This window comes from Rhizobium sp. Root1220 (assembly GCF_001426265.1).
Classification (GTDB): Bacteria; Pseudomonadota; Alphaproteobacteria; order Rhizobiales; family Rhizobiaceae; genus Rhizobium.
Genome location: NZ_LMDG01000002.1, coordinates 1 through 55,435, shown reverse-complemented (window position 1 = coordinate 55,435; position 55,435 = coordinate 1). Strand labels below are relative to the sequence as shown.

At 60.5% G+C, this 55,435-nt stretch carries 59 protein-coding genes and 1 pseudogene (1 of these 60 cut by a window edge); 30 read left to right on the top strand and 30 right to left on the bottom strand.

From position 1 onward, the window contains the following. A protein-coding gene (locus ASC90_RS03380) for an ATP-binding protein (protein WP_056535375.1) crosses the window boundary here: on the bottom strand, positions 1 to 1,501 show its beginning. 1,886 nt of this gene lie to the left of the window's left edge; only the first 1,501 of its 3,387 coding nucleotides appear in the window; its start codon is at positions 1,499 to 1,501; its stop codon lies beyond the left edge, outside the window. A gap of 217 nt (positions 1,502 to 1,718) precedes the next feature. Here ASC90_RS03380 and urtA point away from each other — a divergent pair, with 217 nt between their 5' ends. From urtA to ureG, 16 genes are all read left to right on the top strand, one after another. Continuing rightward, a complete protein-coding gene (gene urtA, locus ASC90_RS03375) occupies positions 1,719 to 3,011 on the top strand; it encodes an urea ABC transporter substrate-binding protein (protein WP_056535373.1) in 1,293 nt (430 codons plus the stop codon). A 198-nt stretch (positions 3,012 to 3,209) separates the two neighbouring features. Then, positions 3,210 to 4,829, top strand: coding sequence for an urea ABC transporter permease subunit UrtB (urtB, locus tag ASC90_RS03370; protein WP_056535371.1), 1,620 nt, complete (start codon positions 3,210 to 3,212; stop codon positions 4,827 to 4,829). Beyond that, positions 4,826 to 5,989 (top strand): urea ABC transporter permease subunit UrtC, encoded by a 1,164-nt coding sequence (urtC, locus tag ASC90_RS03365; RefSeq protein WP_056535367.1) that lies wholly within the window; start codon positions 4,826 to 4,828, stop codon positions 5,987 to 5,989. Before urtB ends, urtC begins: the two co-directional genes overlap by 4 nt. Positions 5,990 to 5,994: 5 nt before the next feature. Continuing rightward, positions 5,995 to 6,750 carry an urea ABC transporter ATP-binding protein UrtD gene (gene urtD, locus ASC90_RS03360; RefSeq protein ID WP_056535365.1) on the top strand — a complete coding sequence of 252 codons (756 nt, stop codon included), beginning with the start codon at positions 5,995 to 5,997 and terminating at the stop codon, positions 6,748 to 6,750. Position 6,751: 1 nt separating this feature from the next. After that, on the top strand, positions 6,752 to 7,447 hold the full coding sequence (urtE, locus tag ASC90_RS03355; RefSeq protein ID WP_056535363.1) for an urea ABC transporter ATP-binding subunit UrtE: 696 nt from the start codon (positions 6,752 to 6,754) through the stop codon (positions 7,445 to 7,447). Positions 7,448 to 7,616: 169 nt separating this feature from the next. After that, positions 7,617 to 8,438: an urease accessory protein UreD gene (locus ASC90_RS03350; RefSeq protein WP_056535359.1), complete on the top strand. Its 822-nt coding sequence runs from the start codon at positions 7,617 to 7,619 to the stop codon at positions 8,436 to 8,438. A gap of 133 nt (positions 8,439 to 8,571) precedes the next feature. After that, a complete protein-coding gene (locus tag ASC90_RS03345; protein ID WP_056535358.1) occupies positions 8,572 to 8,874 on the top strand; it encodes an urease subunit gamma in 303 nt (100 codons plus the stop codon). Between the two features lie 7 nt (positions 8,875 to 8,881). Further along, positions 8,882 to 9,136 (top strand): DUF1272 domain-containing protein, encoded by a 255-nt coding sequence (locus ASC90_RS03340; RefSeq protein WP_056535357.1) that lies wholly within the window; start codon positions 8,882 to 8,884, stop codon positions 9,134 to 9,136. A 10-nt stretch (positions 9,137 to 9,146) separates the two neighbouring features. Further along, entirely contained in the window at positions 9,147 to 9,452 is a 306-nt protein-coding gene (locus ASC90_RS03335; RefSeq protein WP_056535356.1) for an urease subunit beta, read from the top strand. Positions 9,453 to 9,473: 21 nt separating this feature from the next. Further along, positions 9,474 to 9,884, top strand: coding sequence for a lysozyme inhibitor LprI family protein (locus ASC90_RS03330; RefSeq protein WP_056535355.1), 411 nt, complete (start codon positions 9,474 to 9,476; stop codon positions 9,882 to 9,884). A gap of 16 nt (positions 9,885 to 9,900) precedes the next feature. Then, positions 9,901 to 10,524, top strand: coding sequence for a hypothetical protein (locus tag ASC90_RS03325; RefSeq protein WP_056535717.1), 624 nt, complete (start codon positions 9,901 to 9,903; stop codon positions 10,522 to 10,524). 3 nt (positions 10,525 to 10,527) lie between these two features. Then, complete coding sequence (gene ureC / locus ASC90_RS03320) at positions 10,528 to 12,237, top strand: urease subunit alpha (RefSeq protein WP_056535354.1); 1,710 nt, start codon at positions 10,528 to 10,530, stop codon at positions 12,235 to 12,237. Between the two features lie 321 nt (positions 12,238 to 12,558). Beyond that, positions 12,559 to 13,419 (top strand): GGDEF domain-containing protein, encoded by an 861-nt coding sequence (locus ASC90_RS03315; RefSeq protein ID WP_244480292.1) that lies wholly within the window; start codon positions 12,559 to 12,561, stop codon positions 13,417 to 13,419. 78 nt (positions 13,420 to 13,497) lie between these two features. Next, on the top strand, positions 13,498 to 13,989 hold the full coding sequence (gene ureE, locus ASC90_RS03310) for an urease accessory protein UreE (RefSeq protein ID WP_056535352.1): 492 nt from the start codon (positions 13,498 to 13,500) through the stop codon (positions 13,987 to 13,989). A 6-nt stretch (positions 13,990 to 13,995) separates the two neighbouring features. Continuing rightward, positions 13,996 to 14,667 (top strand): urease accessory protein UreF, encoded by a 672-nt coding sequence (locus ASC90_RS03305; RefSeq protein ID WP_056535351.1) that lies wholly within the window; start codon positions 13,996 to 13,998, stop codon positions 14,665 to 14,667. 97 nt (positions 14,668 to 14,764) lie between these two features. Beyond that, positions 14,765 to 15,376, top strand: coding sequence for an urease accessory protein UreG (ureG, locus tag ASC90_RS03300; RefSeq protein WP_056535350.1), 612 nt, complete (start codon positions 14,765 to 14,767; stop codon positions 15,374 to 15,376). Positions 15,377 to 15,380: 4 nt separating this feature from the next. Here the strand turns inward: ureG and ASC90_RS03295 are convergent, their stop codons facing one another. The 8 genes from ASC90_RS03295 to ASC90_RS03260 form a co-directional block, all read right to left on the bottom strand. After that, on the bottom strand, positions 15,381 to 16,064 hold the full coding sequence (locus tag ASC90_RS03295; RefSeq protein ID WP_056535348.1) for a Crp/Fnr family transcriptional regulator: 684 nt from the start codon (positions 16,062 to 16,064) through the stop codon (positions 15,381 to 15,383). 150 nt (positions 16,065 to 16,214) lie between these two features. After that, positions 16,215 to 19,508, bottom strand: a complete 3,294-nt coding sequence (locus tag ASC90_RS03290; protein ID WP_056535346.1) for an efflux RND transporter permease subunit — start codon at positions 19,506 to 19,508, stop codon at positions 16,215 to 16,217. Between the two features lie 11 nt (positions 19,509 to 19,519). Continuing rightward, positions 19,520 to 20,707 (bottom strand): efflux RND transporter periplasmic adaptor subunit, encoded by a 1,188-nt coding sequence (locus ASC90_RS03285; protein WP_056535343.1) that lies wholly within the window; start codon positions 20,705 to 20,707, stop codon positions 19,520 to 19,522. A 404-nt stretch (positions 20,708 to 21,111) separates the two neighbouring features. After that, a complete protein-coding gene (locus tag ASC90_RS03280; RefSeq protein WP_056535339.1) occupies positions 21,112 to 22,083 on the bottom strand; it encodes an ABC transporter substrate-binding protein in 972 nt (323 codons plus the stop codon). 58 nt (positions 22,084 to 22,141) lie between these two features. Next, positions 22,142 to 23,263: an ABC transporter permease gene (locus ASC90_RS03275; RefSeq protein ID WP_056535338.1), complete on the bottom strand. Its 1,122-nt coding sequence runs from the start codon at positions 23,261 to 23,263 to the stop codon at positions 22,142 to 22,144. Then, entirely contained in the window at positions 23,260 to 24,144 is an 885-nt protein-coding gene (locus ASC90_RS03270; RefSeq protein WP_056535337.1) for an ABC transporter permease, read from the bottom strand. Before ASC90_RS03270 ends, ASC90_RS03275 begins: the two co-directional genes overlap by 4 nt. Beyond that, positions 24,141 to 24,521: a DUF559 domain-containing protein gene (locus tag ASC90_RS03265; RefSeq protein WP_056535336.1), complete on the bottom strand. Its 381-nt coding sequence runs from the start codon at positions 24,519 to 24,521 to the stop codon at positions 24,141 to 24,143. The genes ASC90_RS03270 and ASC90_RS03265 overlap by 4 nt, the downstream gene beginning before the upstream one ends. Positions 24,522 to 24,696: 175 nt before the next feature. Further along, complete coding sequence (locus tag ASC90_RS03260; RefSeq protein WP_056535334.1) at positions 24,697 to 25,485, bottom strand: ABC transporter ATP-binding protein; 789 nt, start codon at positions 25,483 to 25,485, stop codon at positions 24,697 to 24,699. A 95-nt stretch (positions 25,486 to 25,580) separates the two neighbouring features. Here ASC90_RS03260 and ASC90_RS03255 point away from each other — a divergent pair, with 95 nt between their 5' ends. Further along, entirely contained in the window at positions 25,581 to 25,994 is a 414-nt protein-coding gene (locus ASC90_RS03255; RefSeq protein WP_056535333.1) for a cupin domain-containing protein, read from the top strand. Between the two features lie 12 nt (positions 25,995 to 26,006). On the opposite strand, the gene hydA is transcribed toward ASC90_RS03255, so the two are convergent. Then, positions 26,007 to 27,461: a dihydropyrimidinase gene (gene hydA / locus ASC90_RS03250; protein WP_056535327.1), complete on the bottom strand. Its 1,455-nt coding sequence runs from the start codon at positions 27,459 to 27,461 to the stop codon at positions 26,007 to 26,009. Positions 27,462 to 27,538: 77 nt separating this feature from the next. After that, positions 27,539 to 28,792, bottom strand: a complete 1,254-nt coding sequence (locus tag ASC90_RS03245; protein WP_056535325.1) for a Zn-dependent hydrolase — start codon at positions 28,790 to 28,792, stop codon at positions 27,539 to 27,541. Between the two features lie 300 nt (positions 28,793 to 29,092). On the opposite strand from ASC90_RS03245, the gene ASC90_RS03240 reads away from it, so the two are divergent. Then, a complete protein-coding gene (locus ASC90_RS03240; RefSeq protein WP_056535321.1) occupies positions 29,093 to 29,746 on the top strand; it encodes a TetR family transcriptional regulator C-terminal domain-containing protein in 654 nt (217 codons plus the stop codon). Here the strand turns inward: ASC90_RS03240 and ASC90_RS03235 are convergent. The 4 genes from ASC90_RS03235 to ASC90_RS03220 form a co-directional block, all read right to left on the bottom strand. Further along, a complete protein-coding gene (locus ASC90_RS03235; RefSeq protein WP_056535319.1) occupies positions 29,741 to 32,311 on the bottom strand; it encodes an HWE histidine kinase domain-containing protein in 2,571 nt (856 codons plus the stop codon). The genes ASC90_RS03240 and ASC90_RS03235 overlap by 6 nt on opposite strands. Then, positions 32,308 to 32,847 carry a biliverdin-producing heme oxygenase gene (locus ASC90_RS03230; RefSeq protein WP_056535317.1) on the bottom strand — a complete coding sequence of 180 codons (540 nt, stop codon included), beginning with the start codon at positions 32,845 to 32,847 and terminating at the stop codon, positions 32,308 to 32,310. Before ASC90_RS03230 ends, ASC90_RS03235 begins: the two co-directional genes overlap by 4 nt. A gap of 113 nt (positions 32,848 to 32,960) precedes the next feature. Further along, positions 32,961 to 34,019 (bottom strand): glycosyltransferase family 4 protein, encoded by a 1,059-nt coding sequence (locus ASC90_RS03225; RefSeq protein WP_056535713.1) that lies wholly within the window; start codon positions 34,017 to 34,019, stop codon positions 32,961 to 32,963. Between the two features lie 108 nt (positions 34,020 to 34,127). After that, entirely contained in the window at positions 34,128 to 34,541 is a 414-nt protein-coding gene (locus ASC90_RS03220) for a rhodanese-like domain-containing protein (RefSeq protein WP_056535315.1), read from the bottom strand. Positions 34,542 to 34,642: 101 nt separating this feature from the next. On the opposite strand from ASC90_RS03220, the gene ftrA reads away from it, so the two are divergent. Beyond that, on the top strand, positions 34,643 to 35,605 hold the full coding sequence (gene ftrA, locus ASC90_RS03215) for a transcriptional regulator FtrA (protein ID WP_056535710.1): 963 nt from the start codon (positions 34,643 to 34,645) through the stop codon (positions 35,603 to 35,605). A gap of 368 nt (positions 35,606 to 35,973) precedes the next feature. On the opposite strand, the gene preA is transcribed toward ftrA, so the two are convergent. The 4 genes from preA to ASC90_RS03195 all read right to left on the bottom strand — a co-directional run bounded on the left by preA (position 35,974) and on the right by ASC90_RS03195 (position 41,056). Continuing rightward, positions 35,974 to 37,287, bottom strand: a complete 1,314-nt coding sequence (gene preA, locus ASC90_RS03210; protein ID WP_056535313.1) for an NAD-dependent dihydropyrimidine dehydrogenase subunit PreA — start codon at positions 37,285 to 37,287, stop codon at positions 35,974 to 35,976. A 15-nt stretch (positions 37,288 to 37,302) separates the two neighbouring features. Then, complete coding sequence (locus ASC90_RS03205; RefSeq protein WP_056535310.1) at positions 37,303 to 38,664, bottom strand: NAD(P)-dependent oxidoreductase; 1,362 nt, start codon at positions 38,662 to 38,664, stop codon at positions 37,303 to 37,305. A 391-nt stretch (positions 38,665 to 39,055) separates the two neighbouring features. Then, complete coding sequence (locus ASC90_RS03200) at positions 39,056 to 40,072, bottom strand: sensor histidine kinase (RefSeq protein WP_056535308.1); 1,017 nt, start codon at positions 40,070 to 40,072, stop codon at positions 39,056 to 39,058. 189 nt (positions 40,073 to 40,261) lie between these two features. Next, complete coding sequence (locus ASC90_RS03195; RefSeq protein ID WP_056535307.1) at positions 40,262 to 41,056, bottom strand: response regulator; 795 nt, start codon at positions 41,054 to 41,056, stop codon at positions 40,262 to 40,264. A gap of 253 nt (positions 41,057 to 41,309) precedes the next feature. On the opposite strand from ASC90_RS03195, the gene ASC90_RS03190 reads away from it, so the two are divergent. Both ASC90_RS03190 and ASC90_RS03185 read left to right on the top strand, forming a co-directional pair. Further along, on the top strand, positions 41,310 to 41,513 hold the full coding sequence (locus tag ASC90_RS03190; protein WP_056535707.1) for a NepR family anti-sigma factor: 204 nt from the start codon (positions 41,310 to 41,312) through the stop codon (positions 41,511 to 41,513). Between the two features lie 9 nt (positions 41,514 to 41,522). Continuing rightward, a complete protein-coding gene (locus ASC90_RS03185; RefSeq protein WP_056535306.1) occupies positions 41,523 to 42,077 on the top strand; it encodes an RNA polymerase sigma factor in 555 nt (184 codons plus the stop codon). 79 nt (positions 42,078 to 42,156) lie between these two features. On the opposite strand, the gene ASC90_RS03180 is transcribed toward ASC90_RS03185, so the two are convergent. The 7 genes from ASC90_RS03180 to ASC90_RS03150 form a co-directional block, all read right to left on the bottom strand. Continuing rightward, the gene (locus ASC90_RS03180) at positions 42,157 to 42,558 is read right to left on the bottom strand and encodes a phage holin family protein (RefSeq protein WP_056535304.1); all 402 of its coding nucleotides are present in this window, start codon (positions 42,556 to 42,558) and stop codon (positions 42,157 to 42,159) included. Between the two features lie 9 nt (positions 42,559 to 42,567). Next, positions 42,568 to 42,930 (bottom strand): DUF883 family protein, encoded by a 363-nt coding sequence (locus ASC90_RS03175; RefSeq protein WP_200950834.1) that lies wholly within the window; start codon positions 42,928 to 42,930, stop codon positions 42,568 to 42,570. Positions 42,931 to 43,070: 140 nt separating this feature from the next. After that, the gene (locus ASC90_RS03170; RefSeq protein WP_056535300.1) at positions 43,071 to 43,862 is read right to left on the bottom strand and encodes a heme ABC transporter ATP-binding protein; all 792 of its coding nucleotides are present in this window, start codon (positions 43,860 to 43,862) and stop codon (positions 43,071 to 43,073) included. A 10-nt stretch (positions 43,863 to 43,872) separates the two neighbouring features. Further along, on the bottom strand, positions 43,873 to 44,985 hold the full coding sequence (locus ASC90_RS03165; RefSeq protein WP_056535291.1) for an iron ABC transporter permease: 1,113 nt from the start codon (positions 44,983 to 44,985) through the stop codon (positions 43,873 to 43,875). Positions 44,986 to 44,987: 2 nt separating this feature from the next. Further along, on the bottom strand, positions 44,988 to 45,881 hold the full coding sequence (locus ASC90_RS03160) for a hemin ABC transporter substrate-binding protein (protein ID WP_056535704.1): 894 nt from the start codon (positions 45,879 to 45,881) through the stop codon (positions 44,988 to 44,990). Between the two features lie 7 nt (positions 45,882 to 45,888). Then, positions 45,889 to 46,941, bottom strand: coding sequence for a hemin-degrading factor (locus tag ASC90_RS03155; RefSeq protein ID WP_056535290.1), 1,053 nt, complete (start codon positions 46,939 to 46,941; stop codon positions 45,889 to 45,891). 9 nt (positions 46,942 to 46,950) lie between these two features. Then, the gene (locus ASC90_RS03150) at positions 46,951 to 47,133 is read right to left on the bottom strand and encodes a hemin uptake protein HemP (RefSeq protein WP_056535289.1); all 183 of its coding nucleotides are present in this window, start codon (positions 47,131 to 47,133) and stop codon (positions 46,951 to 46,953) included. A 140-nt stretch (positions 47,134 to 47,273) separates the two neighbouring features. Here ASC90_RS03150 and ASC90_RS03145 point away from each other — a divergent pair, with 140 nt between their 5' ends. From ASC90_RS03145 to ASC90_RS03120, 6 genes and pseudogenes are all read left to right on the top strand, one after another. Further along, positions 47,274 to 47,717: a hypothetical protein gene (locus ASC90_RS03145; protein ID WP_056535288.1), complete on the top strand. Its 444-nt coding sequence runs from the start codon at positions 47,274 to 47,276 to the stop codon at positions 47,715 to 47,717. Between the two features lie 60 nt (positions 47,718 to 47,777). Beyond that, entirely contained in the window at positions 47,778 to 49,067 is a 1,290-nt protein-coding gene (locus ASC90_RS03140; RefSeq protein ID WP_056535287.1) for an energy transducer TonB, read from the top strand. A 113-nt stretch (positions 49,068 to 49,180) separates the two neighbouring features. Further along, positions 49,181 to 49,588, top strand: coding sequence for a DUF2325 domain-containing protein (locus ASC90_RS03135; protein ID WP_056535285.1), 408 nt, complete (start codon positions 49,181 to 49,183; stop codon positions 49,586 to 49,588). Then, positions 49,585 to 49,854 carry a hypothetical protein gene (locus tag ASC90_RS03130; protein ID WP_056535280.1) on the top strand — a complete coding sequence of 90 codons (270 nt, stop codon included), beginning with the start codon at positions 49,585 to 49,587 and terminating at the stop codon, positions 49,852 to 49,854. The genes ASC90_RS03135 and ASC90_RS03130 overlap by 4 nt, the downstream gene beginning before the upstream one ends. An 11-nt stretch (positions 49,855 to 49,865) precedes the next feature. Next, positions 49,866 to 50,180: an antibiotic biosynthesis monooxygenase gene (locus ASC90_RS03125; protein WP_056535279.1), complete on the top strand. Its 315-nt coding sequence runs from the start codon at positions 49,866 to 49,868 to the stop codon at positions 50,178 to 50,180. Then, positions 50,181 to 50,498, top strand: a pseudogene (locus ASC90_RS03120) (VOC family protein). A 5-nt stretch (positions 50,499 to 50,503) separates the two neighbouring features. On the opposite strand, the gene ASC90_RS03115 reads toward ASC90_RS03120, so the two are convergent. Then, positions 50,504 to 50,872, bottom strand: a complete 369-nt coding sequence (locus tag ASC90_RS03115) for a DUF423 domain-containing protein (protein WP_056535277.1) — start codon at positions 50,870 to 50,872, stop codon at positions 50,504 to 50,506. An 8-nt stretch (positions 50,873 to 50,880) separates the two neighbouring features. After that, positions 50,881 to 51,270: a group II truncated hemoglobin gene (locus ASC90_RS03110; RefSeq protein WP_056535275.1), complete on the bottom strand. Its 390-nt coding sequence runs from the start codon at positions 51,268 to 51,270 to the stop codon at positions 50,881 to 50,883. A 147-nt stretch (positions 51,271 to 51,417) separates the two neighbouring features. On the opposite strand from ASC90_RS03110, the gene ASC90_RS03105 reads away from it, so the two are divergent. The 3 genes from ASC90_RS03105 (at position 51,418) to ASC90_RS03095 (ending at position 53,349) form a co-directional block, all read left to right on the top strand. Next, on the top strand, positions 51,418 to 51,978 hold the full coding sequence (locus ASC90_RS03105; protein WP_056535273.1) for a TetR/AcrR family transcriptional regulator: 561 nt from the start codon (positions 51,418 to 51,420) through the stop codon (positions 51,976 to 51,978). Between the two features lie 16 nt (positions 51,979 to 51,994). Next, complete coding sequence (locus tag ASC90_RS03100; RefSeq protein ID WP_056535272.1) at positions 51,995 to 52,336, top strand: SMR family transporter; 342 nt, start codon at positions 51,995 to 51,997, stop codon at positions 52,334 to 52,336. 167 nt (positions 52,337 to 52,503) lie between these two features. Then, a complete protein-coding gene (locus ASC90_RS03095; protein WP_082519781.1) occupies positions 52,504 to 53,349 on the top strand; it encodes an aspartyl/asparaginyl beta-hydroxylase domain-containing protein in 846 nt (281 codons plus the stop codon). Positions 53,350 to 53,431: 82 nt separating this feature from the next. On the opposite strand, the gene ASC90_RS03090 is transcribed toward ASC90_RS03095, so the two are convergent. Both ASC90_RS03090 and ASC90_RS03085 read right to left on the bottom strand, forming a co-directional pair. Beyond that, positions 53,432 to 53,656 (bottom strand): hypothetical protein, encoded by a 225-nt coding sequence (locus tag ASC90_RS03090; protein WP_056535271.1) that lies wholly within the window; start codon positions 53,654 to 53,656, stop codon positions 53,432 to 53,434. Positions 53,657 to 53,914: 258 nt separating this feature from the next. Continuing rightward, a partial coding sequence (locus ASC90_RS03085; RefSeq protein ID WP_056535269.1) for an efflux transporter outer membrane subunit occupies positions 53,915 to 55,435 on the bottom strand: 1,521 nt, incomplete at its 5' end.

The window sequence follows — 55,435 nt, the reverse complement described above, 5'->3', positions numbered from 1 at the left end:
TGTTTGTCAGGTTCTTCCAGCTGTGGCGCGGCTTGCGGGCGAGGTAGAACTTTCCCTTCGTGCCCCAGGCAATCAGCGGCGATGCGATGAGGGCGACAAAGAGCGTGATGTAAGGCGCGAGCGAGGCGGCGATCGCGCCGAAGACGCCGAAGTGCGCCGTCAGCGCAATGGCTGCCGACAGCGTCATCGCACCGAGGCCGACCGGATTGATGTCGTAGAGATGAGCGCGCTTGAACTCAATGCCGGGAGGGGCAAGGCCGAGCGGCTTGTTGATGAAGAGATCGGCGGAGATCGTGCAGAGCCACGCCATGGCGATGATCGAGAAGATCCCTAGCGTTTCCTCGAGCAACTTGTAGATCCCGAGCTCCATCAGGAGCAGGGCGATCGCCACGTTGAAGACGAGCCAGATGACCCGGCCGGGATGGCTGTGTGTCAGCCGGGAGAAGAAGTTCGACCAGGCAAGAGAGCCGGCATAGGCGTTCATCACGTTTATCTTCAGCTGAGAGACGACCACAAACGCGGCCATCAGCAACAGTGCGGCGTTGTGCCAGGGGATCATGTAACCGAACGCAGTCAGATACATCTGTGCCGGATCGGCCGCGCGGTCGGCAGGCACGCCGGAGGCGAATGTGAGGACGACAAGGAAGGAACCGGCGAGCAGTTTCGGCGCACCGATGATCACCCAACCGGGGCCGGCGAGGAAGACGGCGAGGCGGTGGCGCCAGTTGCGCTGCTTTTCCGGTGGCAGGAAGCGCAGGAAGTCCGCCTGCTCGCCGATCTGCGACATCAGTGCCAGAATGACGGCGGAGGCTGCGCCGAACTCCACAAGATCGAATGGCGCGACGGTGCCCGGCGGACCGGAAGCATGGCGGATGCCGGCGAAGGCGCGCCAGAGATCGAACTTCTCCCAGTCCATCACGGCGATGAAGATGAATGGCAGGATATTGAGGACGATCCAGAAGGGCTGCGTCAGCAATTGAAACCGGCTGATCAGACGGACGCCGTGAGTCACCAGCGGGATCACCATGACGGAACTGATGATATAGCCGATCCAAAGCGGAATGCCGAGTGTCAGCTCGAGAGCGCCGGACATGATCGATGCCTCGATCGCAAACAGCATGAAGGTGAAGCTGGCATAGATCAGCGAGGTGATCGTCGAGCCGATATAGCCGAAGCTGGCACCGCGGGTCAGAAGGTCGATATCGACGCCGTGACGGATAGCATAGCGGCTGATCGGCAGGCCGATGGCGAGCATGGCAATGCTGGCGACGATGATGGCGAAAAAGGCGTTGGTCGTGCCGTAGGAGAGCGTGATCGCTCCGCCGATCGCCTCGAGCGCGAGGAAGGAAATGGCGCCGATCGCCGTTTGCGAGATGCGTTGAGACGAGAATTGCCGCGCGCTCTTTGCCGTAAAACGCAGCGCGTAGTCTTCCAGCGTCTGGTTGGCGACCCAGCGGTTGTACTCCCGTCTGACCGGGATAATGCGTTGCCGCGCTGCCATGCCTGTGTTTCGGCCCCTTTGTTCCCCTTGTGGCATGTTCGTAACATGGATCGGCGCGGTGCTTAAGAGTGCACCGCAGCGCAAAACTGCACATTTCGCCCCGTCTACTACGTCATATCACGTATACGTTTTCGCAGTGCAGCACCGGATAGTCCCCCGAGCAACAGTTAACTTCCGTTTTCGGTCTGTTGTTGAACAAGAAGAGGGGATCAACCAGATGAATCTGAGATCATATGTTTCGGGTGCCGTTCTCGGCGCCGTCATGTCGGCTTCGGCCGCATTCCATGGAGCCGTTGCGGCCGACGACACCATCAAGGTCGGCGTTCTCCATTCGCTGTCCGGCACGATGGCGATCTCCGAGACGACGCTGAAAGACGCCATGCTGATGCTCATTGACGAGCAGAACAAGAAGGGCGGCCTTCTCGGCAAGAAGCTCGAAGCCGTCGTCGTCGATCCGGCTTCCGACTGGCCGCTGTTTGCCGAAAAGGCACGAGAGCTGATCGAGAAAGACAAGGTCGCGGCCGTGTTCGGTTGCTGGACATCGTCGTCGCGCAAGTCGGTTCTGCCCGTATTCGAAGAGCTCAACTCCATCCTGTTCTACCCGGTTCAGTATGAAGGCGAAGAGTCCTCGCGCAACATCTTCTACACCGGTGCCGCTCCGAACCAGCAGGCTATCCCGGCTGTCGACTACCTGATGGAAAAGGAAGGCGTTAAGCGCTTCGTTCTGGAAGGCACCGACTACGTCTACCCGCGCACCACCAACAAGATCCTGGAAGCCTACTTGATCGCCAAGGGCATTCCGAAGGAAGACATCATCATCAATTACACGCCGTTCGGCTTCTCAGATTGGCAGACCGAAGTGTCCAAGATCAAGGAATTCGGCGGTGCCGGCAAGAAGACTGCCGTCGTCTCGACCATCAACGGCGACGCCAACGTTCCATTCTACAAGGAACTCGGAAACCAGGGCGTCAAGGCAACCGACATTCCGGTCGTCGCCTTCTCGGTCGGTGAAGAAGAACTTGCCGGTCTCGACACCAAGCCGCTGGTCGGCCACCTCGCTGCCTGGAACTACTTCGAGTCGGTCGAAAGCCCGGCGAACAAGAAGTTCATCAAGGAATGGCATGCCTACACCAAGAACGACAAGCGCGTGACCAACGACCCGATGGAAGCTGCCTATATCGGCTTCAATGCTTGGGTTAAGGCCGTCCAGGCTGCCGGAACGACCGACACCGACGCGGTTCTCGACACGATCATCGGCACCACGGTTCCGAACCTTTCGGGTGGCTACGCGACAGTCATGCCGAACCACCACATCACCAAGCCGGTCCTCATTGGAGAAATCCAGGGCGATGGCCAGTTCGAAATCGTCCAGCAAACCCCTGCTGTGGTTGGCGACGAATGGTCGGACTACCTGCCGGATTCCAAGGACCTGATCTCCGATTGGCGCAAGCCCATGAACTGCGGCAATTTCAATGTCGCGACGGGCAAGTGCGGCGGCAAGGGCTCCTGAGTGCGAACCCCGTCACTCTAATAGCCTGAATCAGCTTCCGCCCGGCCCCTCCTGTCCGGGCGGAAGCTCCATCTCTCCGAAGTGCTGCCTTGATGCTTCGGACGGCAAACGGTCCGCGTTTCTGGATCGCCCCCGAAATGAAGGCCCATTTTTCCCGATTGCGCCGGAAGGCCAACGATAACCGAGGCAAGAGAGCCGATGTATCGCGCCATCAAGATTTTGCTTCTGACGCTTTGCCTGGCAATGCCGGCCTTCGCGACGGTGCTGAAAGCACATGAAGATATCCACCCGCTGATAGACGCGCTCGGCGTCGGAGATTTCCCGGAACGCGAAGCCGCCATCAAGGCGCTGGTCGCGTCCAAGGATCCGCTTGTCAGCCAGATTCTGCAACAGTTGAGCGATGGACAACTTTATATCAATTCCGAAAGCGGCGGCCCGGTACTCGTCCAAGGCGGCACTGAGGATGAGCCGACCTTTGCCGACCCCATTTCCGGCGATGTGGTCGCCGATATCGATCCCGACTACATGTCGAAGATCAGGATCAACAATTCGCTGCGCGGCGTCATCAGCTCTGCGATGAGCCAGCTGACGCTGCTGAGGCCGGATCGTGGTGCGCGACTGACAGCCGCGCAAGGGTTGCTCAGGGATGCCGATCCGTCGAACCTGGATCTCCTGAACGCTGCCCTGGCCGATGAAAAAGACCTCGAAATCAAGAACACGATGGAAGCCGCCCGTGCGGTGATGATGCTTAAGAGCGATGTCAGCGCGGCCGACAAGAAGTCCGCCATCGATACGATCGCGGCCCGTGGTGGACGCAACGCACTCACCATCCTGACGGCTGCGATGGATACCGCGCCGGAGGAGCTCAAGGGCGGGATCCAGGCTCACATCAATTCGATCAACCGCAGCCTGGCACTATGGGATGTCGTCCAGAACGTCTGGTACGGCCTGTCGCTCGGCTCCGTGCTGCTACTTGCCGCCATCGGACTTGCCATCACATTCGGCGTCATGGGTGTCATCAACATGGCGCATGGCGAAATGGTGATGATCGGCGCCTACACGACCTATGTCGTGCAGGAATACATCACCTCTGCATTCCCGGGCCTCGCTACCTACTCGCTGGCATTCGCCGTTCCCGCCGCGTTCCTGTTTACGGGGCTGGTCGGCCTGGTGATCGAGCGCTCGGTGATCCGCTATCTCTACGGCCGGCCGCTTGAGACGCTCTTGGCGACCTGGGGCGTTTCGCTGATCCTGCAGCAGGCCGTTCGTTCGATCTTCGGGCCGACGAACCGTGAGGTTCGCAATCCGAGCTGGATGTCAGGTGCCTTCGAATTCGGCGGCCTCTCGATCACCTGGAACCGGCTCTGGATCATCGTTTTCTCGATGGCGGTCTTCGTGACATTGCTGCTGCTGCTCAAGCGGTCTGCCTTCGGTCTTCAGATGCGCGCGGTTACCCAGAACCGCCGGATGGCCTCGTCGATGGGTATCCGCACCGGCTGGGTCGATGCCTTCACCTTCGCGCTCGGTTCCGGTATCGCCGGCATGGCGGGCGTGGCGTTGAGCCAGATCGACAACGTCTCGCCGAACCTCGGCCAGAGCTACATCATCGACAGCTTCATGGTCGTGGTCTTCGGCGGAGTCGGCAATCTCTGGGGGACGCTGGTCGGTGCCCTGTCGCTCGGCGTCGTCAACAAATTCCTTGAGCCCTTTGCCGGCGCCGTGCTCGGCAAGATCCTGGTCCTGGTACTCATCATACTCTTCATCCAGAAGCGGCCGCGAGGGCTCTTCGCACTCAAAGGAAGGGCGGTGGAAGCATGATTACGGCCTTCCTTCTCCGGTCGCTCGATCGCAAGATCATTGTCGCACTCGTCATTCTCCTTGCGCTGGCAGTGCTGGTGCCTGTTCTGAACCTAATGACAGCCCCGACCAACCCGCTGCACATCCCGACTTACATCATGTCGCTGTTCGGCAAGTACCTGACCTATGCCCTGCTGGCGTTGGCACTCGATCTCGTATGGGGCTTCTGCGGCATTCTCTCGCTCGGCCACGGCGCCTTCTTTGCGCTCGGCGGCTATGCGATGGGCATGTATCTCATGCGCCAGATCGGCGCGCGAGGCAGCTACGGCGATCCCATCCTTCCCGACTTCATGGTGTTCCTGAACTATAAGGCGCTGCCGTGGTTCTGGTATGGATTCGACCACTTCTGGTTCGCGGCACTGATGGTGCTTGTCGTGCCCGGCCTGCTGGCCTTCGTGTTTGGCTGGTTCGCCTTCCGCTCCCGCGTCAACGGCGTCTACCTGTCGATCATTACCCAGGCGATGACCTACGCGCTGTTGCTTGCCTTCTTCCGCAACGACATGGGCTTCGGCGGCAACAACGGCCTGACCGATTTCAAGGATATCATCGGCTACAACATCCAGGCAGATGGCACCCGTGCGGCCCTGTTTGCGGCCACTGCCATCCTGCTCGCCCTGTCGCTGCTGCTGGCGTCCGCCATCGTGCGTTCGAAGTTCGGCAAGGTGCTGGTCGGCGTCCGCGATGCGGAAAGCCGCACGCGCTTCCTCGGCTACCGGGTCGAGCACTACAAGCTCTTCACTTTCGTTGTGTCAGCGATGATGGCGGGCATAGCCGGCGCGCTCTATGTGCCGCAGGTCGGCATCATCAACCCGGGCGAATTTGCGCCGGCCAACTCGATCGAAGTGGTTATCTGGACGGCAGTCGGGGGTCGCTCGACGCTGATCGGGCCGATCATCGGCGCGATCATGGTCAACGGTGGCAAGACGATCTTCACCGGACTGTTTCCCGAATTCTGGCTGTTTGCGCTCGGCGGCCTGTTCGTCGCGGTCACCGTATTCCTGCCCAAGGGCATCGTCGGAACGCTTGGCCAGTACATGGGCAAGCGCAGGCGTCCTTCCGCCGATGCCTCGTCCGCGAAGCATGAAGACGGCGTTGACGCAAAAATTCAGCCTGCGGAGTGAGCGCCATGATCCCCGACGTCAAACCCAACAGCGTTCTCTACCTCAACAACGTCTCCGTCTCCTTCGACGGCTTCAAGGCGCTGAATTCGCTTTCGATCGTCATCGAACCCGGCGAACTGCGTGCCATCATCGGCCCGAACGGTGCCGGCAAGACGACGATGATGGATATCATTACCGGGAAGACGCGGCCGGATGCCGGTGAAGTGTTCTTCAACGGTCAGACCGACCTCACGAAACTCGACGAGGCCGACATCGCCCAGCTTGGCATCGGCCGCAAGTTCCAGAAGCCGACGGTTTTCGAGAGCCACACGGTCTGGGACAATCTGGAACTGGCGCTGAACCGCAAGCGTGGGGTGTTTTCGACACTGTTCTACCGGCTGTCGGCTGAGGACCGGACGCGCATCGACGAGATCCTGTCGACGGTTCGCCTGACACACCGCCGCGACGACCTGGCTGCCAATCTCAGCCACGGCCAGAAGCAGTGGCTGGAGATCGGCATGCTACTGGCACAGGAACCGAAGTTGCTGCTGGTCGACGAGCCGGTGGCTGGCATGACGGACGCGGAAACCTCCGAGACGGCGATCCTGCTCAAGGAGATCGCCAGGACACGTTCCGTCGTCGTCGTCGAGCACGACATGGGTTTCATCCGCGATCTCGGCGTGAAGGTAACCTGCCTCGCCGAAGGATCGGTACTTGCCGAAGGATCGATCGATTTCGTCAGTTCCGATCCGAAGGTGATCGAAAACTATTTGGGGCGCTAAGATGCTGACAGTCGAAAACGCAAATCTGTACTATGGCGCAGCCCAGGCTTTGCGGGGCATCTCGATCAAGGCCGAGATGGGCAAGATCACCTGCGTGCTGGGGCGCAACGGTGTGGGGAAGAGTTCTCTTCTCCGTGCCGTTACGGGCCAGCACCCCCTGTCGGCCGGCACGGTGACGTTCAATGAAACGAAGCTCAATGGGCTTCCTCCCTATGCGCGTGCCAAACAGGGTATCGGCTATGTACCTCAGGGGCGCGAGATCTTTCCATTGCTGACAGTCAAAGAGAATCTCGAAACCGGCTTTGCGCCGCTGAGGCGTGGCGACAAGAACATTCCCGACGATATCTTCAGCCTGTTTCCGGTGTTGCAGTCGATGCTGGGCCGACGTGGCGGCGACCTTTCGGGTGGGCAGCAGCAGCAGCTGGCCATCGGCCGGGCTATGGTGACGCGACCGAAGATCCTGGTGCTGGACGAGCCGACGGAGGGTATCCAGCCGTCGATCATCAAGGATATCGGCCGGGCAATCCGCTACCTGCGCGACAGCACCGGGATGGCAATCCTGCTGGTCGAGCAATATCTCGATTTCTGCCGCGAGCTGGCCGACTACGTCTACATCATGGACCGTGGCGAAATCGTTCATCAGGGGTTTGCGGAAACGCTCGACACGCAGGAAGCGCGCCGCCACCTGACAGTTTGATCGTCTGGCTGGCAGTTGCCGCTTTGGAAGGCACCTGTCCCCTTCGGTTTGGCAGCCGTTCGTCCGTGGTACAGCCTGCGAGGAGCGGCATACAAATTGCTTGCTTTCAATCAAATGCCGAATTGAATGAGAACGGCCGGGCAAACCGGCGGTCTTTTGAGGGGATGGAATGACGAACGCCGCGGCAACCACGAGACCGCAGAGAGCGGAGGGGCAAGGGCACCTGGCCGCAAAATTCCTTGGCGGGCGTACGCGCATTCGCGAACTCTATCAGGAAGGTGCGGCAAAGATCCGGCTGCCGGATACGTTCGATGCGTCCATGGAAGCCGTCATCATCAATACGGCCGGCGGTCTTACCGGCGGCGACTGCATGAACTGGAGCGTCGTTGCCGGTGCCGAAACACGCATCGACGTGACCACGCAAGCCTGCGAGAAGATCTACAAGTCGTCAGCCGGTACCGCCGAGGTGACGACACGGATCGCAGTTGGTGCCAATGCGCGCGTCGATTGGCTACCACAGGAGACCATCCTGTTCGATCGGTCGTCGCTGTTTCGCCGGCTTGACGTCGATCTCGACGCGGGGGCCGAATTCCTGGCGGTTGAAGCCGTCCTTCTGGGGCGGAAAGCGATGGGTGAGGCAGTCGAGACAGGAATGTTTCGTGATCGCTGGCGCATCCGCAAATCGGGCAAGCTTTGCCACGCAGAAGATTTGAGGCTTGCCGATCGTGTCGCGTTGCTATCCGCGGAGCGGGCAGTGCTGAACGGCAAGGTGGCCTTTGCGACGTTGCTCTATGTCGGTCCCTTGGCGGAGGCCTATCTCGGGGCCGTGCGGCCGCTTCTGGAGGGGCATATGGGTGGCGCCAGCAGCTGGGCTGGAAAGCTTGTCGTACGCCTCGCTGCGCCGGATGGTTTCGCTCTCAGAAAAATCCTGATCCCGGTCATTTCCGCCTTGCGCAACGGAGCGCCTGTGCCGAAAGTCTGGAATCTCTAGAACCGGATGCTTTCAGATCGTTTTGACCTGAAAGCTGAATCCGGTTCTGAATTAAAGAATTAGAGCATGATGTCGTCCGAAAACCGCTTCGAACTTTTCGGCATCATGCTCGGATCAAGCAGATGGATGCACGATGAACCTCACACCGAGAGAAAAAGACAAGCTGTTGATCTCCATGGCGGCGATCGTCGCCCGGCGGCGGCTGGAGCGGGGCGTCAAGCTCAACTATCCGGAGGCAATCGCGCTTATTTCCGACTTCGTCGTAGAGGGTGCACGCGATGGTCGCCCGGTTGCCGAACTGATGGAGGCTGGTGCCCATGTCGTCGGGCGCGAGCAGGTGATGGAGGGCATCGCCGAGATGATCCACGATGTGCAGGTCGAAGCGACGTTCCCGGATGGAACGAAGCTCGTCACCGTGCACGAACCCATTCGCTGAGGTTGCGATGCTGGAGCTCAGACCCAATTGCGAGTGCTGTGACAAGGATCTGCCGCCCGATAGCCGGAAAGCGATGATTTGCACCTTCGAATGCACCTTCTGTGCGGATTGTGCCGGCGACGTGCTCGGTGGTATCTGCCCGAATTGCAGTGGCGAGCTGGTGCGCCGACCGATCCGGCCGGCGGCGAAGCTTGTCAACAGTCCGGCATCGACGAAACGCGTTCTGAAGGCCGCGGGCTGCATGCCCGTCAAGGCTGCGTGAGGAGAAGAGCATGATCCCAGGCGAAATCATTGCCGCGAGCGGCGACATCGAACTGAACGCCGGAGCGCCGACCGTGACGCTGGACGTATCCAACACCGGCGACCGACCGGTGCAAGTCGGCAGCCACTATCACTTCGGCGAGACCAATGCCGGCCTCTCCTTCGATCGCGAGAAGGCGCATGGCATGCGTCTGGACATTCCGGCGGGCACCGCCGTGCGTTTCGAGCCCGGGCAGACGCGCTCCGTCACGCTCATTCCACTGTCCGGCAAGCGCGAGGTCTACGGTTTCCGCCAGCTCGTCATGGGCAAACTTTGAAAGAATGTGAGGAAGAACATGATGCGCCTTGGCATGCTGATGGCCGCAGGGGGTTTTGCAATGCTGCTGGCCGGCGGCGCGAGCGCCGCGGAGCTGAATTGCAAGGACCCACAGACGCAAACCGACATGACGCTGTGCGAAAGGGCTCGTCAGGACGCAGCCGATAAAGCCCTGAATGTCCAGTACAAGAAGACACGCGCGGCCATGGTCGCGATTGATAGTGATCTGGAGGCTGACATGAAGGGGGCGGAGAAGGCACTCGTCAAGGCACAGCGTGCGTGGATCGAATACCGGGATGCCGAATGCGAGGCTGAGGGCTTTCAGGCGCGTGGCGGGACGATGGAACCGATGCTGGTTGCCGGATGTATCGCCAACGTCACCGATGCCCGAACCAAGGAGCTGAAGACGCTCGAGGACGCAGTGAGCAACTAAGATGACAGGCAATTTCATGATCGTCGGCAATGGCGGGATCAGTGAGGAAGCGGCCGCAGCGGTCGCTACCGCCGATTTCGTCATCCGGTTCAACGAGTGCCGGTCGTACCTGTCGAGTCCCGGCCGCACGGACGCCGTTGCCGTCTGCAATACAGGACGCCCCGGCAAGGCAATGGTTGCCTCCGAGCAATGGCGCAAACATCCGGCGGTGCGCGAGGCGACGGCCATATGGAGCGTCCGCGATCCCGAGAAATTCGCCGCGCTTCGCGGGCCGCTTGCCGTCTCTCATCCCGAACTCGATGATTTCTGCGACGATTATACGAGTCAATTCAACGCCTTCTGTGTCGATGTTGGCAAGGCACATGTGGTCGTTGACAAACTGATTCATGAGGGTGTCGATGCGGCGCTCGCGGCTTATCACCCGGAGTCTTACGTCGTGCCGAGCAGCGGCATGATTATCATTGCCGAGGTCATGAACAAGTTTCCCGACGCGCACATCTCGCTCGCAGGCTTCGGTCACGCGGGTTGGGAATGGCATCCCTTTGCTGCCGAGAGGCAGCTCGTCGACAGTTATGTCGCTACTGGCCGCGTCACGCGGTTTCCGGCGAGTGCCTCACTTTCTTCCTCCCAAGGAGCCTGACATATGCCTTACAAGATTTCCCGCGCCGCCTATGCCGGCATGTTCGGCCCGACCACCGGCGACAAGGTTCGTCTTGCCGACACGGAGCTGTTCATCGAGATCGAGAAGGATTTCACCACCTACGGCGAGGAGGTGAAGTTCGGCGGCGGCAAGGTCATCCGCGACGGCATGGGGCAGAGCCAGGCAACGCGGGCGCAGGGCGCGGTCGATACCGTCATCACAAACGTCGTCATCATCGACCACACCGGCATAGTCAAAGCCGATATCGGCCTCAAGGATGGACGTATCGCCGCGATCGGCAAGGCCGGGAATCCGGATACCCAGCCGGGCGTCAACATCATCGTCGGCCCGTCCACCGAGGCGATTGCCGGCGAGGGTAAGATCATCACCGCCGGCGGCATGGATGCGCACATCCACTACATTTGCCCGCAGCAGATCGAGGAAGCGCTGATGTCCGGCGTGACCTGCATGCTCGGCGGCGGCGCCGGCCCGGCGCACGGCACGCTTGCCACCACCTGCACCGGCGCCTGGCATATCGAGCGGATGATCGAGAGCTTCGACGGCTTCCCAATGAACCTGGCGCTTGCCGGCAAGGGTAATGCCTCGCTGCCGGCCGCGCTTGAGGAAATGGTGCTGGCCGGCGCCTCGTCGCTGAAGCTGCACGAAGACTGGGGCACGACGCCGGCTGCGATCGACTGCTGCCTTTCGGTTGCCGACGAATACGATATCCAGGTGATGATCCACACCGATACGCTCAACGAGAGCGGCTTCGTCGAGGACACGATCGGCGCGCTCAAGGGCCGAACCATCCACGCCTTCCACACCGAAGGCGCGGGCGGCGGTCACGCGCCCGATATCATCAAGATCTGCGGCCAGTCGAACGTCATTCCGTCGTCGACCAATCCGACGCGGCCCTACACGGTCAACACCATCGCCGAGCATCTCGACATGCTGATGGTCTGCCATCACCTGTCGTCTTCGATCCCCGAGGATATCGCTTTCGCCGAGAGCCGTATCCGCAAGGAAACGATCGCCGCCGAAGACATCCTGCACGATATCGGGGCCTTCTCGATCATCTCCTCGGACAGCCAGGCCATGGGCCGCGTCGGCGAAGTGGCGATCCGCACCTGGCAGACCGCCGACAAGATGAAGCGGCAGCGTGGTCGTCTGAAGGACGAGAAGGGCGAGAACGACAACTTCCGTGTTCGCCGCTATATCGCCAAGTACACCATCAATCCGGCGATCGCGCAGGGCCTCAGCCACGAGATCGGCTCGGTCGAAGTCGGCAAGCGCGCCGACCTGGTCTTGTGGAACCCGGCCTTCTTCGGGGTGAAGCCGGAGATGGTACTGCTCGGCGGTTCGATCGCCGCCGCTCCTATGGGCGATCCGAATGCCTCGATTCCGACGCCGCAGCCGATGCACTACCGGCCGATGTTTGCCGCTTACGGTAAGCTGCGTACGAGCTCATCCGTCACCTTCGTTTCGCAGGCATCGCTCGACGCCGGTCTCAAGGGGAGGCTTGGCGTTGCCAAGAACCTTGTCGCCGTGAAAAACACGCGCGGCGGTATCTCCAAGGCATCGATGATCCACAACAATCTGACGCCGCATATCGAGGTTGATCCCGAGACTTATGAGGTTCGTGCCGATGGCGAACTGCTCACCTGTGAACCGGCGACGGTTCTCCCGATGGCGCAGCGTTACTTCCTGTTCTGAGGTGGAGACCGGCACCACTGACTACTTGTATGGTGGTTAAACATATTCATCTTAAAGTAGTATCATGAGTGGATAAAACGCGACCTTGGGTCGCCTTATCCGGAATGACGCGACTGGCGTGTATTATTCTATAATATTGTTATACATCAATAATTTAAATGATAGAACTGCACCTCTTTTTCAAGCTCCAAGCGGTGGTGTTTTGGGTCGCCTTGCGGCGCTGGATCAATTCACCAAACTTATTCAAATTTTAACGGTTCGCTTAAGAACTCGGCAGCGGTTGCGATCTAAGCAATAGGCTTAGGACTGGCAGGAAGGTCGATTCGCATGAAGATTTCACTCCAGACAGAGCTTGGCAATTTTCAGAACCGCCAAACGATTTACACGTTCGCCCTGAAGATGAGCTTCCTCGCCGTGACGCTGTCGTCCGTTGCCATCGTCCTGCTACTGCCGCCAATTTACTGGCTGGGCGCGCTGCCGGTGCCGCTGGCGGACGCGGTTGTCTATGGCGTGGTCCTCTCGTGGTTGATCGGCGGGATCGTGTCGGGGTCACTCGCTTTGCTGGCTGGGTACGCCATGCATCAGCTCAGCGTTTCGCGCGCCGAGTTTGAGCAACTGAGCCGCACGGATGTGCTGTCGGGCTTGCCGAACCGGCGGGCGTTCACGGAGGCGCTGGAGGGCATCGATGGCCAGGCCTGTCTGGCGATTTTTGATGTGGACCGCTTCAAGACCATCAACGACCGCTTCGGTCACGCTTGCGGGGACGCCGTGATCGTTGCTGTCGCCGCGGCGCTTGCCGCGTCGTTCGGCGGCAAGTCCGTCGCTGCCCGGCTTGGCGGTGAGGAATTCGGCGCGATCGTCGTCGGTGAGGCGCGCGAGGCGCGTATCGAGCAGGTCAGGGCGGCGTGCGCAATGCTCGCCGAGCGCGCCATCGTCGCCGATGGTTGCGCGATAGAGATCACCGTTTCCGCAGGTATCGCGGAGTTCGGAGCGGGTCGAAGCAAGGAGGCCGTTTACTCGGCCGCCGACAAGGCGCTTTACCTTGCCAAGGCTCTCGGGCGCAATCGCGTTGTGCACGAGGATGAAGGGCTCCAACCCGGCCGACGCCGGAATTCCACAGAGAACGGCCATGCAAAGGCAGTCGAGATCGGCTATGGCGGTGGCGTGAAGAACACAGGATAGTACCGCCCCGGCGTTTTGACGCTTGCCTAATCGGGAGCTATTTTGCATGGTCGGCGTCTCAATCGTAATGGACATGTCATGCAGCGCGTTACCTCCTATCTCCCCGCCGGCACGCCTTCCTCGAACCCGATAGGCAAGGTCGTTCTGCCGCATGATCTCAGGCACCTGCGCCGCAAGCTCCTGCATCTCGAAAACGGAGACATGGTCATGCTCGACCTGAAGGAGCCGGTGCTATTCGCCAGTGGCGACATGCTGGTTCTGGAAGATGGAGAGTTGATCGAGATCGTGGCCGCTGACGAGAAGCTTTTCGAGATCAAGGCGAAGGATCGTCTGCATCTCATTGAACTCGCGTGGCATCTCGGCAACCGGCATCTGGGCGCACAGATCGAAGAGGACCGCATTCTTATCCTCCGCGATCACGTGATCCGTTCGATGCTTGAGGGCCTTGGCGCGACGGTCAGCGAGATTTCCGAACCGTTCCAGCCTGCACGCGGCGCCTACCATTCGCACGGCAACCATTCGCATGGTGCCGATCACGGCCACTCGCATGGCCACCACTCTCACGACTGAGTATTCATGACGGAGGACAGCGATCTTCTGGCGCTGCTACGGTTGATGGCGTGGCTGTCGCCTGCCTTTCCCGTTGGCTCCTTCGCCTATTCGGGCGGGCTGGAGCGCGCCGTGAATGACGGGCTCGTCACTGATGCCGCCTCGCTAGAAAGCTGGGTGACTACGGTGCTTTCCCAGGGAGCGGCGTGGAATGACGTCGTGCTTTTTGCCGCAAGTCATCGCGCTCAGGATGATGCGGCATGCCTCGCCGCCGTGGCCGAACTTGCCGAAGCGCTGGCCGGCTCTCGTGAGCGGCATCAGGAGACAATGCTGCTTGGGGATGCGTTTCTTTCTGCTGCTCGTGCCTGGCCGGATGCGGTTTTCAACCGGTTACCGCGAGATGTCGCTTATCCGGTGGTAGTTGGTGCCGTCGCCGGTGCGCATCGGATCGCTCCTGAAAAGGCGATTGGCGCCTTCCTGCATGCTTATGTTTCACAGGCCGTCTCGGCAGGCATTCGCCTCGGCATTGCCGGGCAGAAGGACGGCGTGGCGATCGTCGCCGCTCTGGAAGGCGACATTGCCGGCATTGCGCACCGCGCTGCCCTGTCGACGCTGGACGACCTCGGCTCGGCGACCGTCCAGGCGGATATCATGTCGCTTCGTCACGAAACGCAGTCGACACGGCTGTTTCGCTCGTGAAAGCCGTTGCTGAAGCTGTCGTCGGCGGCCTGCGTCATTTGCCGGTGGTCGCATTTCCGACGCCGCGCTATCATCCGTTTCGATTGGAGTTCAGAACATGAAATCAGGAAATGGACCTTTGCGGGTCGGTATCGGCGGTCCCGTCGGTTCGGGCAAGACGGCGCTCACGGAGAAGCTCTGCAAGGCAATGCGGGACGACTATTCGGTGGCTGTCGTTACCAACGACATCTACACGACGGAGGACGCAGAAGCGTTGATGCGCATGCAGGCGCTGCCGTCGGAGCGGATCGTCGGCGTAGAAACGGGTGGCTGCCCGCATACTGCCATTCGCGAGGATGCGACCATCAACCTGCAGGCCATCGCGGGCCTTAGCGCCCGTATCCCTGATCTCGACGTGGTGTTCATCGAGTCTGGAGGCGACAACCTCGCGGCAACATTCTCGCCGGACCTTGCCGATATCACGATCTATGTCATCTCGGTCTGCCAGGGTGAGGAAATCCCGCGCAAGGGCGGACCCGGGATCACCAAGTCCGACTTGCTCGTCATCAACAAGAAGGACCTGGCGCCCTACGTCGGCGCTGATCTCGAGGTTATGGACCGCGACGCGACGCGCATGCGGGAAACGCGGCCCTTTGTCTTCTCGGACATGAAGCGCGGCGATGGCGTCGGCTCGATCGTCAGCTTCCTCAAGGAGCAAGGCGGCCTTTGACCGCCTAGATCTCCTTGAGCGTATTCAGGTTGCTGATCTCGATCGAGCGGCCGCTGACTGTCACCCCGGCCTCGCGAAGGGTCGAAAAGGCGCGCGACAATGCTTCGGGCGCAAGCCCGAGCTTGCGCGCCAACAGGCTCTTTTGAAACGGCAGGCGCAGGGAGGCGGCAACGCCTTGCTGCGTGCTATGGGTCAGCAGATAGCCGGCCACGCGCTGCGGCGCTGTCTGCATGCGGTCGCTGGCGAGGCAATCGATCGTCGATAACAGGTGCCGGGAGAGGCTGCGCAGGATCGCGGTTCCGATGCGCGGGCGCGCTTCCAACAATGCCCTGACTTTTGCAAGATCGAAGCGCGCAAGCATCGCATGCTCCATCGCCTGCGCGCTATAGTTATAGCCACCGCCGTCGAGGAGAAGGCATTCGCCGAAGCTGTCGCCCGGTTCGCAGATCCGGATGTCGGCCTCTCGACCATCGCCACCAAGCCGGTAGAGGCGCACATAGCCCGACAGTACGCAATAGAAGTAGCGTGCCTCATCGCGCTCGCGGAAGAGGTTGCCGTGGACCTCATGGCGGACTGCGGTTGCGCAAGACAGCAGCGCGTTGCGCTCCTCCTCGCTCAGGCCTGAAACAATCAAGGCATCAGCAAGCATCACCTTCTGGGCGGCACTCAGCTTAAAGGCCTTCGTCATCTCTTTCTCCGTGGTTGCTTGCGGCAGGCGCTTTCCGCCTGCCATACCGCAAGAATAACCGGAGAGAGGGGCTGCAGATTTGATCTGGATCAAGTCTGGCCCGAGAAACAAAAAAGCCGGGGCGAACCCCGGCTTTCGATCTTAGAGGTGCTATTCCGCCGCGAAGGGTGGTAGCCGGACGACGTTGTCGGACGAGTTGCCTTTCTTCCCAGGCTTTTCGATGGCGGTTACGCGATCGTCGAGGGAGCCGACCGCCTCGGTCAGTTCTTCGCGCGACAGGGGCAGTTCTTCCTGATCCTTCTTGCCGACGAGACGACCGAACATCCAGCCGAGCAGGCGGGACAGATCGTCCATGATGAGGAAGAAGGAGGGAACGACGACGAGCGAAAGCACCGTCGAGACAATGATGCCACCGATGACGGCGATAGCCATCGGCGCACGGAACGAGCCGCCTTCGCCGACGCCGAGCGCTGACGGCAGCATGCCGGCCGACATGGCGATCGAGGTCATGATGATCGGGCGGGCACGCTTGCGGCCAGCCTCCACCATGGCTTCGACCCTTTCCATGCCGCGATGGCGCATCTCGATCGCGAAATCGACCAGCAGGATCGCGTTCTTGGTAACGATACCCATGAGCATCAGGATGCCGATCAAGACGGGCATCGATAGGGGGTTGTTGGTCAACAGCAGCCCGACGGCCACGCCGCCGATAGCCAGCGGCAGCGAGAACAGGATGGTGAAGGGCTGGATCACGTCCTTGAAGAGCAGGATCAGCACCGTCAGCACCAGCATCAGGCCCATCAGCATGGCGTTGACGAAGCTCTGCTGCATCTCCTTCTGCACTTTGGTATCGCCGCTCTCGACCAGCTGAACCGTCGCGGGGATGTTGGCATCCTTGACGATCTGGCGGAAATGCGCCGATGCTGTATCAAGCGCCACGCCCTGTGGCAGATCGGAACCGATCGACACGACGCGGTTGCGGTTGTTGCGCTTGATGGAGCTGACACCTTCCGAATAGTCGATATCCGCGACGGTCGAGAGCGGCACTGTCGTACCGCTTGCGGTCTGGATCTTCAGCGCCCTGAGAGCCGCTAGGTCGCGGCGCATGTCCAACGAAGCCTGCACGCGGATCGGGATCTGGCGATTGTCGAGGTTGATCTTGGCGAGCGCCGCATCGACATCGCCGATCGTGGCGACGCGGATGGTCTCCGAGATCTGCTGCGGTGTGATGCCCAGACGAGCGGCCTGATCCTTTCGAGGGCGAACCTGAAGTTCGGGACGGGGCAGGGCGCCATCCGCACTGACGTTTGCCAGCGACGGGTCGGCGCGCAGCTTCGCTTCGAGAATACCGACAGCGTCGCTCAGGTCCTTCTCGTTCTTGGATAGGAAGTTGAACGACAGGTCGCGCTCGCCGCGGTCGTTGAGTTTCAGGATGCGAACATCCGGGATATGGCGGAGCTTGGCAAAGACTTCCTTTTCGATATCCCACTGCGGACGGACGCGGCCGTGAAGCTCGACTTTCGGAAGATGCGGGCCAATGACCGGGATGGAACCCAGGACGTCGTTGACGAGCTTCTTCACCAGGGACTGGTCAAGCTTCTGGAGGGCGAGCGTCACTGTTGCGCGACGCAATTCGAGGTCGCCCTTCGGCGACGCGCCGCCGAGTACGAAGACGCTTTCGACCCCGTTGATACCCTGAACGTTCCTGTAGACCTCGTCGGTGGTCGCTTCGGTGTCGTCGAGCGTCGCGTTCGGCGGCAGTTCGACGGACAGCACGATGCGGGAGGCGTCTTCCGGCGGCAGGAAGCTGCCGGGAACTTGTGCGAGCAGAGCCACGGAACCAACAAGGAAGGCGATTGCTGCGATCAGTGTCGCGTAACGACTCCACCAGCGGCTGGTGGTCGCGCGCACAAGCCGGGTATAGCCACGGAAGAACCAGCCGTCATTGTCGTGGTGGTCCTCTATGCCGTCTTCGGCGCTCATCAGATAGGCGGCCATCATCGGTGTGATGAGACGCGCGACCATCAGCGAGAAGAAGACGGAGAAAGCAACCGTCAGGCCGAACTGGATGAAGTACTGGCCGGGAATACCGGGCATGAACGACACCGGCACAAAGACCGCGATGATCGTGAATGTCGTTGCGATCACGGCAAGACCGATTTCGTCGGCGGCCTCGATTGCGGCGCGATAGGGTGTCTTGCCCATCTTGATGTGACGGGCAATGTTCTCGATCTCGACGATGGCGTCGTCGACGAGAATACCGGTCGCCAGCGTCAAGGCGAGGAAGCTGACGAGGTTCAGCGAGAAACCCATCAGGTCCATGATCCAGAAAGTGGGGATCGCAGACAGTGGAAGGGCGACCGCGGAGATCAACGTTGCGCGCCAGTTCCTGAGGAATAGGAAAACGACGACGATAGCGAGCAGGGCGCCTTCAAGAAGCGTGTGCAGGGCGGCTTCGTAGTTGCCGTAGGTGAAGTAGACGGAGTCGTCGATGAGCTCGATCTTCACGTTCGGGTTTTCGGCCCGGACCTTTTCGAGGCTATGCGACACGGTTTCCGCGACGCTGACTTCGCTGGCACCCTTCGAGCGGAACACGCCGAAGGTCACAACCGGCGTGGCGTTGAAACGCGAGAAGGATTTCGGCTCTTCGTAAGTGTCCTTGATGGCGCCAAGATCGGAGACCTTCACGAAGCGGCCGTTGGGTAGCGCGATGGTCGTATTGGCAAGCTCGGCGACGTTGCGTGCATCGCCGAGAACGCGGATCGCCTGCTCGCTTCCGGCCACCTGGCCACGACCGGAACCGAGGTCGACGTTGGTGCCGCGAAGCTGCTGGTTCACGCTTGCTGCGGTGATGCCGTGGGCGTTGAGCTTGTCAGGATTGAGTTCGATGCGCACCTCGCGGTCGGCACCGCCGTAGCGATCGACGCGGCCGATGCCGCTCTGCCCCTGTAGCGAACGCTTGATCGTATCGTCGACAAACCAGGACAATTCCTCGAGTGTCATGTCCGGGGAGGAGACGGCAAAGGTTTGGATCGCCTGGCCTTCGACATCGATCTTGGAAACGATCGGCTCTTCGACGTTGGCCGGAAGATCGCTGCGGATACGATCGATCGCATCCTTGGTGTCCTGCACGGCCTGCTCTGTTGGCACTTCCATGCGGAACATGATGACGGTCTGCGACTGGCCGTCGGTAACTGTCGACTGGATCTCGTCGATGCCGGTGATGCTGGCGACAGCGTCCTCGATCTCCTTCGTCACCTGCATTTCGAGCTCGGCAGGCGAGGCGCCGCTCTGGGTCACCACGACTGAGACGAGCGGGACGTCGATGTTCGGGAAGCGCGTGATCGGCAGCTTGTTGAACGCCTGAATCCCCACGAAAAGTAGCAGGGCGAAGCCCAGAAGCGGCGCGATGGGATTTCGGATAGACCAGGCTGAAAAGTTCATCGAGTCGTCTCTTAGTTGGAAACCGGGGGCTGCTCACGCACCGGCGTGATGTGATCGCCGTCGCGGACATAGGCGCCGGCCTTGGCAACGACTTCTTCGCCAGCTGTCAGTCCTTTGATGATCTCGACATAGGCGCCGTCCTGGATGCCGGTCTCGACCGTCACGAATTTCACCACATCACCCTCGACCTTCCGGGCCGAGGAGCCTTCGCTACCGGTCAGGACGGCAGAGAGGGGAAGGGCAACGTTCTCCGTCGTGCGCACGACAATATCGGCACTGCCGTACATGCCGGAGCGCGCCTTGCTGCTGTCGTCGATCAGGATATGAACCAGACCAAGACGCGTCAGGGGATCGACCGTTGGCGAGACAAGGCGAACGGAGCCGGTAAGCTTCTCGCGGCTACCTGAAAGCGAAAGCGTTGCCTTCTGGCCCGGCTCGATCCTGACGATGTCGTTCTCGCTGACTTCAGCGACGAGCTCGACCTTGTCGTCGCGGATGATGGTGAAGAGTGGTTCGCCGGTGCCGAGCGCGATCGCCCCGACCTTGGCGTTCTTGGCTGAGACCGTGCCATCGACCGGGGTCTTCACATCAGTGCGAGCCAACTTGAGGTCGGCGTCGGCGATCTGGCTCTCCGTGACCTTGATATCAGCCATCGCCACCTGGATCGCCTGCTCAGCCGACGATACGCGTGCGTTCGCGGAAGCCGCGGCTGCATCGGCCTGTTCGACTGTGGCCGTCGACACGGTGCCCTTCTTACCCATTTCCTGGGCGCGCACCTGCTGTTGGCGCGCTTGCTCGGCATTTGCCTGGGCTTCGATCAGCTGCGCGCGCAGCTGCGCCATGCTCGCCTCATTCTTTGCCCGGGTTGCCTGCAACTGGCTCTTGTCCAAGACAAGAGCGTCATCGTTCAGCGTCGCGAGCGCGCTGCCCGCACGGACCTTGTCACCGACATCGGCGTTCAATGCGCGGATCGACAGGCCCTCGACCTGTGGCTGGATATAGATTTCCTCAACCGGCTTGACCGTTCCGGTCGCGACGACACGGTCCACAAGTGCGCGGTTGGACGCCTTCGTCACGACAATGGCGGGCAGGTTCTGCTGCGGTTTGGCGACCGGGGCTTCCTGGGCAAATGCCGTCGGCGCCGCGAGCGCAGCGAGAATCAGGGAGGCGCGTAGAGTGTTAAGCGGCGTGCATGCCATGCGTCTTCGTCCAGTTCTTGACAAGGTCAGCCAAGCTCGCGCGTTGTCGTCAGCTCGCGAAAAGGCCCAATCCAGTATTTGTATTCTCAGAGGTATTCCCGCATCTTCTGCCGGTTCTCAATCAAGAAGTCCCTCATCCGGCAAAAATTAGATTGTACGTGGTATCGTTTTGTCTATCGCACAAGTCCGGCGGAAAACAATTCCCCTTCAAGCCACGATAATTACCTTTAAAGGACAGATCAATCACCATGGGGTTATGTGAGCATTCCCATAGTTGATCATAACCTCGTGTCAATATGACGTTCGACACGAGCGCCAAGCGACACCGGCTTCAGATTTTTCTCTTTCTATCAAACAAGAACGCGCGGATCATCTCCGCGCGTTCGATTTAACCCGACTGTTGCTTACTTGGCAGCAGCGTCCGTGATGTCATGCGTCCATGCGCCCGTCGGCTCCTTGTTGATGATCTTCTGGTCGAGGAGCGCCTTGGCCGTGCGATCATAAAGCGTCGTGTCGAGCTTCCCGGATCCGTCGCCGATCAGCTTGGCGACTTCGCCCATCATCCGCTTCTGGTGGTTCTCATCCTGTCCACCGGCGTCGACCACGATGCCGGCCGCATCGTCAGGATTCTCGACCGCGTATTTCCAGCCCTTCATCGAAGCCTTGACGAACTTCGCCATCTTTTCCTTGAAGGCGGGGTCCTTGAGCTTGTCTTCGGAGGCATAGAGACCGTCTTCGAGCAGGTCGTTGCCCATGGCGGTGTAGTTGAACACGGTCAGTTCCTCAGGCTTGAAGCCGGCATCGATTGCCTGCCAGTATTCATTGTAGGTCATGACGGAAATGCAGTCTGCCTGCTTCTGCAGCAGCGGCTGCACGTCGAAGCTCTGCTTCAGAACGGTGACGCCATCGGCGCCGCCGTCGGTCTTCAAGCCGATCTTGTTCATCCAGGCGAAGAACGGATATTCATTGCCGAAGAACCAGACGCCGAGCGTGTGGCCCTTGAAATCGGCTTCCGTCTTGATCGGACCGTCCTTGCGGCAGATCAGTTCCATGCCGGACTTCTGGAAGGGCTGGGCGATGTTGACGAGCGGCACGCCCTTTTCACGGGCAACCAGAGCGCCTCCCATCCAGTCGACGATGACGTCGGCACCGCCGCCGGCAATCACCTGCTCAGGCGCGATGTCTGGACCACCCGGCTTGATGTCGACGTCGAGGCCTTCCTCTTCGTAGTAGCCCTTCTCCTTGGCAACGTAGTAGCCGGCGAACTGCGACTGGGTGACCCACTTCAGCTGAAGCGTCACCTTGTCTGCAGCCATCGCGTGGCTTGCTCCCAGCGCCATTGCGCTCGCCATCATTGCAACAACCAGTTTTTTCATTTTCTTGGTTCCCTCTTTTGTTATGCCCCAATCCCATTCGCGGGAAATAAAGCGACGCCTAGCCACCACGGATAGACGGATGCCAGAACGTCACCGCCCGCTCAGCAAGGGCGATGGCGCCATAGAAGACCGAACCGGCAAGCGCCGCAACGGCGATTTCGGCCCATACCATGTCGACATTCATGCGCCCAATCTCGGTGGAGATACGGAAACCCATGCCGACGATCGGCGTACCAAAGAACTCCGCGACGATGGCACCAATCAAAGCCAGCGTCGAGTTGATCTTCAATGCATTGAAAATGAACGGCATTGCTGCGGGAAGCCGGAGCTTCAACAGGGTCTGCCAATAGCTGGAGGCGTAGGTCTGCATCAGGTCGCGCTCCATCGGACCAGATGCGGTGAGGCCGGCGACGGTGTTCACCAGCATCGGGAAGAAGGTCATGATGACGACCACGGCCGCCTTCGATTGCCAGTCGAAGCCGAACCACATGACCATGATCGGCGCGACGCCGATCATTGGCAGCGCCGAGACCATGTTGCCGATCGGCAGCAGGCCGCGGCGCAGGAAGGCGATGCGATCGGCGAGGATGGCGACAATGAAGCCCGAGGCGCAGCCCATGATGTAGCCCGCGAACACCGCCTTGAAAATCGTCTGTCTGACGTCGTCGCCGAGCGTCGGCAACGATCCGACGATGCGCGCACCGATGGCGCTCGGCGGCGGTAGCAGCACGAACGGAATGCCGGCGCCGCGGGTTGCCGTTTCCCAGAGGATCAGGATCCAGGCGCCGAAAATCGCCGGCACCAGCAGCCGGAGCGCCGTGTCGTTGCTGCGGGATTTCGCGCGGATTTCAACGATCTCGCTGACCGTTCGCCAGGCGAGCAGCCAGCAGGCGGCGATCAGCAGGAAGAATGGTTTGGCCGCCAGTCCCTCGTTGCCCCTTAGGCTACTGAGCAGCATCCATGCGCCGCCATGGGCGCCGATGAAGAGCACCGCTGCGCGGCTGGCCGGCGATTGCGGCAGGAATGAAATGAGGGTCGCGGCGGCGATGAGGACGAGGATGATTGCAGTCACGCCGTCCGAGGGCGGTTGGGGGGCTGGGGTGGAAAACAGCGGCAGCGATACGAAGGCAGCAGCCGCGAGAACGAGGGCGACCACGCCCTGCCAGGACGCTTGCTTCATGCGGATCTCCCGCCCATGGCCCTGTCGACGATCCTGGCGGCAATGCTGACGATGGCGATCAGCAATGCGGCGAGCAGCGAGCCGGCGATCAAGGCAGCCCAGATGTCGATGGTCTGGCTGTAGTAGGCTCCGGCGAGCAGCTTCGAGCCGATTCCGGCAACAGCCCCGGTCGGCAGTTCACCGACGATGGCCCCTACGAGGCTTGCGGCGATCGCAACCTTCATCGAGGTGAACAGGAAGGGCACCGAGGCCGGTACACGGAGTTTCCAGAAGGTCTGCGACGCGGAGGCGTTGTAGGTGCGCATCAGGTCGAGGAACATCACTTCAGGCGAGCGCAGACCCTTCACCATGCCGACAGTGACCGGGAAGAACGACAGATAGGTCGAGATCAGCGCCTTGGGGATCAGCCCGGTGATGTTGATGGCGCCAAGCACGACGATCACCATCGGGGCGATCGCCAGGATCGGGATCGTCTGCGAGGTTATGATCCACGGCATTAGGCTGCGGTCGAGCGCCTTGATGTGAACTATACCCACGGCGATCAGGATGCCCAACAAGGTGCCGAGGCCAAAGCCGAGTACCGTGGAGGAGAGGGTGACGCCGCTATGGTAGACGAGGCTGCGGTTGCTGGAGAGCTTTCGCAGGAAGGTGTTCTCGAAGAAATTCTGCGCCACCTGATGCGGGGCGGGGAGCAGCGGTTTCGGTTGCGAAAGCGTCTTGCCGATGAACTCGATGGTGCCCGGCGTCTGGTTGGCGCGGGCATCCATGTCGCGCTGAAACGAGGCGTTCATCAGGATGGCGGCAATGTACCAGATGACCACTAGTACGGTCAGGATCGATGCGACGGGGATGAGTTTGTCCTTGAGGGTGTCGGGTTTCATGGGATGGGCTTCTTCAGGAAAGGAGCGGCTTGCTTCTGAATCTCGACGAAGACGTAATGCGGTCCGTCCAACACCTGGTCGTTGTCGAAGCGCAGCACTTTGAAGCCTTGATTGCCGAGGAACCGATCTCGTTGCAGGTCGTGCTCCCGCCCGTGGGCGGTCTCATGGCTGTCGCCATCAACTTCAACGACGAGGCGTGCCGAGAGCCAGGCGAAATCGGCGATGTAAGGTCCGATCGGCGTTTCGCGGCGGAAGCGCGCGCCGTAGGGGCGGAGGTCGCGGAGCATGCTCCACATCGCGGTTTCGGCCTTTGTCAGGTCTCGCCGGAGGCGTTTTGCGCGTTCGCGGGTTTTAGGCGTGATGTTGGAGTGTGGCATCTAGACCCCTCCCCAACCCCTCCCCACAAGGGGGAGGGGTAGGCCCGTGGTGGCTGCCGAGTTATCTATCAACCGCTGCGCTTGTGGGACGCTGCTATCGGTCCGAAACCTTGAGGCTGGGAAGTCCCTCCCCCTTGTGGGGAGGGGTTGGGGAGGGGTCTTGAGCTGCAAGTTCCTAGTGCTCATAGCTATGCCCCGCTCTCAGCCCCTCGCGGACGCGGTGGGCGATTTCGAGGAATTCCGGGCTCTCGCGGATGTCCAGAGGTCGCTCCCTGGGCAGCGGCGAGTCGATGATGTCGGTCACGCGGCCCGGGCGCGGCGACATCACGACGATCTTGGTCGACAGGTAGACGGCCTCCGGGATCGAGTGGGTGACAAAGCAGATCGTCTTGTTGGTGCGCGCCCAGAGCTTCAGCAATTCTTCGTTGAGGTGGTCGCGGACGATCTCGTCAAGTGCGCCGAAAGGCTCGTCCATCAGCAGAAGGTCGGCGTCGAAGGCGAGTGCACGGGCTATCGAGGCGCGCTGCTGCATGCCGCCGGAAAGTTGCCACGGGAACTTCTTTTCGAAGCCGGACAGGCTGACGAGGTCGAGCGCTTCGGCAATCCGCTTCTTCCGGTCGTCTGCAGGATAGCTCATGATCTCCAGTGGCAAGGCGATGTTCTTTTCGATCGTGCGCCAGGGATAGAGCGCCGGCGCCTGGAAGACGTAGCCGTAAGCACGCGCCTGGCGGGCTTCCCCGGGCGTCATGCCGTTGACGGTGATGTCGCCGGACGTCTTCTTTTCGAGATCGGCGATGACACGCAGAAATGTGGTCTTGCCGCAGCCCGAGGGGCCGATGAACGAGACGAAGTCGCCTTTTCGCACGTCGAGGGTGACGTTGCTCAGTGCATGCACGGGGGCGTCATTCGCCTGATAGGTGAGACAGAGATCCCTGGCGGATACGACGGAGGCAGCTTGCGTCAATGCGGATGGATCCTGTTTTCCCCGCGCGGCGGGGGTTTGCGTGATATTATGAGTACCGGTTTTCAAGGAACCGGCAAGCTCCATGGAGGATGAGGATGGACGCGACATCAAAGCCTACCTGTCATATTGTCCGCCCCAGCCATGCCTATGACGGCAAGCAGGGGCTCAGTTACTTCGAAGGCATTGCCGCCGAGACGGTGGGCGCCAAGGGCATCTGCATGCACCTGTTGACGATCCCGCCGGGTGTGCGCGCCAAGGCGCACCTGCACGAGGCCCACGAAACGGCGATCTACATGCTGTCGGGTGAGGCGCACACGTGGTACGGCGACGAACTGGAGCACCACGTCATCGTGCACGCCGGCGAGTTGTTCTACATCCCCGCCGGTGTTCCGCACCTGCCTGCCAATCTCAGCAACACGCCCTGCACGGCGATCATCGCTCGCACTGATCCGAACGAGCAGGAAAGCGTTGTGCTGTTGCCGGAGCTGGATCGGCTGGTGCCGGGCTGATCGTGGCACGGATCAGACCCCGCTGGCCGGAATGCCTGTCCGCTCGACCTTGCGCGGCGCGGTGATCTCCTTCCAGGTCGAGAGCGCCTTGCTGACGGCCGTCACCGGCTCGCGCTTGACGAATTCGCCATGGCCTTCGCGGGTCTTGATCGTATCCTCCTCGATGGCGACGACACCGCGCGTCAGCGTGTAGCGTGGTAAGCCGGTGACCTGCTTGCCCTCGAAGACGTTGTAGTCGATTGCCGATTGCTGCTTATTGGCGGAGATCGTCTTGGTGCGCTTCGGATCCCAGACGACGAGGTCGGCATCGGCGCCGACGAGGATCGCTCCCTTCCTCGGATAGATGTTGAGGATCTTGGCGATGTTGGTTGAGGTGACGGCGACGAACTCGTTCATCGTCAGGCGGCCGGTGGCGACGCCGTAGGTCCAGAGCATCGGCATCCGGTCTTCGAGACCGCCCGTGCCGTTCGGGATCTTGGTGAAATCGCCCACGCCATAGCGCTTTTGGTTCGTGGTGAAGGCGCAATGGTCGGTGGCGACAACCTGCAAAGAGCCCGAGGCGAGGCCGGCCCAGAGACTGTCCTGATGCTGCTTGTTGCGGAACGGAGGGGACATGACGCGGCGTGCGGCGTGGTCCCAGTCCTTGTCGAAGTACTCGCTCTCATCCAGCGTCAGATGCTGGATCAGCGGCTCGCCGTAGGCGCGGATGCCCTTCTGGCGGGCGCGGCGGATTGCTTCGTGGGCCTGTTCGCAGGAGGTGTGGACGATGTAGACCGGGCAGCCTGCCATGTCGGCGATCATGATGGCGCGGTTTGTCGCTTCGCCTTCGACTTCGGCCGGGCGGGAGTACGCGTGGGCCTCGGGACCATTGTTGCCTTCGGCCAGCAGCTTTGCCGACATCGAGGCGACGACGTCGCCGTTCTCGGCGTGAACCAGCGGCAATGCGCCGAGTTCGGCACAACGATGGAAGGAGGCGAACATCTCGTCGTCGTTCACCATCAGCGCACCCTTGTAGGCCATGAAGTGCTTGAAGGTGTTGATCCCCTTTTCCTGAACGACCGTCTTCATCTCGTTGAAGACCTGCTCGCTCCACCAGGTGATCGCCATGTGGAAGGAATAGTCGCAATTGGCGCGGGTCGACTTGTTGTCCCACATGGTCAGCGCTTCGAGCAGCGACTGGCCGGGCGAGGGAAGCGCGAAATCGACGACCATCGTCGTGCCGCCGGAAAGGGCGGCGCGCGTGCCACTCTCGAAGTCGTCGGCGGAATAGGTGCCCATGAACGGCATTTCCAGATGGGTGTGCGGATCAATACCACCCGGCATGATGTAACAGCCCGACGCATCCAGTGTCTCGCTGGCCGAAAGGTTTTGGCCGATCTCGACGATCTTGCCGCCGTCTATCTTCACATCCGCCTTGTAGGTCAGGTCGGCGGTGACGATGGTTCCGCCCTTGATGACTGTGCTCATGATCAGTTCCCTTGTATTGCTTCATTGCGGCTCTGCGTCCGCCGGAAAGAGAAAAGGCGGGAGTGATCCCGCCTTGATTATGCAACGATTTCAGCGGTCTCGACGACGGCGTGGAAAAGTACGTCGGCACCGGCCGTTGCCCATTCCTTGGAAATCTCCTCGGCCTCGTTGTGACTGAGGCCGCCGACGCAGGGGCACATGACCATGGTGGCAGGTGCGACCCTGGCCGCCCAGCAGGCATCGTGGCCGGCGCCGGAGATGATGTTCATGTGGCTGTAGCCAAGCCGCTCGGCGGCATTGCGGACCGAAGTGACGAGCTTGGGATCGAAGGTCACCGGTTCGAAATGGCCGATGGCTTCGATCGAGCAACCGACGCCGAGAGCGCCGGTGATCTTCGGCGCATCTGCCTCGATCTGCGCCCGCATACGGTCGAGCTTTGCCTTGTCGGGCGAACGGATATCGACGGTAAAGACGACCTTCCCCGGCAGCACGTTGCGCGAGTTTGGCGAGAAGTACACCTGGCCGACGCCGCCGACGGCGCCCGGTTGGTTCTCCATGGCGACACCCTGAACCATCTCGATGATGCGGGACATGGCAAGGCCGGCGTTGACGCGAAGATCCATCGGCGTGGAGCCGGTGTGAGCCTCCCTGCCGGTCAGCGTGAATTCAAGCCACCAAAGGCCTTGACAGTGCGTGACCACGCCGATCTGCTTTTCCTCGGCTTCGAGGATTGGTCCCTGTTCGATGTGATACTCGAAATATGCGTGCATCTTGCGGGCACCGACGTCCTCATCGCCGACCCAGCCGATGCGCTTCAGTTCCTCGCCGAAGGTCTTGCCCTCGGGATCCTTGCGCTCGTAGGCGTATTCCAGCGTATGGACACCGGCGAAGACGCCGGAGGCCAGCATGGCCGGCGCGAAGCGCGCGCCTTCTTCATTGGTCCAGTTGGTGACGACGATGGGATGCTTGGTCTTGATGCCAAGGTCGTTCATCGTGCGGACGATTTCCAGCGCGCCGAGTACGCCGAGCACGCCGTCATACTTGCCGCCGGTGGGCTGGGTATCGAGATGCGAGCCGACATAGACGGGAAGCGCATCCGGATCGGTCCCGGCGCGTGTCGCGAACATCGTGCCCATCCGGTCTATGCCCAAGGTCATGCCCGCGCCTTCGCACCATGTCCGGAAAAGGCTGCGCCCCTCGGCATCGGAATCCGTCAAGGTCTGGCGGTTGTTGCCACCGGCGATACCCGGACCGATTTTTGCCATGTCCATGAGGCTGTCCCAGAGACGATCCCCGTTGACGCGCATGTTCTCGCCTGGTGCTGCCACCATGTCCGTATTCCCATCTCTTTTTTCCTGGGTCATGCAAGGGGCATGCCCGTCTGTTCCCGTGGTCATTTACTGGCGCTTTTGTTTGTTTTGTTAGCGCCGGAAAATCCTCAGTTGCCTTTGCCTTGCATCTGGCGGATATTTGACCGATTGGTAAACATTACAGCTTCCGGCGCTGGGCTCAAGACGAAAATCAGCAAAAATACAGACAAAATTGCGGATGGACACGCGTTGTTCTGACAAGCACTCATACTCGCTGATTTTGAGTGAAATGATTGAATTTTAAGGGGAAATGCGATCGATATGGCAATTCCGAGAGCGGCCAGAACCCAGCGGCGCACGCGCATCCAGGAAGAGAAGGAAGAGCAGATCCTTGAGGCCGCGCTCGACGTGTTTTCGGTTAGCGGCTTTCGCGGCTCCACCATCGATCAGATTGCCGAGGTGGCCGGCATGTCGAAGCCCAACCTGCTTTACTATTTCCGTACCAAGGAGGCGATGCACCGGGCGCTGATCGACAGGGTTCTCTTCACGTGGCTGGAGCCGCTGCGCGCCTTTGACGCCGAAGGAAATCCGGAAAGCGAGGTTCGCAGCTACATCAGGCGCAAGCTGGAAATGGCCCGCGATTTTCCCCGTGAAAGCCGTCTCTTCGCCAACGAAGTTCTGCAGGGCGCGCCGCATATCGAGGACGAACTCAAGGGACCGCTGAAGGATTTGGTCGACGAAAAGGCCGACGTGATCCGTGCCTGGGCGAAGGCCGGAAAGATCGCCAAATGCGATCCGTATCATCTGATCTTCTCGATCTGGTCTACGACACAACACTACGCGGACTTCGACGTTCAGGTGCGCGCCGTTCTCGGGCAGGACTATTCCGGTGCCGGTCGGTTTGAAGACGCGGCGCGGTTTCTCGAGCAGCTCTTCATCGACGGGTTGAGGGTAAAGCCCACCCCGTCTTCATGAATTAGCAGGCGGCATGATCCGTGCGAGCATGCTGGCTACGCTTTCGATCGTGTAGGGTTTTTGCAAGAACTCGGTCCCGACGCTTCCGCGAGCTTGCAGGGCTGCTTCGGCATAGCCCGTCGCGAAGATCACCGGCGTTCCCTTCGCTTGCAGCCTCGCCGCCACCGGTGCACTCGTTTCCTCGCCAAGATGGACATCCAGCACTGCAAGGTCGAAATTCTGGCTTTCGATCAACTCGATCGCCAAGGCGACATTGGGTGCGAGCGCCACCTCGATCGCGCCCAACTGAAGGAAGATATCTTCACCATCCATCGCAATGATGAGATTGTCTTCAACCAGCAGGATTTTGCGATCCGCCAACGGCTTCCTTTCGACATCGGTCGGCGCCACGTGCAACTCTTCAGATCTGCCGGATGACATTGCGGCCGGTGCCTGAGCAAAAGTCACGAACTTTGCGGGGATGGTGAGGTGCGCATGCAAGCCGGAGGGATCATAGACAACGTCGGCCTTGCCACCGAGGTCATAGGGGATCGACCGGCGGATGATCGTCGTGCCAAACCCCTGCCGGGACGGTTTGCTTACGGGTGGCCCATCGTTTTCCAGCCATTCGATCTGCAGATCGCCGGAGCCATCCGTCTCCCAGGATGCCTGCACGGTGCCGCTGTCGCTGAGGCTGCCATATTTGGCGCTGTTGGTCACAAGCTCGTGGAATACCAACGCGGCGGTGGAGAACGCCTGCGGCGCGAGAAGCGCCTCATCACCTCGCGTGATGATCCGCGCCGCATCCTTGCCAAGGTAGGCGGCCGCCTCCGCCTGTAGCAAGGATCTCAAGGGCGCCGGCGCCCAGTGATCGCGGGTGATCTGGTCGTGTGCACGCGCGAGCGCCTGTACGCGGCCGTCGAGGTGGCCGACAAAATCGGTAAGGTTTTCTGCCGTACCCCGCGACTGGCGGATAAGGCCGCTGATGAGGCCAAGAATGTTGCGGACGCGGTGGTTCAACTCCGCAATCAGGACTTCCTGCCGTTCGCTAGCTTGTTGGCGAATGGCATTCGTCTCGTCCGTCAGCCGAAGCACGACCTCGATGAGCGTCACGCGGATTGTTTCCGCCACGCTCCGCTCTGCCGGCGTAAATGGCTGGGAGCGGCCGCGAACCAGCTCGGACCATATTTCGAAGCTTTTTCGCGGTGTCAGTCTTGGCCCATTCGGGCCGTATTCGATCGGCTTGTGCGGATCTCCGGCCCATCGGACCGTTCGTACGATCTCTTGGCGGAAAAGAACGACGTAGTCGCGCGGCGACCGGGAGATCGGAATGGCAAGGAGACCGGCTGCAACGCTTGTCGGATCGGCGTCCGGCCAAAATCCCGCGATGTGATTGGTCGCAAAAACACGACCTGTGGAATTTCGGTTCAGTATCCTTACCAGGCTGCCGAACTGCTCCTGTGACGGGGCCAGGCCACTGAGTGCAGAGCGGCCGTTGATCCAGACACCGATTCCATCGGCGGGAATTGCGTCGGCCAGCGTTTCGATCAGCCAGGTCGGGTCGTCGAGCAGATTTGCATTGTCGGCGATCGAGGTCAGCAGGCTGTCTGCGATCCGACGCGCCTTGGTCTCGAAGTCGAGAGCCAGCCGACGCTCGCGGCTTTCGAGGCGAGACGCGAACATCTGACCAAGGAGCTCTGCCATCGACCGCCGTTCGAAGGACGGAAGCCGCGCCGTGTAGTGATGGCAGGCGAAAAGCCCCCATAACTTGCCATCGACCAAGATCGAAATGGACAGCGACGCGCCGACTCCCATGTTTTTGAGATATTCGATGTGGATCGGCGACACCGAGCGTAGAATCGACATGGACAGATCGAGGGGGCGTCCATGCTCGTCGACTTGCGGCATAACGGGAACATTGAGGGCGTCCACGTCGGCTATGACGCGAAACAGGTTTCGCGTGTAGAGCGCGCGTGCCTGGGCGGGAATGTCCGACGCGGGATAGTGCAGGCCGAGGAACGATCCGATACCGGCACGTGCAGCTTCGGCAACGACTTCGCCCGATCCGCTTTCGTCAAATCGGTAGACCATGACGCGATCGAACCCTGTCAGGGCGCGAGCCTGCCGGGCGCCCTCGCGGAAGAAAGCGTCGAGCGTTTCCGTCTGGTCCAGCCGCGTCATCATGCTGCGGAGCGACATCGTCGAGCCGCCCTGGCTACCTTCCTGCGAAAGCTCCGCCTCGATCACAACCTGTCCATCGCTCATGTGAACGGCAATATCGAACAAGGCGCTGTGGTCCGAGAGGGTCACGCCGAACAGCCGTTCGACCATATCCGGGCCGCGCATGACGGTCAGGCGGTTGCGGATTGCGTGCAGGGTTGGAGAATGGACAATCCGGGATAGCGGCTGCCCTAGTACATCCTGATGCGGCACGCCGATGAACTGTTCAAGGTTTGTCGATGCTCGCGTTACGATCCAGTCGGATGACGATACCAGCAGGAAGCCAAACGGCTGGATCGCGCCAAGACTTTGAATGGGCTCGCGATCACAATTGGTCAGGTCGACTCTTTCCGCGGCTTCGGTCACGAGATCTGAAGCTCCAGCTCTATCGCGGCTGCCTCACGAAACAGCGCGAAGACGGCGCGGGCGGCATCAACCGCTGCGGTCGGGTCTGGCAGTGCCGCATTGTCGAGGCGATCCATGAAGCTCCGGGCGCTGCCGCGGGCGCCGTTTGGCGTCAGGTAGCGGGAGGGCAGGGTCGACGGCACCTGTCTGGCCAGCATGGCGCCGCCGAGTTTCGATCCTTCAAGCACGTAGGCGGCGCCCCAAAGGTGCGCCTCCTCGCTTAGCGCCGGCGCCGGCAGTTGCGGGGGCATTTCGACGTCGAGATCGGCCAGATCCGCCATCAGTAGTGCACGGCGTCGCCGATCGGGCCAGTCCGGAACAAGGGCATCGATGCCGGCTCTCTCGAGCGCCGCTTCCACGCCCGGCACAATTCTCGCGTGAGCCGATAGGAAGCTACGATAGCGAAGGGGGTCTGCAAGATCGAAGCGGCCAAAGATTGCATCAACCGCTGCGTGGCTATTGCTGGTCTCGGCGCGAAGGGCGCTGCGTAGAGGCATACGGTCGAACTTCCTTTGTATTCAAATCATTGGCGTAGCTGCAAATATGCGGCAGAGTATCGCCAATTCCAGCCGTCCCGCCAATTTTCTTCGCGCGTCGTGGCCGCTAGAGTTCAATCAAGGAGCAGTCTGGCGCTCTCTCGCGCTTTTTCGTGACGTACCCGGTAAGCGCGCTGAATCATCATCTTTCGCGTCCGGAGTGCGCTCCCCGCGGACATCGCTGACAGCCAGTCGAACGCTGTCGGAACGAATTCGCCATTGGGAGGGATCAAAAGATCGCTTTCGTCAAGCTGTTTGCGAATGCAGCCGCGATCATGGGTGATGACAGAATTTCCAGCCGCCTTCGCCTCGAACAGCACCATGGGCTGCGCCTCGTTGCTGTAGGTCGTCGGGAAAATGAACACGTCGATGTCGCGATAGAAGGCGGATTTTGCATCGTCGTAGAGCGGACCGCGGTATTCCAGCGTGCCGCCCAGGTCGGCGACGGCGACGTTGATCATGGCGAGGTTGCTCGGATCCCGCACCGGGCCGGCGAGAATGGCCTTGAGCGGATGCCCCTCGTCTCGCGCGTGCCTCGCGAGCGCGACGAATGTCTCCAGGCCCTTCTCACGGCTGAGGTTGCTGAGCATCCCGATCACAAGATCCGTCCTCTCCACAGGCGGGTTCTCGCTCTGTGGCTGCACGTAGGCAGCGTTGGAAACGGTCTTGCAGCGGATGCGGCGATCATATGTGTCGATGAAGCGATCCCGCATCATGTCGCACAGGAAGATGTGGGCCAGTTTGTTCCCGCCGAGCACAAGGACGAGGCGCATCAGCAGCCTTGGCGTCTCGATGTAGCTGAAGCTGTGATGATGTAGATACACTGGGTATGCGAGGAGCCTCGCGAAAACGACGATCTGCAAGGTGTAGACCAGGCCAAGGCCGCCTTCACAGCCGACGTAACAAGCTTTATCGGCGTGCTTGCGCTGGCGAAACAGCCGGGCACAGGCGCCAATGGCCCGCAGGAGTTTCGTTGCATGCCGGCGAAACGCGCCGGCGCCGACCGGTGGAGACATGTTCTGAACGGTTGTCGTGTTGTCTTCCGTCAGAAGTGCCATCATGCCGGCGGTCGCAAGGGAGTAGCCGTGAAGCGGCGGAGGCAACGGACCAATTGCAACAATATGGCGTGTCATTCGGGAAGTTACCTCGTTGCGCCGAACGACTATCGCCATCGGCGCAAGAAAATTCAATCTCCCTCGTGTCCGCCCCGGATCAACGCGTGGAGCAGAGTGCGCCGGACGTTACGCCGCGACGGTTGCCTGGTTGACTTCGAAAGCAAAGCCCTCGTCTGCCCAGCCCGTCATGCCACCAATCATCACCTTCACGGACAGGCCGAGGCGGGCGAGGCGAAGGGCGGCTTTGTCCGTGCCGTTGCAATGGGGGCCGGCACAATAGACGACGAAAAGCGTTCCCGTCGGCCATTCCGACATCCGGTTCGCGGTCATCTTACCGTGGGGCAGGTTGATGGCGCCGGGGATGTGGGATGCTGCATAGAGAGCTGGCGAGCGTACGTCGAGCAGGACGAAGTCGCTGTGCCCGGCGGCGACCGAGGCGTGCACATCCCAGCAGTCGGTCTCAAAGGTGAGCTTGCGGGCATAGTAAGCGGCGGTGGCATCGGGGGAGGCGGCGGGAGTTTCGGCAACGGCACTTGGCATGACATGTCCTTTCGGTTGGAATTGCCGTGAAGGATGCATGATGATAGATCTCTCCGAAATTGGCCATAACGACGATTGGCGTAAATATCGTGCCAAATACGATGCTGCTTTCCGGTCCCCAGGTGATCGTGCTCGCCTATGACGGCTTGTGCACATTCGAGTTTGGAATTGCCTACGAGGTTTTCGGCCTTCCTCGCCCCGAGATGGGTGCGAACTGGTATCGATTTGCCGTTTGCGGCATTGAACCCGGCCCGTTGCGCGCGGCCGGCGGACTGACGGTAACGGTTGACAGCGATCTTGGCATTCTTGACGACGCGGATCTCATCGTCGTGCCCGGTTGGCGCGCAATCGATGCACCGGTGCCGGAACCGCTTGTCGCAGCCTTGCAGGCCGCTCACCGCCGCGGCACACGGATCATGTCGTTGTGCTCGGGGGTCGCCGTTCTCGCAGCGTCCGGGCTTCTGAGGGATCGTCGTGCGACGACGCACTGGCGGTACGTCTCCTCGATCGGCGAGCGCTATCCGGACATCAGTCTCGATGCGAGCGTTCTCTACATGGATGAAGGCAGCCTCCTGACGGCCGCGGGCAGCGCTGCGGGCATTGATCTTTGCCTGCATGTCGTGCGTGGTGACTTCGGCACCGAGGCGGCCAACAGCGTCGCGCGTCGCCTTGTCGTGCCACCGCACCGGGAGGGCGGCCAGGCCCAATTCATCAGCACGCCGGTGCCGCAGGCGCGAGAAGGCATACGTCTTGGCCCATTGCTGGAATGGATGCGGGCGCGGCTCGACGAGGAGCAGCCGATCAGTCTGCTGGCTGGAAGGGCAGGCATGAGCATGCGGACCTTCCAGCGAGGTTTCGAGGCGACCACCGGCGCAAGCGTCGGGGAGTGGCTGCTGAAGGAGCGATTGCGGCACGCCCGCGAACTTCTGGAAAAAGAGCTGGCGATATCGCTCGACGACATTGCCGTCGCCAGCGGCTTCGGGACGCTGGCGACGATGAGGCATCACTTCCGCAAACGGCTCGGAACAAGTCCGAGCGCCTACCGGCGGTCGTTTTGCGAATGAAAGTTTTGTCTATTCACGGTCCCGAAAAGTAGTGATGACGTTGGGCGCCATCATAGCGGCCGGACTCCAGGCAGCAGTTCTTGAAACCGCCTCCGGGAGCCGCAGGGGCAGGGGTCGCATCGGCCGAGTTTTTCTATGAGTTCAACATCACCGTGGACGATACGCGCTCCGGTTTTGACCCGGGCTTCGGACGGGAATGATTTGCGTCGCTTCGAGGTTACCTCAAAAGCTGAGGTCGATGAGGTGTTTGCGAGCCATTGCTGCCTCCTCTTGATATCGCTGCGACAGCGCAGCCCGGCTGCAATAGCATATTTCGCGGTCTCTTCAACATGACGGATCGGCGGCGACCGATCCGTCATGTTCAGTCGTTATTCCGCGGCCTGTCTGGCCATCGGATTGTTTGGGTGCGTCGTCCAGTTTGCGTAGTTAGGATCGACGATCTTCCCGGTGCGCTGATCGAGTTCGCCGGCGGGCAACTGCTCCATGGTGATGCAGTTTTCGACCGGACAAACGTTGACGCAGAGATTGCAGCCGACGCATTCGTCTTCCATGACCTCGAAGTGGCGCACGCCGTTGACGAACTGGGTGATGGCCTGATGCGATGTGTCCTCGCAGGCGATGTGACAACGGCCGCACTTGATGCATGCGTCTTGGTCGATCCTGGCCTTGGCGATGTAGTTGAGGTTCAGATATTGCCAGTCGGAGACGTTGGGAACAGCGCGACCGGTAATGTCGTCCAGATTTCTGTGGCCCTTCGCATCCATCCAGTCGGAGAGACCCGTGATCATCTCCTGCACAATCTTGAAGCCGTAGGTCATCGCCGCCGTGCAGACCTGCACGTTGCCGGAGCCCAGAGCCATGAACTCGGCCGCGTCGCGCCAGGTGGTGATGCCGCCGATACCGGATATCGGCAGGCCGTAGGTTTCAGGATCGCGGGCGATTTCGGCCACCATGTTCAGCGCAATCGGCTTGACCGCCGGGCCGCAATAGCCACCGTGACTGCCACGACCGTCGATCGAGGGCTCCGGCGCAAAGGTGTCGAGATTGACCGACGTGATCGAGTTGATCGTGTTGATCAGCGAGACCGCGTCGGTGCCGCCTGCCTTGGCCGCCCGCGCAGGCTTGCGTATGTCGGTGACATTGGGTGTCAGCTTGGTGATCACAGGCATGCGGGTGTACTGCTTGCACCAACGTACGACCATCTCGATGTATTCGGGCACCTGTCCGACCGCGGCGCCCATGCCGCGTTCGGACATGCCGTGCGGACAGCCGAAGTTGAGTTCAATGCCGTCGGCGCCGGTCTCCTCGACCAGCGGGAGGATCGCCTTCCAGCTTTCCTCCTCGCAGGGCACCATGATCGAGGCGATCAGCGCCCGGTCCGGCCAGTTCATCTTCACCTGCTTCATTTCACGCAGATTGGTGTAGAGGTCGCGGTCGGTGATGAGCTCGATATTGTTCAAGCCCAGCAGCCGGCGATCGGCGCCCCAGATCGCGCCGTATCGCGGGCCGTTGACGTTGACAACAGGCGGGCCTTCCTCGCCCAGCGTCTTCCAGACTACGCCGCCCCAGCCGGCCTTGAAGGCACGCTCGACGTTATAGGCCTTGTCGGTCGGCGGCGCGGAAGCAAGCCAGAACGGGTTGGGCGACTTGATGCCGACGAAATCATTGCGGAGATCAGCCATTGTTCATTCTCCCCTTCAAGCGACGGCAACGGCAGGCTGCGCACCGGCAGCAAGCATGCGGTTGATGGATTCAGCAGCATCACGGCCCTGGGCGACGGCCGAGACGGTCAAGTCGTTACCGCCGAAGACGCAATCACCGCCGGCCCAGACGCCGTCCAGCGAGGTCTTCCCCTCGGCGTCGACAGCGATGCGGCCGGCTTCCAAGCGTAGCGCGCCGAGCCCGGAGGCATCGAACGTCTGGCCGATCGCTTTGAAGATCTGGTCCGCGGCGATGACTCCGGTTTCACCCGTCGTCGAAAGGCGACCGTCCACGAGCCTCGTGTACTCGACTTCGATCGCGGCGACTTTCCCGTCCTGCGAAAGGATGGACTTCGGGGCCAGCCAATGACGGATGATGACACCCTTCGAGGTGGCGAGATCCTGTTCGAACTCGGAGGCGTTCATGTGTTCCTTGCCGCGGCGATAACAGATCGTCACCTCCTCGGCGCCAAGCAGTTTGGCCTGAACAGCAGCATCGATTGCTGTCATACCACCGCCGAGAACGACGATGCGACGACCGACGGCGATATCCGCCTTGCTTTCAGCCTGGCGCAAGCCGGCAATGAAGTCGACGGCGTCATCGACGCCAGGCAAGTTTTCGCCCTCGACGCGCAGCGCGTTGACGCCTGCCAGACCCATGCCGAGGAAAACCGCATCGTACTGCGACTGCAGTTCGGAGAGCGAGAAGTCGCGGCCAAGCTGCTGGCCGTGGCGGACGTCGATGCCACCGATGGCCAGGACATATTCCACTTCCTTCTGAGCAAAGTCATCGACGGCCTTGTAGGTGGCGATGCCGTATTCGTTGAGTCCGCCGGACTTCGGCTTGCCGTCGTAAATGACGACATCGTGCCCCTTGACGGCGAGGCGATGGGCCGCCGCAAGGCCTGCAGGTCCAGCACCCACGACGGCAATCTTCCTGCCGGTCGAAGCGGCACGGCTGTAAAACTGCTTGTTTGCCTGCATTGCCGCGTCGGTCGCGTAGCGCTGCAGCCGGCCGATTTCCACGGGCCGCTCTTCTGCCGTGTTGCGCACACAGACCTGCTCGCAGAGCTCTTCGGTGGGACAGACGCGCGCGCACATGCCACCCAGGATGTTCTGGTCGAAGATCGTCTTTGCCGAACCTGTCGGGTTGCCGGTAGCGATCTGACGAATGAACAGCGGGATGTCGATCGAGGTGGGACAGGCCGTCATGCATGGAGCGTCATAACAGAAATAACAGCGGTCAGCCTCGACCAGCGCCTCGTGCTTGTCCAGGCGCGGATGAAGATCCGAAAAATTAGCCTCGTACTCGGCGGGCGAAAGCCGACCGGCACGGATCCCAGTTTCCAGTCGTTCCATTGAAGTTCCCTCTTTATTGGTAAACGGCCAGTAGAAGGAAGCGTAACTCAGGATAAAAAATTTATCAAACGGTAAAATTTTGACAATTTAGTCGGCGTTTAAATTGGTTATGCGATTGTTTTTGCTTTTGATTGTTATCGCTCGGGAAAGGTGGTTTCCGCGACGGTTCGACATCTTGTCAGCCGATCCGACAAGTTTGAAAAAAAGTCGAATTTTTTTGTGGGGCTGTGGAACCAACTTCTGATCCGACCGTTACTGCGATATCCGAATGATGATCGCATCGACCCAATCATGCGCGCCCCAACCCATCATCCGGACATACTCACGGTCCCCTCCCGGTGAGTGAAGACAGCCTGTGCGCCGCCCTCGCACCGGCTGTTCTTCGTTTGGGCTATCGCATTTTCAGCTTGTGTGGCTCGCGCTTAAGAATTTCGAATTCGGCATCGGGAACGACAAGCTGATACTCGATGCGACCGGGCAAGAGCGCAAGTTCAGCTTTGCCATTGACGGAGGAGGGGACGACGCGCTCGAGCACGGTCTTGCCGAAGCTGTTGTCACTAAACTCGTGAACTTCATCGCTATCTGCCAGTGTTTCGACCCAGGACACCTCGATTGCCCGCCGGCCGGCGAGCAGTGTTTCCTGGCATGTCAGCGTGATCGTCGGCTTGCCCCCGGCGATTGCGCCGTAGGAGGCGGAATTGACGATCAGTTCGTGAAGGGCAAGCCCTATGTGGACCGCAGCGTTGGGCGTCAGGTGCACGTTGAGCCCAAAGATCGGCGGCGCTCCGGCTTTTTCCGGCCAATAGGGAGCGAACTGCTTTTCGGCCAGTTCAAAGAAAAACGCGCCGCGCCAGCTTGAGTCGGTGATGAGATCCTGAGAATTCGATAGCGATTGCAGGCGCCCGCGGAACTTCACAAGAAAACCGTCGAGGGACAGGGTGTTGCGCGCAGTCTGCGTGGCAATGCCCTGGATGATGGCCAGCAGATTTTTCGAACGATGCGATAGTTCACGGAGTAGGGACTTCAGCACTTTTTCTCGGTGCTGGGTCTCTGTCACTTCCGTAATGACCGAAAGCACGCCGGAAGGACGGTCTCCGCCTATGCGGTGAATCTTCAATTCGTAGGTGCGCATCTCGCCATCGACCGAAATATCGACTTCGGCTCGCGCAGCGGTTCCTGTTTCCAGAACCTGGTGCTTGAGTTTGCCGAGCTTGCGACCATGAACATCGCCGAAGAGATCCGTATCGTTGCCGCCGGGCACGAGGAGCATCGGGAACTGCGAAGGCAGATTTTCTGCATAGACAATCGCGAGGCCGGGATCCTGAAAGATGATCGAAATCCCGGCACTGCCGATCGCGCATTCCAGCAGTGCCGCCTTGCCTTCCAATGAGAAGGGTACGCCGGGCACTGGTCCACTTCTATTCACCGAGCCGCCTTTCCTTGATCCTTCCCACGCCACGGGAAGAAGGTGTCCATTTGCAGATAGTCTTCATTATAGAAATACGCACTGCAAAAACCGTTAAGCCGTGGGGGAAGCGTTACAGATTGACCGAAACGCTCCCCTTTCCGCTTTGTTCCTTAACGGCTGGGCGTCTGATCAGGCTGCTGCCCGGGTGGACTCATTGAAGAAAAGTGCTTGGCTTATCAATGCTTTGACCATATCCGGGTTGAAGGGCTTCGTCACAAGGAATGTTGGTTCGGGGCGCTCGCCGGTCAAAAGCCGCTCTGGGAAAGCGGTGATGAAAATGACCGGAACGCTGGCCGTTTTCAGGATATCGTTAACCGCGTCGATGCCCGAACTGCCGTCGGCGAGCTGAATATCTGCCAGCACCATGCCGGGCCTGGTCTTGTTGTAGAGCGCTACGGCTTCCGCGTGTGTGCGGGCGATCCCCGTGACGCGATGGCCGAGGCTTTCAACCATCTGTTCGATATCCATGGCGATCAGGGGCTCATCCTCAATGATCATGATATCGGTGGCGACCTGACGGGAAATCTCGCGTGAGGCGCTGTCGAGAAGCCCGACGATCTCCTGCTCGTCAAGATCGAGGATTTCGGCAATCTCGCCGACCCGGAAGTTCTCGACCGAGGCGAGAATGAAAGCCTGGCGTGCACGTGGCGAAACCTTGGCAAGGTTGAGCGTCGCACGCTGTTCCCACGCATAGGGAGATGCGGGCTCGGGAATCTGAACCGTCGCGGAACCAAACAGCGCGGTGAAAAGTTTGTAGAGGGCAACACGGTCATCAGCCGTATCCGGAAAAATGGAAATATCGGTAATGATGGCTTCGAGAACAGCGGCAACGTAAGCATCGCCAGAAGTCTGTGTGCCGGTAAGCGCGCGGGAATAACGACGCAGGTAGGGAAGATGCGGCGCAATTCGAGTAGAAAGTGTCATTGAAAGCTCCCGTCTATAGGCCGGTCACCGGCTCTAATGGGGCTTCAAACGCACAGCAATGGAAAAAAGTTCCTCAAGCCGAGGAACTTTTTTTTCGCGTATGCATTCTCTTGGCTACCAGTGGAGGGCTCGCCGTCGTTATTCATGATGCCGAAAGATGCTTGCGGTTTGGCTGACCCCGGCAAATAAAATACCTATCCTTCCAGGCAATTGCTGCATCGAGCTCAGGGACAACAGGCAAGAAGTGAAATTGATGACAACACGTAAAAATGAAAATGATCAGCAGCGGCTGGAGATGCGCGCTAGCGACATGCTCGATCCAAACAGTCAGATCGGCGTGCGCTTGAGATCTCTGTATTCCGCCGTGCAGGACGAAGCGATTCCCGACCGGTTTCTTGACCTGCTTGAGAAACTTGATCAGGCCGAGCTGATGGCTTCGGCCAAAGCTGCGAAGTAAGGTGGCTAGATGGAAAAGCAGGAACCAAGCTTCAAGCGCGAACTCCTGGCGGCATTGCCAAGTCTCCGCGCGTTTGCCATCTCGCTGATCGGTCGGCATGACCGTGCTGACGATCTGGTCCAAGACACCATCATGAAGGCCTGGGCCAAGCAGGACCATTTCGAGATGGGCACCAATATGAAGGCATGGCTCTTCACGATCCTGCGGAACGAACTCTATAGCCAGATGCGCAAGAGCGGCCGCGAAATCCAGGACAGCGATGGCCTGTTTACGGAATCCATGGCGATGCATCCGGCGCAATACGGCGCGCTCGACCTGCAGGATTTCAAGAAAGCCCTCGACCAGCTTCCAGCCGATCAGCGCGAGGCAATTATTCTCGTGGGCGCGTCCGGGTTCTCCTACGAGGAGACGGCAGAGATCTGCGGGTGCGCCGTCGGGACGATCAAGAGCCGGGTGAACCGGGCCCGTCAGCGACTGCAGGAGCTGTTGCAGATTTCGGGCGAGGCAGACTTCGGGCCGGACGCGACATCGTCTCCGCTGACATCGAAGGCATTCGCATTCTAATCAGGCCTTTGCCTGGGGTTAAAAAAACCGGCGTCGTGAGGCGCCGGTTTTTGCATTGCCGAACGGTTTCCAGCTTTGTTCAATCGCCGCGCTTCGAGCCCATCAGATTGGCCGCGACCACCGCGGCTAGTACCCCCGCCGTGAGAAGCGGCTGGGACCGAACAAGGCCGATGCCGACCGCAGCCAGCGATTCCAGCGTTTGCCGGCGTTCTTTCGCCCGGCGTTCTTCCTGAGCGTCCATCACCATCATGACAACAAGGACAATGATAGCGACAAGCACCGCGGCGGCTGCAATGAATAGTGCTGCGCCAATCGGCCCGTAGATGCCGGCGAGCCATATGGCGCCTGCCAGCACGGCGAAGCCATAGGCCGTGAGCAAAAGAACCAGAGCGACGGCAATGAAAATACCGTTGCGCTTGGTCCGCGCAACGGTACGGTGAACACTCGTGCCCACCAGCATGCTGAGGATTGGGAAGAGCATCGAGCCTCCTTAGCGGCGGGCAAGAAGGGCGAGGACGAGCCCGAAGGCAGCAGCTGCACCAACGGTCGCGATCGGGTGGCGGCGCACGGTGTTACGCACCTCATCGGCGCCCCGCAGATATCCGTCCTGCAGCTCATGCAGCAGGTCTTCACTACGAGCGAGCAGGTCGTCGTAACCGGCCGCCGCCTGGTATCGAATCTTATCGCCATGCTTGCGTGACTGTTTGCCGGCAACCTTTGTCAGAGCGGCAATTTCGTCCCGAAGCGATTCGATCTGGTCCTCGATGGTGGATTCGATGCTGTGGAGCGTTCCATTGCCGTTCCGGCGGCTACGAAAGGGGTGGAGGAGCGAAGAGGCCACGATTTTCTCCATCTTTTAGGCGCGCACGCAAGCCGCCTGGTTCAAAACAGGGCCCGCGGGGAAGTTTGCACGAAGATAGTTTGCCCGCAATGACCCAATCATCATTTGTTTAACGCGGCCAATGGCCGAAAGTTCCGCTACGCAGGATTGCGTCAGGCGCGAACGGCGCTGTGCGCAAGAACGAACGGCGTGCCGTCGGCGGGGATCTGGTTGATGCGCAGGGCACAGCCAAAGACCGATTGCATCGTTTCGTCCGTCAAGACATCGCTAACACCGCCTACCGCGGCAAGATGGCCCGATTTCATCAGAATGATCTGGTCGGCGAACAGCGCCGTCAGGTTAAGATCGTGCATCACAGCAATCACGCCGCCGCCGCCTTCGCAGAACCGGCGCGCCAACGTCATGATGGTGAGTTGATGGCTGATGTCGAGGCTCGACACCGGTTCGTCCAGCAGCAGCCAGCATGGCCTGCCGTCGATGACGGGGTCGGAGATCTGGCAGAGGACGCGGGCAAGCTGTACGCGCTGCTGCTCACCGCCGGAAAGCTCCTGGTAGAAGCGGCCCTCGAAGCCGCCGAGATCCACCGCCGCCAGCGCTTTTGCCGCCGTTTGCTCTGCCCGTTCAGGATTGCGGTTGAGCCCGGCCGTCAGTCCCATGCTGACAATTTCGCGCACGGTGAAAGGAAAGGAAATGGTGCTTGCCTGTGGCAGCACGCCGCGCGTCGCTGCGAGTTGCCAGGGCTGAAGCGCGCTGACTTCGCGACCGTTGAGGCTGACGGAGCCGTCGTATGCGAGTTCGCCGGAAATAGCTTTCATTGTCGTGGTCTTGCCGGACCCGTTCGGACCGGCAATGGCCGTCAGTTCGCCGGCCTTCGCCGTAAAGCTGATATCGCGCACGATTGGCTTGCCCGAGAGACGGACGGAAATGCCGGATACTTCGATCATTGCATGTCACTCAAAGGGCAAGGCGTGAGCGTTGCCGCAACAAAATCCAGAGGAAGAACGGGCCACCGACGGCAGCCGTGATAATGCCGATAGGCAGTTCCGCCGGGGCAACGATGGTGCGAGCGAGAACATCGGCGAAAATCAGCAGCGAACCACCGAGAAGCGCGGAGGCCGGCAGCAGGAAACGATGGTCCGGCCCGATCGACATACGCAACACATGCGGCACGACGATGCCGACGAAGCCAATGCCGCCGCTGACGGCGACCGATGCACCGGTCGCAGCCGCAACACTCACGATCGCTATATTCTTCAGTCGCTGCACCGGAATTCCCATGTGAAAAGCAGCGGCTTCGCCGAGCGTAATCGCGTTCAGTCCACGCGCCATGAAGGGCATTGTCGCGAAGGAAAGGAGTATGATCGGGGCGGCGGCTGCAATCTTGGCCCAGGTTGCGCCTGCAAGCGACCCCATTCCCCAAAATGTCAGGTCCCGCAATTGCTGGTCGTTTGCCATGTAGATGAGAAGTCCGGTCAAGGCGCCGGCGAGCGAGCCGAGCGCAATACCTGCGAGCAGCATCGTCGCAACGGAAGTCTGGCCGTTGCCGGTCGCTATCCGGTAAAGCAGCCAGGTGCTTGCCAGACCGCCACCGAAGGCCGCGATCGGCAGGGCATAGATGCCAAGCAGGGCGTAGAGAGGTGCCGCAACGGTCGTGGCGAGCACAATCATCACAACGGCACCAAGACTTGCACCGGCGGAAACGCCGACCAGGCCCGGATCAGCAAGAGGATTGCGGAAGAGGCCCTGCATGATCGCGCCGGAGACGGCCAACGAGCCGCCCACGAGGAAGCCGAGGAGGGCACGTGGCATGCGGATATCGAAGATGATGATCCGGTCACGGACGTTCAGAGCGTCGGCCGAGCCCGCCATATTGGCGATAACGTCCACGAATGATGCATTGGACGCGCCTGTCGTCACCGAGAAGAGCAGTGACAACACCGAGCCCATCGCCAGCAGCACGATCGCCACGATGGCGATGCTCGTGCGATCGCCGGTGTGGTGTCTCTCCCGGAGGTTCGTCAGCGAGAACATTGTGCGCTTCTGTCCCATGGCGTCCTGCAGAGCCATTGTCAGCTCCCGTAGATCGCCGCGTTCAATTCCCGCACGGCACTTGCTGTGCGCGGACCGAAGCCAAGCAGGTGCAGGCCGTCCATGCGGATGATTGCCTTGTTCTGTACGGCGGGGGTCAGGGCAAGGGCCGGCTGCTTGAGAAGGTCGTCGTTCTTCGTCGAGGCGCCGTCGCCACGGTTCATCATCAAGATTACGTCAGGCTTCGCCTCGACGATCGCCTCGTCGGTCAGCGGCTTGTAGCCGGGAAAATTTCCGACGGCGTTGACCAAGCCGGAAAGCTTGATGATGCCGTCGGCCGCCGTGCCGGTGCCCGACGCCATGATTTTTCCGCCCTGCATGCTGAGGATGAAAAGGACACGCTTGCGCTCGCCTTCCGGGCGCTTCTCGGCATCGGCAATCACCGCATCGAGATCGGCACTCACCTTCGCTTCGAGGGCCTTCGCCTTTTCTTCGCGACCGAGCAGAGACCCCACCTTGTCGATCTTTGCCAGAATCCCGTCACGGGTATAGGCGTTGGGCACAGTCTCGAACGGAACGCTTGCACTTTTCAGAACGGTCAGCGCCTCGGGCGGTCCCGATCCCTCGACGGCGATGATCGCCGTCGGGTTCATGGCCAGAATGCCCTCCGGCGACAGCGCGCGCATGTAACCGACGTCGGGCAGCTTCAAAGCCGCCTCCGGATACATGCTCGTGGTATCGCGCGCTATCAGCCGATCCTGTTCGCCGAGAGCGAAGATGATTTCGGTCACATCGCCGCCCACGGATACAAGGCGGGTCGTATCCATCTGCTCGGCGTTGGCCGCGGACGCAAACGTCAGCGGCAACGCGACCACCGCCGCTGTAAGCACCGCCGTCCAACGTATCATGCCGCGTGATTCACTACGCATCGTCATCTCCTCGTCAGGCTGCAACGCTGGCGTTGGCTTTGGGCAGGCTTTCGATGATCTCGCGCCAGTCGGTACGCTCATCGCTACCTTCCTTACGCTTGCCGAAGAACTGGATGATCATCTCGCCATTTGTATCATAAGCTTCGAGCGATGTGACGTGGCCGTCCTTGGTGGGCTTTCGTACGGCCCAGGTCTCGGCAATGTGGTCCTGACGCAGATGCAGATGGAAAGTCGGATCGAGAACATTGATCCACGGACCCATCGGCTGGACGTTAAAGATCGGGCCGGAGTGGATTTGTACGATGCCGTTGTTCGCGACGAAGCACATGATAGGCAGTCCGGCTTTGACCGACGCATGCATCATATCGGCGGTCGCGCTGTTGTCCAGTTTCCAGGCGTAGTCCTCGCCGACGGTACGAACCGCTGCGCGACGGCCGATCTTCAGCTTGCGCAGCATACCGAAGAACTCATGCGTGTCGGTGAGCTTGCTCCAGTGGTCGCGCAGTTCGTCGCGACTGACGTCGCCGTCCTCGTCGGTGGTTGAGGATGCCGTCTCGGCAGCGAACTCCTGCGACTGATCATCGAGCTTCAGATCGCGAACAATCGCGTGGTAGGCGTCGACGTTCGAGGCGGGCCGCAGGTGGACCTTGTGGACCGCATTTCCTGCCTTGTCGAAGTATTGCAGGCTGAGACGTTCCTGATCGCCATCCTTCTTCGAGACGGCAAATCCGTGCGCCCAGCGGCTCGGGAAGATCCGGAGATCGATGTTTTCACCCAGAACGATCGATGCGTGCGGGCCTGAATTGATGTTTTCGTAGATGCCGATCTTCTCGTGGACCGCGCTCTCGTTGCGCGATAGAGCCATGACTTCGCCGAGTTCGGCGACGCGTTCCAGAAGTTTCAGTGCGCTGCCATCGATACGCGTGGCGCTGATGCCGACTTCGGCGGCGACGAGCGCTGCCTCGGAAATCTGCAGCTGAGCCGCGATGTCGCGTTCGCGCATCTTCGGATTTTCTGCGCGAAACGCGCGAATGTCGGCCGGAGCCGGTTTGGTGTTCTCAGTCATATCCTACCCTTACTTATTAAGAATGAGCTTGCCCTGTCGGGTGATTTTCATGCGGTACACCGCCCCCTCGTGGCGGATCGCTATCTCTGTCGCTCCGCGAAAAATGTCGGTGCTTTCCAGAGTTCGTACTTCTGCCGCGGGCTCGCGTTGCAGAGGCGCATGCTTAAATGTGTCTGGCTTCTCAACCATCATTTTCGGTTGGCTTGTTCCGCTTGAGATGGAGCTGCACACCCCATTTTCCTACAATTATCTTGACTCTCATAGTCATCATTTTTTAAACACGCAATAGCGGAGTTCAAAACTCAAGTTTTAGAAATTACTGGAGAAGTGCAATGTCGATTGGCAGGTTTGCGGCGCTCATGGTTGGCGGTCTCATGGCGGTTACCGGGGTGTCGCAGGTTCGCGCGCAGGACGCCGCAGCGGCTGCGCCGGCCGCAGGGATTGACGTAGAGTTGAACGGTCTTGCCCCGTCGCAGAAGGGCTGCATGATGACCTTCGTTGCACTCAACAAGCTGGCATCCCCCATCAACAAGGTCTCCTTCGAACTCGCCTTCTTCAACGACAGGAATGCCGTGGATCGCGTTACCGTCCTTGACTTCCGCGATCTGCCCCAGGGCAAGAAGCGCGTTCGTCAGTTCGATATGCCGAACGTCAAGTGCGATAGCCTCACGCGCGTGCTGATCAACGACACGCCCGTTTGTGATGGCCCCGCAGCTGGCGAGTGCATGAAGGGTCTTGTGACCCGTTCACAGGTTTCCGTTCCTTTCGAGGGTTGAGTGGTTCGCGGGAGATGACCTCCGGCGAGCTTTCGCATCAACTGGTCGAGGCAGGCGCATATGGCAGTTTCAGCAAAGTCGAGGGCGAGACACGTACTCATCGAGGAGCCGGTCTCAGGCGGGCTAATGAACGACAACAATCCCGGCATGCATCCGGGGCATGAACTGTCGGATCTCCACAATGCGCCGCGACAGCCCGCCGCGGAAGTGTCCCTCCACTATGCGCGCCTCGCTCTGATCGAGTCCTTTCCGCTGGATCCCCGGAGTGCGAGCAGCGGCGAGAATGCTGCGCCGCCAATGGACGCGGGCATCGAAAAGCCAGCGTCGCCCGGCAAGTCCCGTAAACGTGTCGTCGCCATGGCCTGCGTTGGCTCGTTGATCTGCCATGCGGCTCTCGTTGCTGTTTTGGTCGTCGGCTTCGTCGTCGCGCCGTATGAGCCGGTAGAAGAGGCCGGCGAAGCGGTAAGCGTTGTCATTCTCGGAGATTCAGAGGCGGACCAGGCTTCTGCGGGCGAGGAGGCCGAAGAACCAAAGCCCGAGGAGATCGTGGCTGAAAGCGTTCAGCCGCAGACGATGCAAGCGGCTGCGAGTGTGCCGACGGAAGTTCAGCCTACGGAGACCGAGGTTGTCGTTCCGTCACAGGAGGTGACACGCGTTTCACCCGAGAATGCGGTCGCCGCCGAGCCGGAGATTCTGGTATCCCAACAGCCTGCCGAGACGGCCGTGGTGCAACCGATGGCGACGCAAGTGCCGGCCGAGCTTCCGCCCAGTGTGCCACCGGTTGCCGAAGCTGCACCGGAAGAGGTGAAGCCGGTTCAGCCGACCGAGCCTGTCGAAATTGCACCGGAGCCGGATCAAACGCCAAAGCCGGCTGCAAAACCGAAGGCGGAAAAACCGGTCGAGAAGCCCAAGCCGGTAGAAAAGAGAGAGCCGTCGAAGAAGGCAGGTTCCAAGGGCGAAAACAGCCAAGACTCCGTAAGAGGTGCGTCCGACGGTAGCGCGACCGCTGCTTCCAATCAGAATTCATCGGCCGCCGGCAGCCGCGGCGGAGCCGGCAGTGCCGCCGTCGCCAACTATCCGGGCAAGGTCCAGTCGCGAATTCGCCGCGCGGTGAAGGTGCCTTCCGAGTACAAGCGAATGAGCGCGGCCATGAGCGTCCGTGTTCGTCTTACGATCGATGGTTCAGGTGGCCTGAGTGGTCTTTCAGTGGCGCGCAGTTCTGGAATTCCGGAGCTCGACCGCGCGGTTGTCGAGGGTGTGCGGCGTGCGGCTCCGTTCCCGCCGTTGCCTGCCGAATGGGGCAAGCCCGTCTGGTCCTTCACCCAGGAGGTGCAGGTGACCGGTCGATGATAAAATATGATAAAAATAATCAACTTTATACTTTACTATAAAAATCAGGTTTAATAAGGTCCGCCTTGCACACGCAGGAATCGTGTGACGATCAACGAGCGAATGGGTGGTAAATGGCTCGGAAGGCGAAGAAGGGTTCCAACCGCGATATCCGCGTTGGTGCGGATATAGTGATGACGCAAGAGGCGTCGGGGCGGTCAAAACTCGATGGTCGCAGCTTCCTCTATGTGGGCGGCCGGGATTGCCAGGTGGCGCATCTTCGTCAGATCGCAAGCAATTTTGGAGCCGAGCTGATCCATCACGACGGCGGCTTGCGCGAAGCAGTTTCCCGCATCGACACCGTCCTGCCCTCCGTCGACTGCGTGTTCTGCCCGATCGACTGTATCAGCCATGATGCCTGCCTGCGCGTAAAGACCGGCTGCAAGAAGTTCGGCAAGACCTTCATACCGCTTCGCAACGGCAGCAAATCCAGCCTGGAGCGTGCGCTGCACACCATGAACGAACGAGACAATTCCCGATGAACGAAGAACGCCCGGAAGGGTTCATGATGATCGGCCTGCACAAGCTCGCCGCTCAAAACGGTGACGGCCTTGTGCCGGAGCTTTACGATCTATTGCTCAGAAATGCCGAGCGGCGGCGGGAATATCCGAATGTCGCGGAGTTCCCGGTATGGGACGCAAGGATGCCCGGCCAGCAGCCCGAGAAGCCGCTTGGACTGGAGGCTGCAAACGGCAATAATGTCGTAGCCTTCACGCCGGTGCGTGCGGGTGGCAAACGTAAAGCGTGAGGATTGCTTCCATGTACATCGCGATGAATCGCTTCAAGGTCGCCGTCGGCTCGGAGGCGGATTTTGAGAGTGTCTGGCGAAACAGGGATTCCAGCCTGTCGCAGGTTCCCGGGTTCGTCGAGTTTCGCTTGCTGCGGGGAAGCACGAATGCCGACGAGGCATACACCCTTTTTTGCTCGCATACGGTCTGGCAGAGCGAGGAAGACTTCGTGAACTGGACGAAATCCGAGAGTTTTCGAGCTGCACACCGCAATGCCGGTGACCGCAAGGCCATGTATAAGGCCCCGCCGGTCTTCGAAGGGTTCAATGTCGTCGGTGGTATCTGAGTGAGCGGGCCGGATCCCGATCGTATCGAGGTCCTGCCTGTCCTGCCTTCTCTCGATCTGGACGAGACACTGCTGTTCTATCGTGACCAGCGTGGCTTCGACAGGATCGTTCACCAGCCCCCGAAGTATCTGATCCTTCGCCGCAGGGAGATGGAACTGCACTTCTAGCGCACGATCGATCAGTCGCTTTGCAGAAACACGTCAGTGGGCGTGCCGCAACTTACCGATCTCGAACTGCGGCCGTGGGGTATGGAGGAATTCCACATCCATGACCCGCACGGGAACCTGCTCCGATTTGGCCGCATACCGCTGAAGTGAATAGTTCAGGTCGGCCGCAAGAGCCCGCCGGCGGCTATCGCCAGCCAGCCAAACATCATTGCGAAGCCGCCTGTTGGCGCTGCCAGTGGAAACAGGCCTGAACCAGTGTAGCGCAGCATCACAAGATCGCCCGCAAACAGAAGCGTGCCGACGCCGATAAGCAGACCGGCGAGCCATGCGGTCCGCAGTCTTTCGGCGCCTATCGCCAGGGCGAGCAGGGCGGGCGCATGTGCGAGGCACATCGCCGAAGCGGATGCCACCAGATGCGCATCGCCGCCGCCATGCGCCGCGGCTGCGGCAAGAGCGACGCCAACAAAGCCGAGGAGACCGGCGAGGACGTAGAAAAGCGGCACAGTGCGTCTATTCAAGCTCATGGCCTGTCCTATTGCCTGTTTTGCATATGGTGGGCCAACCGCTCGACCGGCTGCCAAATGATCTCCCGCAGCTTCGGATTGGCAACCGTTTCATCCAGTGCGCGGCGGAAGCAAACCAACCATTCGTCGCGCTCGACGGGACCGATCTCGGCAACGAAATGCCGGCTCCGCAGCCGGGGGTGGCCGCGCTTATCGGTGTAGAGCGGCGGGCCGCCGAGGTACCCAGTCAGATATTCGTAGAATTTCTCTTCGCTGCCGTCGAGCGTCGGAGGATGAACGGCGCGGACATGCCGCGCTTCCGGCAACGTGTCCATCAGTTCGTAGAATCGGTGCGCCAGGGCGCGCACCGTCTCCTGGCCACCGATCGCCTGGTAAAGTGTAGTAGCTTCTTCCGTCACAATTCCAGTCCTTCAGGCCCAACACTTCATGCACCGTGACAGCGGCAATCGCAACCGTTCGCAGCGAGGCGCGGCATTTCGCGCCTTCGCACGGAGCATGCGTCGATATTTCTTGACAAAACCGTCTGGACGGTATCTTTTATACGGATGTCCATCGCTCATCATCGCCGCAAGCAGCCAATCGTCGTCCGCCAGCAGTTGCTGGACGTCGCCGCACGCCTGACGATGGAGCAGGGGATAGCAACGGTGACGCTCGATGCCGTTGCTGGTGCATCGGGTGTTAGCAAGGGCGGTCTGCTGCACCATTTCCCGACCAAGAATGCGTTGATCGATGCTCTTTTCGAGAGCCTGCTCGAGCGTTTCGACGCTGATATCGACAGACGCATGCGCGAGGACCCTGATTCACACGGTCGTTTCAGTCGTGCTTATCTGCATGCCGTTTCAGACCTGAAGGACAGCCCCGACGAGGCGGCGCACTGGGCGCAGGTAACCATCGCACTCCTTGCCGAGCCGCGCCTCCGCGATCGATGGCGCGTGTGGGTGCAATTGCGCACTGACGAGTACATCGGCACGGATTCGTCGATCGATGCACAGATCGTACGATTTGCAGCCGATGGCATCTGGCTTGCCGATATGCTGGGCAGCCATGCGCTCGGAGACGAGCGCGGGGCGCTGGTCGCTCGCCTCGTCGAACTGACCAACAAGTAGAAGGACCTGTCTCGCCATGGCTCCAGTCGCTGTGTATGCGCTGCTTTTCGCTGCGATCGTGCTTGAGGTTATCGGCACGACGGCGCTGCAACTGTCGCAGCAGTTCACGCGCATCGGTCCGACGCTCATTCTGGTCATCTGCTATGCGGCGGCTTTCTATTGCCTGTCCTTGACCCTCAAGGTCATTCCTGTCGGCGTCGCCTATGCTGTCTGGAGTGCGCTCGGCATCGTGTTGATTTCTGCCGTCGGGCTTGTCTACTTCAAGCAGCGGCTTGATGCGCCGGCCATAATCGGGCTGGGATTGATCATTGCAGGCGTGCTTGTCGTCAATCTCTTCTCGAAGTCCGTTACCCATTGATCTTGGTCGCTTGAGGACGTATCTGGCGTCGCGGCAAACGGGCAGGGGACGGCGGTTCCTTGCGACTTTTGACCGCGTACGGATTGCCGGACTTGCGGAACGAGCGGGCGTATCCATATCTTGATGCACTTTAGATAGTTTTCGCACCGCGACGCATTGGACGATCCATGACAGACAGCACGGCCGACGCCCCGCCTTCCAAGGCAACTGCTCCCGACACCACCGGACAATCCTTCGGTACCTCCGGTATCGCGCCGATGAACCGGCCGAGTGCGGTGACGCGTTTCTTCATGAGCATCGTCGCTTGGGCGGAGAGCTTGAATTTCAAATATGCCAAACTCGGCAATCCGCCGGTGTACGACACGGCAACCTTCCCCTGGGCCGCAGAAATAGAAAAAGCCTGGCCGCAGATTCGCGGCGAACTGGACCGCGTACTGGTGCGGCAGAGCGAGCTTCCCACATTCCAGGACATTTCGACTGACGTGAAGACGATATCCACCGATGCCGGTTGGAAGACCTTCTTCCTTGTCGGCTTCGGCGTGAAGTCGGAACAAAACATCAAGGCTTGCCCTCAGACATGGCAGGCGGTGCAGAAGATTCCGGGCCTGAAGACGGCTATGTTCTCGATCTTCGAGCCAGGCAAGCACCTGCCGCCGCATCGCGGTCCCTACAACGGGGTGCTGCGCCTGCATGTCGGCATGATCGTACCGGAACCGGCGGACAAGCTCGCCATTCGTGTCAAGGACCAAATCTGCCACTGGCAGGAAGGCAAGGCGCTGATCTTCGACGACGCCTATGAGCACGAAGCCTGGAACCACACCGACAAGACGCGTGTCGTGTTGTTTGTCGATTTCGTCAAGCCGCTGAAGTTTCCTGCCCGCTTTGTCAACTGGGCGCTGATGAACCTCGCCGTTTTCACGCCGTTCATCCGCGAAGGTCTCGACAACCACAAGGAATGGGAAAAGAAGTTCTACGCCGAGGCGGAGGCTTTCAGAAACAGGCCGCAGGACTAGAGTGAAGCGCGCGGCTGCGTGGCTTGCTGGCTGGCGCCTCCACGGTGGCGAATGCAATGCATCAGCCCGGTTCCGCGACGCCTTAGTTGTTGTTGGCTGCAAGCAATCGGCGCTTTATCTTGGTCGCCAGATAGATCACATAGTTCTCCGCGGCGTCTGCCAGATGAAGAGCTATTTCCTCTTCACGCCAACCCGCCGCTACCGCGCGACGGACCACGTCGTTGATCGCCGCATTGCAAACCGCTTCGCATTCCCGCGAGCGTCCCATGTCTTCGGCGCTGTAGTTCGGAGAGCTGATGTTTGTCATGGACACAAATTGCCATAACCGTGGGCGTTTTCAATCGATTGCTAATGAAGTGGTTAGTCAACAAGGTTAAGCGCGAGATACCAAGTGAAACGCGGCCGGCGCGGTTGGATCAAAAGGAAGGCGGCCATTCCGCGTGACCTGTTATGGTACTTTATTCACATCTAATATGTGCCGTTTCGGTTGAGAATCGCGCTCAACGTCAGCCGCGCGGGAGCGCGTGAAATCCGGCAAGTAAAATCATGGTAAACAGCGCCGTCTTCAGGTTTCCTTTGGCGGCGCGACGGTTGGTTTTCCGCCGGGATTGTAGCCGCCGCCGATGGCGACATTGAGCGAGACGTAGTCCTTTGCCACCTGCTGGACGGCGGCGGCCAGGCTTGCCTGCGCGAGCGACACCTGGCGCTGGGCGTCGAGCACGTCGAGCAGCGAGGAGGCGCCGTCCTTGTAGCTGGCGGTCGACAGCTCGAGCGTTTCCTGGGTCGTCTTGACCTGGGCGCGCAGGGCTTGCACCGTCTGCGCGTCGCGGCGGAGCGACACCTGGCGCTGGGCGTCGAGCACGTCGAGCAGCGAGGAGGCGCCGTCCTTGTAGCTGGCGGTCGACAGCTCGAGCGTTTCCTGGGTCGTCTTGACCTGGGCGCGCAGGGCTTGCACCGTCTGCGCGTCGCGGCGRACCGCCGACAGCGCATTCTCGACCTCTTCGACGGCTCCGAGAACCGTCTGCTTCCAGGCGAGATACTGGGTCTTGGCGTCGGACTTGGAGATGTCGACATTGGCGCGCAGGCGGCCGCCGTCGAAGATCGGCAGCGTCAGYGTCGGACCGAAGGACCAGCTGGTCAGGCTRCCGCCGCTGACGCCGGCCACCTTGACRTAGGAGGGCGAAATGGCGCCCGACAGGGTGATCGTCGGGTAGAGYTGCGAGATGGCRACGCCGATATTGGCGGTGGCTGCCGCCAGATTGCGCTCGGCGACGCGGATGTCSGGCCGGTTGCGGATCAGGTCGGCTGGGATGCCGGACTTGATGGAGCCGCGGAACACCGGCTGCGGGCCGGGCTTCAGCAGTTCGCCRAGCAGCGCGCCGGCGGGCTTGCCGAGCAGGGTGGCGATGTGATGGGCCGAGACGCGGATGTTGATCTCGAGGCCGGGGATTTCGGCCTGGGTCGCCTGCACCAGACCTTCGGCCTGGACGACGTCGAGACGCGAGGCGGCGCCGGCTTCCAGCTGGAACTTGGTCAGCTCGTAGGTTTCCTGGCGCGACTTCAGRTTGGCCCGCGACAGGGCCAGACGCTCCTGGAAGAAGCGCAGGTCGATGTAGGAGTTCACCAGATCCTGGATATAGGCGAGCGTGGCGACATCGGCGGTCGAGTAGGCGGCATCGAGCGAAGCCTGGGCGCTTTCCTTCGAGCGACGGAACTGGCCGAACAGGTCGAGCAGCCAGGAGACGTTGGCRTTGCCCTGGCTGGTGTTGGTGGCGGCATTGGTGGCGCTGAGGCTGCCCAGGTTGCCGCTGGCCGTCTGCGAGGCGCCGACCAGCAGGCCCGGCAGCGATCCGGCACCGGCGACCGTGACGCCGGAGGCGGCGGCGTTGATGCGTTCYAGCGCCTGCAGCACCGAAAGGTTCTCATCGAACCCCTGAGCCACCAGCCCGTTCAGCCGGGTGTCGCGATAGGCCGTCCACCACGTCGACGTCGACACGTCGCCGATGTCCTTCTGGCCGGTCTCATTGAACTTCGCCGGTAGCGGCATCTCCGGGGGCACATGATCCGGGCCGCTGACGCAGCCCGC

Bases quoted from the DNA above. Each gene is read 5' to 3' on its own strand.
- urtA (WP_056535373.1), top strand. From the start codon at position 1,719: ATGAATCTGAGATCATATGTTTCGGGTGCCGTTCTCGGCGCCGTCATG.
- urtB (WP_056535371.1), top strand. From the start codon at position 3,210: ATGTATCGCGCCATCAAGATTTTGCTTCTGACGCTTTGCCTGGCAATG.
- urtC (WP_056535367.1), top strand. From the start codon at position 4,826: ATGATTACGGCCTTCCTTCTCCGGTCGCTCGATCGCAAGATCATTGTC.
- urtD (WP_056535365.1), top strand. From the start codon at position 5,995: ATGATCCCCGACGTCAAACCCAACAGCGTTCTCTACCTCAACAACGTC.
- urtE (WP_056535363.1), top strand. From the start codon at position 6,752: ATGCTGACAGTCGAAAACGCAAATCTGTACTATGGCGCAGCCCAGGCT.
- ASC90_RS03350 (WP_056535359.1), top strand. From the start codon at position 7,617: ATGACGAACGCCGCGGCAACCACGAGACCGCAGAGAGCGGAGGGGCAA.
- ASC90_RS03345 (WP_056535358.1), top strand. From the start codon at position 8,572: ATGAACCTCACACCGAGAGAAAAAGACAAGCTGTTGATCTCCATGGCG.
- ASC90_RS03340 (WP_056535357.1), top strand. From the start codon at position 8,882: ATGCTGGAGCTCAGACCCAATTGCGAGTGCTGTGACAAGGATCTGCCG.
- ASC90_RS03335 (WP_056535356.1), top strand. From the start codon at position 9,147: ATGATCCCAGGCGAAATCATTGCCGCGAGCGGCGACATCGAACTGAAC.
- ASC90_RS03330 (WP_056535355.1), top strand. From the start codon at position 9,474: ATGCGCCTTGGCATGCTGATGGCCGCAGGGGGTTTTGCAATGCTGCTG.
- ASC90_RS03325 (WP_056535717.1), top strand. From the start codon at position 9,901: ATGATCGTCGGCAATGGCGGGATCAGTGAGGAAGCGGCCGCAGCGGTC.
- ureC (WP_056535354.1), top strand. From the start codon at position 10,528: ATGCCTTACAAGATTTCCCGCGCCGCCTATGCCGGCATGTTCGGCCCG.
- ureE (WP_056535352.1), top strand. From the start codon at position 13,498: ATGCAGCGCGTTACCTCCTATCTCCCCGCCGGCACGCCTTCCTCGAAC.
- ASC90_RS03305 (WP_056535351.1), top strand. From the start codon at position 13,996: ATGACGGAGGACAGCGATCTTCTGGCGCTGCTACGGTTGATGGCGTGG.
- ureG (WP_056535350.1), top strand. From the start codon at position 14,765: ATGAAATCAGGAAATGGACCTTTGCGGGTCGGTATCGGCGGTCCCGTC.
- ASC90_RS03295 (WP_056535348.1), bottom strand. From the start codon at position 16,064: ATGACGAAGGCCTTTAAGCTGAGTGCCGCCCAGAAGGTGATGCTTGCT.
- ASC90_RS03290 (WP_056535346.1), bottom strand. From the start codon at position 19,508: ATGAACTTTTCAGCCTGGTCTATCCGAAATCCCATCGCGCCGCTTCTG.
- ASC90_RS03285 (WP_056535343.1), bottom strand. From the start codon at position 20,707: ATGGCATGCACGCCGCTTAACACTCTACGCGCCTCCCTGATTCTCGCT.
- ASC90_RS03280 (WP_056535339.1), bottom strand. From the start codon at position 22,083: ATGAAAAAACTGGTTGTTGCAATGATGGCGAGCGCAATGGCGCTGGGA.
- ASC90_RS03275 (WP_056535338.1), bottom strand. From the start codon at position 23,263: ATGAAGCAAGCGTCCTGGCAGGGCGTGGTCGCCCTCGTTCTCGCGGCT.
- ASC90_RS03270 (WP_056535337.1), bottom strand. From the start codon at position 24,144: ATGAAACCCGACACCCTCAAGGACAAACTCATCCCCGTCGCATCGATC.
- ASC90_RS03265 (WP_056535336.1), bottom strand. From the start codon at position 24,521: ATGCCACACTCCAACATCACGCCTAAAACCCGCGAACGCGCAAAACGC.
- ASC90_RS03255 (WP_056535333.1), top strand. From the start codon at position 25,581: ATGGACGCGACATCAAAGCCTACCTGTCATATTGTCCGCCCCAGCCAT.
- hydA (WP_056535327.1), bottom strand. From the start codon at position 27,461: ATGAGCACAGTCATCAAGGGCGGAACCATCGTCACCGCCGACCTGACC.
- ASC90_RS03245 (WP_056535325.1), bottom strand. From the start codon at position 28,792: ATGGTGGCAGCACCAGGCGAGAACATGCGCGTCAACGGGGATCGTCTC.
- ASC90_RS03240 (WP_056535321.1), top strand. From the start codon at position 29,093: ATGGCAATTCCGAGAGCGGCCAGAACCCAGCGGCGCACGCGCATCCAG.
- ASC90_RS03230 (WP_056535317.1), bottom strand. From the start codon at position 32,847: ATGCCTCTACGCAGCGCCCTTCGCGCCGAGACCAGCAATAGCCACGCA.
- ASC90_RS03225 (WP_056535713.1), bottom strand. From the start codon at position 34,019: ATGACACGCCATATTGTTGCAATTGGTCCGTTGCCTCCGCCGCTTCAC.
- ASC90_RS03220 (WP_056535315.1), bottom strand. From the start codon at position 34,541: ATGCCAAGTGCCGTTGCCGAAACTCCCGCCGCCTCCCCCGATGCCACC.
- ftrA (WP_056535710.1), top strand. From the start codon at position 34,643: ATGCTGCTTTCCGGTCCCCAGGTGATCGTGCTCGCCTATGACGGCTTG.
- preA (WP_056535313.1), bottom strand. From the start codon at position 37,287: ATGGCTGATCTCCGCAATGATTTCGTCGGCATCAAGTCGCCCAACCCG.
- ASC90_RS03205 (WP_056535310.1), bottom strand. From the start codon at position 38,664: ATGGAACGACTGGAAACTGGGATCCGTGCCGGTCGGCTTTCGCCCGCC.
- ASC90_RS03195 (WP_056535307.1), bottom strand. From the start codon at position 41,056: ATGACACTTTCTACTCGAATTGCGCCGCATCTTCCCTACCTGCGTCGT.
- ASC90_RS03190 (WP_056535707.1), top strand. From the start codon at position 41,310: ATGACAACACGTAAAAATGAAAATGATCAGCAGCGGCTGGAGATGCGC.
- ASC90_RS03185 (WP_056535306.1), top strand. From the start codon at position 41,523: ATGGAAAAGCAGGAACCAAGCTTCAAGCGCGAACTCCTGGCGGCATTG.
- ASC90_RS03180 (WP_056535304.1), bottom strand. From the start codon at position 42,558: ATGCTCTTCCCAATCCTCAGCATGCTGGTGGGCACGAGTGTTCACCGT.
- ASC90_RS03175 (WP_200950834.1), bottom strand. From the start codon at position 42,930: ATGGAGAAAATCGTGGCCTCTTCGCTCCTCCACCCCTTTCGTAGCCGC.
- ASC90_RS03170 (WP_056535300.1), bottom strand. From the start codon at position 43,862: ATGATCGAAGTATCCGGCATTTCCGTCCGTCTCTCGGGCAAGCCAATC.
- ASC90_RS03165 (WP_056535291.1), bottom strand. From the start codon at position 44,985: ATGGCTCTGCAGGACGCCATGGGACAGAAGCGCACAATGTTCTCGCTG.
- ASC90_RS03160 (WP_056535704.1), bottom strand. From the start codon at position 45,881: ATGACGATGCGTAGTGAATCACGCGGCATGATACGTTGGACGGCGGTG.
- ASC90_RS03155 (WP_056535290.1), bottom strand. From the start codon at position 46,941: ATGACTGAGAACACCAAACCGGCTCCGGCCGACATTCGCGCGTTTCGC.
- ASC90_RS03150 (WP_056535289.1), bottom strand. From the start codon at position 47,133: ATGATGGTTGAGAAGCCAGACACATTTAAGCATGCGCCTCTGCAACGC.
- ASC90_RS03145 (WP_056535288.1), top strand. From the start codon at position 47,274: ATGTCGATTGGCAGGTTTGCGGCGCTCATGGTTGGCGGTCTCATGGCG.
- ASC90_RS03140 (WP_056535287.1), top strand. From the start codon at position 47,778: ATGGCAGTTTCAGCAAAGTCGAGGGCGAGACACGTACTCATCGAGGAG.
- ASC90_RS03135 (WP_056535285.1), top strand. From the start codon at position 49,181: ATGGCTCGGAAGGCGAAGAAGGGTTCCAACCGCGATATCCGCGTTGGT.
- ASC90_RS03130 (WP_056535280.1), top strand. From the start codon at position 49,585: ATGAACGAAGAACGCCCGGAAGGGTTCATGATGATCGGCCTGCACAAG.
- ASC90_RS03125 (WP_056535279.1), top strand. From the start codon at position 49,866: ATGTACATCGCGATGAATCGCTTCAAGGTCGCCGTCGGCTCGGAGGCG.
- ASC90_RS03115 (WP_056535277.1), bottom strand. From the start codon at position 50,872: ATGAGCTTGAATAGACGCACTGTGCCGCTTTTCTACGTCCTCGCCGGT.
- ASC90_RS03105 (WP_056535273.1), top strand. From the start codon at position 51,418: ATGTCCATCGCTCATCATCGCCGCAAGCAGCCAATCGTCGTCCGCCAG.
- ASC90_RS03100 (WP_056535272.1), top strand. From the start codon at position 51,995: ATGGCTCCAGTCGCTGTGTATGCGCTGCTTTTCGCTGCGATCGTGCTT.
- ASC90_RS03095 (WP_082519781.1), top strand. From the start codon at position 52,504: ATGACAGACAGCACGGCCGACGCCCCGCCTTCCAAGGCAACTGCTCCC.
- ASC90_RS03090 (WP_056535271.1), bottom strand. From the start codon at position 53,656: ATGACAAACATCAGCTCTCCGAACTACAGCGCCGAAGACATGGGACGC.